General features: G+C 59.2%; 50 protein-coding genes (2 of these 50 cut by a window edge). 14 read left to right on the forward strand and 36 right to left on the reverse strand.

Translation table 11 applies throughout. The features are described 5' to 3' along the window. The 19 genes from ACYZTR_RS00275 to tssA all read right to left on the reverse strand — a co-directional run. Positions 1 to 977 carry the 5' portion of a serine/threonine-protein kinase gene (locus ACYZTR_RS00275; RefSeq protein ID WP_461975481.1) on the reverse strand. The gene continues 40 nt to the left of window position 1, outside the view, so the window shows 977 of its 1,017 coding nt (coding positions 1-977); it begins with the start codon at positions 975 to 977; its stop codon lies off the left edge, out of view. Continuing rightward, positions 974 to 1,702 (reverse strand): PP2C family protein-serine/threonine phosphatase, encoded by a 729-nt coding sequence (locus tag ACYZTR_RS00280; protein WP_461975483.1) that lies wholly within the window; start codon positions 1,700 to 1,702, stop codon positions 974 to 976. Before ACYZTR_RS00280 ends, ACYZTR_RS00275 begins: the two co-directional genes overlap by 4 nt. Next, positions 1,702 to 5,247, reverse strand: a complete 3,546-nt coding sequence (gene tssM / locus ACYZTR_RS00285; RefSeq protein ID WP_461975485.1) for a type VI secretion system membrane subunit TssM — start codon at positions 5,245 to 5,247, stop codon at positions 1,702 to 1,704. Before tssM ends, ACYZTR_RS00280 begins: the two co-directional genes overlap by 1 nt. Before the next feature lie 13 nt (positions 5,248 to 5,260). Further along, a complete protein-coding gene (gene icmH / locus ACYZTR_RS00290; protein ID WP_461975487.1) occupies positions 5,261 to 6,136 on the reverse strand; it encodes a type IVB secretion system protein IcmH/DotU in 876 nt (291 codons plus the stop codon). 5 nt (positions 6,137 to 6,141) lie between these two features. Then, positions 6,142 to 7,473 carry a type VI secretion system baseplate subunit TssK gene (gene tssK, locus ACYZTR_RS00295; protein ID WP_461975489.1) on the reverse strand — a complete coding sequence of 444 codons (1,332 nt, stop codon included), beginning with the start codon at positions 7,471 to 7,473 and terminating at the stop codon, positions 6,142 to 6,144. A gap of 2 nt (positions 7,474 to 7,475) precedes the next feature. Beyond that, positions 7,476 to 7,976 carry a type VI secretion system lipoprotein TssJ gene (gene tssJ / locus ACYZTR_RS00300; protein WP_461975491.1) on the reverse strand — a complete coding sequence of 167 codons (501 nt, stop codon included), beginning with the start codon at positions 7,974 to 7,976 and terminating at the stop codon, positions 7,476 to 7,478. A 5-nt stretch (positions 7,977 to 7,981) separates the two neighbouring features. Then, a complete protein-coding gene (tagH, locus tag ACYZTR_RS00305) occupies positions 7,982 to 9,184 on the reverse strand; it encodes a type VI secretion system-associated FHA domain protein TagH (RefSeq protein ID WP_461975493.1) in 1,203 nt (400 codons plus the stop codon). A 17-nt stretch (positions 9,185 to 9,201) separates the two neighbouring features. Next, positions 9,202 to 9,342, reverse strand: a complete 141-nt coding sequence (locus ACYZTR_RS00310; RefSeq protein WP_461975496.1) for a type VI secretion protein — start codon at positions 9,340 to 9,342, stop codon at positions 9,202 to 9,204. A gap of 93 nt (positions 9,343 to 9,435) precedes the next feature. Continuing rightward, positions 9,436 to 10,956 carry a sigma-54 interaction domain-containing protein gene (locus ACYZTR_RS00315; RefSeq protein WP_461975498.1) on the reverse strand — a complete coding sequence of 507 codons (1,521 nt, stop codon included), beginning with the start codon at positions 10,954 to 10,956 and terminating at the stop codon, positions 9,436 to 9,438. 10 nt (positions 10,957 to 10,966) lie between these two features. After that, positions 10,967 to 13,615: a type VI secretion system ATPase TssH gene (gene tssH / locus ACYZTR_RS00320; protein ID WP_461975500.1), complete on the reverse strand. Its 2,649-nt coding sequence runs from the start codon at positions 13,613 to 13,615 to the stop codon at positions 10,967 to 10,969. A 13-nt stretch (positions 13,616 to 13,628) separates the two neighbouring features. After that, positions 13,629 to 14,636 (reverse strand): type VI secretion system baseplate subunit TssG, encoded by a 1,008-nt coding sequence (gene tssG / locus ACYZTR_RS00325; RefSeq protein ID WP_461975502.1) that lies wholly within the window; start codon positions 14,634 to 14,636, stop codon positions 13,629 to 13,631. Continuing rightward, entirely contained in the window at positions 14,600 to 16,387 is a 1,788-nt protein-coding gene (tssF, locus tag ACYZTR_RS00330; RefSeq protein ID WP_461975504.1) for a type VI secretion system baseplate subunit TssF, read from the reverse strand. Before tssF ends, tssG begins: the two co-directional genes overlap by 37 nt. 285 nt (positions 16,388 to 16,672) lie before the next feature. Beyond that, positions 16,673 to 17,017, reverse strand: coding sequence for a hypothetical protein (locus ACYZTR_RS00335; protein ID WP_461975506.1), 345 nt, complete (start codon positions 17,015 to 17,017; stop codon positions 16,673 to 16,675). Then, the gene (locus tag ACYZTR_RS00340) at positions 17,007 to 17,831 is read right to left on the reverse strand and encodes a hypothetical protein (RefSeq protein WP_461975508.1); all 825 of its coding nucleotides are present in this window, start codon (positions 17,829 to 17,831) and stop codon (positions 17,007 to 17,009) included. The genes ACYZTR_RS00335 and ACYZTR_RS00340 overlap by 11 nt, the downstream gene beginning before the upstream one ends. Before the next feature lie 14 nt (positions 17,832 to 17,845). Further along, on the reverse strand, positions 17,846 to 18,346 hold the full coding sequence (locus ACYZTR_RS00345) for a PAAR domain-containing protein (protein ID WP_461975510.1): 501 nt from the start codon (positions 18,344 to 18,346) through the stop codon (positions 17,846 to 17,848). Between the two features lie 10 nt (positions 18,347 to 18,356). After that, positions 18,357 to 18,764, reverse strand: coding sequence for a type VI secretion system baseplate subunit TssE (gene tssE / locus ACYZTR_RS00350; protein WP_008150080.1), 408 nt, complete (start codon positions 18,762 to 18,764; stop codon positions 18,357 to 18,359). Between the two features lie 12 nt (positions 18,765 to 18,776). Then, positions 18,777 to 20,252: a type VI secretion system contractile sheath large subunit gene (gene tssC, locus ACYZTR_RS00355; RefSeq protein ID WP_094469955.1), complete on the reverse strand. Its 1,476-nt coding sequence runs from the start codon at positions 20,250 to 20,252 to the stop codon at positions 18,777 to 18,779. Between the two features lie 28 nt (positions 20,253 to 20,280). Next, a complete protein-coding gene (gene tssB, locus ACYZTR_RS00360; protein WP_282376254.1) occupies positions 20,281 to 20,784 on the reverse strand; it encodes a type VI secretion system contractile sheath small subunit in 504 nt (167 codons plus the stop codon). A 32-nt stretch (positions 20,785 to 20,816) separates the two neighbouring features. Next, positions 20,817 to 22,373 carry a type VI secretion system protein TssA gene (gene tssA, locus ACYZTR_RS00365; RefSeq protein ID WP_461975512.1) on the reverse strand — a complete coding sequence of 519 codons (1,557 nt, stop codon included), beginning with the start codon at positions 22,371 to 22,373 and terminating at the stop codon, positions 20,817 to 20,819. A gap of 674 nt (positions 22,374 to 23,047) precedes the next feature. Here tssA and tssI point away from each other — a divergent pair. The 4 genes from tssI to ACYZTR_RS00385 all read left to right on the forward strand — a co-directional run bounded on the left by tssI (position 23,048) and on the right by ACYZTR_RS00385 (position 29,085). After that, positions 23,048 to 26,485, forward strand: coding sequence for a type VI secretion system tip protein TssI/VgrG (gene tssI / locus ACYZTR_RS00370; RefSeq protein ID WP_461975514.1), 3,438 nt, complete (start codon positions 23,048 to 23,050; stop codon positions 26,483 to 26,485). After that, a complete protein-coding gene (locus ACYZTR_RS00375; protein ID WP_461975516.1) occupies positions 26,478 to 27,149 on the forward strand; it encodes a DUF2931 family protein in 672 nt (223 codons plus the stop codon). Before tssI ends, ACYZTR_RS00375 begins: the two co-directional genes overlap by 8 nt. A 13-nt stretch (positions 27,150 to 27,162) precedes the next feature. Continuing rightward, complete coding sequence (locus tag ACYZTR_RS00380; RefSeq protein ID WP_461975518.1) at positions 27,163 to 28,272, forward strand: hypothetical protein; 1,110 nt, start codon at positions 27,163 to 27,165, stop codon at positions 28,270 to 28,272. A 417-nt stretch (positions 28,273 to 28,689) separates the two neighbouring features. Continuing rightward, a complete protein-coding gene (locus ACYZTR_RS00385) occupies positions 28,690 to 29,085 on the forward strand; it encodes a DUF6124 family protein (protein ID WP_461975520.1) in 396 nt (131 codons plus the stop codon). A gap of 89 nt (positions 29,086 to 29,174) precedes the next feature. Here the strand turns inward: ACYZTR_RS00385 and ACYZTR_RS00390 are convergent, their stop codons facing one another. The 3 genes from ACYZTR_RS00390 to ACYZTR_RS00400 form a co-directional block, all read right to left on the reverse strand. Continuing rightward, positions 29,175 to 29,450, reverse strand: a complete 276-nt coding sequence (locus ACYZTR_RS00390; RefSeq protein WP_003213368.1) for an HU family DNA-binding protein — start codon at positions 29,448 to 29,450, stop codon at positions 29,175 to 29,177. Positions 29,451 to 29,644: 194 nt separating this feature from the next. Further along, entirely contained in the window at positions 29,645 to 30,793 is a 1,149-nt protein-coding gene (locus ACYZTR_RS00395; RefSeq protein ID WP_461975522.1) for an NAD(P)/FAD-dependent oxidoreductase, read from the reverse strand. A 20-nt stretch (positions 30,794 to 30,813) separates the two neighbouring features. Beyond that, the gene (locus ACYZTR_RS00400; RefSeq protein ID WP_461975524.1) at positions 30,814 to 30,981 is read right to left on the reverse strand and encodes a rubredoxin; all 168 of its coding nucleotides are present in this window, start codon (positions 30,979 to 30,981) and stop codon (positions 30,814 to 30,816) included. Between the two features lie 225 nt (positions 30,982 to 31,206). Between ACYZTR_RS00400 and ACYZTR_RS00405 the strand changes: the two genes are divergently transcribed. Then, positions 31,207 to 31,746 carry a chorismate--pyruvate lyase family protein gene (locus ACYZTR_RS00405; RefSeq protein WP_461975526.1) on the forward strand — a complete coding sequence of 180 codons (540 nt, stop codon included), beginning with the start codon at positions 31,207 to 31,209 and terminating at the stop codon, positions 31,744 to 31,746. Continuing rightward, the gene (gene ubiA / locus ACYZTR_RS00410) at positions 31,746 to 32,636 is read left to right on the forward strand and encodes a 4-hydroxybenzoate octaprenyltransferase (RefSeq protein ID WP_461975528.1); all 891 of its coding nucleotides are present in this window, start codon (positions 31,746 to 31,748) and stop codon (positions 32,634 to 32,636) included. Before ACYZTR_RS00405 ends, ubiA begins: the two co-directional genes overlap by 1 nt. A 56-nt stretch (positions 32,637 to 32,692) precedes the next feature. On the opposite strand, the gene ACYZTR_RS00415 is transcribed toward ubiA, so the two are convergent. After that, positions 32,693 to 33,079: a COG4315 family predicted lipoprotein gene (locus tag ACYZTR_RS00415; RefSeq protein ID WP_461975530.1), complete on the reverse strand. Its 387-nt coding sequence runs from the start codon at positions 33,077 to 33,079 to the stop codon at positions 32,693 to 32,695. A gap of 153 nt (positions 33,080 to 33,232) precedes the next feature. On the opposite strand from ACYZTR_RS00415, the gene phoB reads away from it, so the two are divergent. The 3 genes from phoB to ACYZTR_RS00430 all read left to right on the forward strand — a co-directional run bounded on the left by phoB (position 33,233) and on the right by ACYZTR_RS00430 (position 36,748). Continuing rightward, positions 33,233 to 33,922, forward strand: a complete 690-nt coding sequence (phoB, locus tag ACYZTR_RS00420) for a phosphate regulon transcriptional regulator PhoB (RefSeq protein ID WP_008150066.1) — start codon at positions 33,233 to 33,235, stop codon at positions 33,920 to 33,922. A 75-nt stretch (positions 33,923 to 33,997) separates the two neighbouring features. Further along, on the forward strand, positions 33,998 to 35,284 hold the full coding sequence (phoR, locus tag ACYZTR_RS00425; RefSeq protein WP_449644554.1) for a phosphate regulon sensor histidine kinase PhoR: 1,287 nt from the start codon (positions 33,998 to 34,000) through the stop codon (positions 35,282 to 35,284). 123 nt (positions 35,285 to 35,407) lie between these two features. Then, a complete protein-coding gene (locus ACYZTR_RS00430; RefSeq protein ID WP_461967276.1) occupies positions 35,408 to 36,748 on the forward strand; it encodes a hemolysin family protein in 1,341 nt (446 codons plus the stop codon). 147 nt (positions 36,749 to 36,895) lie between these two features. Here ACYZTR_RS00430 and ACYZTR_RS00435 read toward each other — a convergent pair whose 3' ends face one another. The 8 genes from ACYZTR_RS00435 to ACYZTR_RS00470 all read right to left on the reverse strand — a co-directional run bounded on the left by ACYZTR_RS00435 (position 36,896) and on the right by ACYZTR_RS00470 (position 47,379). Continuing rightward, a complete protein-coding gene (locus ACYZTR_RS00435) occupies positions 36,896 to 37,792 on the reverse strand; it encodes a peptidoglycan DD-metalloendopeptidase family protein (protein ID WP_461975532.1) in 897 nt (298 codons plus the stop codon). A 189-nt stretch (positions 37,793 to 37,981) separates the two neighbouring features. Continuing rightward, positions 37,982 to 38,932, reverse strand: coding sequence for a response regulator (locus ACYZTR_RS00440; RefSeq protein WP_461975535.1), 951 nt, complete (start codon positions 38,930 to 38,932; stop codon positions 37,982 to 37,984). 167 nt (positions 38,933 to 39,099) lie between these two features. Continuing rightward, entirely contained in the window at positions 39,100 to 39,861 is a 762-nt protein-coding gene (gene phoU / locus ACYZTR_RS00445) for a phosphate signaling complex protein PhoU (RefSeq protein WP_008150055.1), read from the reverse strand. Positions 39,862 to 39,932: 71 nt separating this feature from the next. Beyond that, the gene (pstB, locus tag ACYZTR_RS00450) at positions 39,933 to 40,766 is read right to left on the reverse strand and encodes a phosphate ABC transporter ATP-binding protein PstB (RefSeq protein ID WP_461975537.1); all 834 of its coding nucleotides are present in this window, start codon (positions 40,764 to 40,766) and stop codon (positions 39,933 to 39,935) included. Positions 40,767 to 40,849: 83 nt separating this feature from the next. Then, positions 40,850 to 42,520: a phosphate ABC transporter permease PstA gene (gene pstA, locus ACYZTR_RS00455; protein ID WP_461975539.1), complete on the reverse strand. Its 1,671-nt coding sequence runs from the start codon at positions 42,518 to 42,520 to the stop codon at positions 40,850 to 40,852. Between the two features lie 15 nt (positions 42,521 to 42,535). Then, the gene (locus ACYZTR_RS00460; protein WP_461979909.1) at positions 42,536 to 44,569 is read right to left on the reverse strand and encodes an ABC transporter permease subunit; all 2,034 of its coding nucleotides are present in this window, start codon (positions 44,567 to 44,569) and stop codon (positions 42,536 to 42,538) included. Between the two features lie 409 nt (positions 44,570 to 44,978). Continuing rightward, a complete protein-coding gene (locus ACYZTR_RS00465; RefSeq protein ID WP_403099892.1) occupies positions 44,979 to 45,977 on the reverse strand; it encodes a phosphate ABC transporter substrate-binding protein PstS in 999 nt (332 codons plus the stop codon). A gap of 103 nt (positions 45,978 to 46,080) precedes the next feature. Further along, the gene (locus ACYZTR_RS00470) at positions 46,081 to 47,379 is read right to left on the reverse strand and encodes an MFS transporter (RefSeq protein ID WP_461975541.1); all 1,299 of its coding nucleotides are present in this window, start codon (positions 47,377 to 47,379) and stop codon (positions 46,081 to 46,083) included. Positions 47,380 to 47,886: 507 nt separating this feature from the next. On the opposite strand from ACYZTR_RS00470, the gene ACYZTR_RS00475 reads away from it, so the two are divergent. Both ACYZTR_RS00475 and ACYZTR_RS00480 read left to right on the forward strand, forming a co-directional pair. Then, complete coding sequence (locus ACYZTR_RS00475) at positions 47,887 to 48,291, forward strand: acyl-CoA thioesterase (protein ID WP_007896491.1); 405 nt, start codon at positions 47,887 to 47,889, stop codon at positions 48,289 to 48,291. A 57-nt stretch (positions 48,292 to 48,348) separates the two neighbouring features. Beyond that, positions 48,349 to 49,248, forward strand: a complete 900-nt coding sequence (locus ACYZTR_RS00480; RefSeq protein WP_461975543.1) for a D-hexose-6-phosphate mutarotase — start codon at positions 48,349 to 48,351, stop codon at positions 49,246 to 49,248. 139 nt (positions 49,249 to 49,387) lie between these two features. Here ACYZTR_RS00480 and ACYZTR_RS00485 read toward each other — a convergent pair whose 3' ends face one another. The 5 genes from ACYZTR_RS00485 to ACYZTR_RS00505 all read right to left on the reverse strand — a co-directional run bounded on the left by ACYZTR_RS00485 (position 49,388) and on the right by ACYZTR_RS00505 (position 53,126). Continuing rightward, complete coding sequence (locus ACYZTR_RS00485) at positions 49,388 to 49,924, reverse strand: DUF3299 domain-containing protein (RefSeq protein WP_461975545.1); 537 nt, start codon at positions 49,922 to 49,924, stop codon at positions 49,388 to 49,390. Positions 49,925 to 50,012: 88 nt separating this feature from the next. Further along, on the reverse strand, positions 50,013 to 50,258 hold the full coding sequence (locus ACYZTR_RS00490) for a GlsB/YeaQ/YmgE family stress response membrane protein (protein ID WP_347804088.1): 246 nt from the start codon (positions 50,256 to 50,258) through the stop codon (positions 50,013 to 50,015). Between the two features lie 104 nt (positions 50,259 to 50,362). Further along, complete coding sequence (locus ACYZTR_RS00495; protein ID WP_461975547.1) at positions 50,363 to 51,445, reverse strand: 5-(carboxyamino)imidazole ribonucleotide synthase; 1,083 nt, start codon at positions 51,443 to 51,445, stop codon at positions 50,363 to 50,365. An 11-nt stretch (positions 51,446 to 51,456) separates the two neighbouring features. Next, positions 51,457 to 51,948 (reverse strand): 5-(carboxyamino)imidazole ribonucleotide mutase, encoded by a 492-nt coding sequence (purE, locus tag ACYZTR_RS00500; protein WP_449644526.1) that lies wholly within the window; start codon positions 51,946 to 51,948, stop codon positions 51,457 to 51,459. A 269-nt stretch (positions 51,949 to 52,217) separates the two neighbouring features. Further along, positions 52,218 to 53,126 carry a LysR substrate-binding domain-containing protein gene (locus ACYZTR_RS00505; RefSeq protein ID WP_461975549.1) on the reverse strand — a complete coding sequence of 303 codons (909 nt, stop codon included), beginning with the start codon at positions 53,124 to 53,126 and terminating at the stop codon, positions 52,218 to 52,220. Between the two features lie 180 nt (positions 53,127 to 53,306). On the opposite strand from ACYZTR_RS00505, the gene aspA reads away from it, so the two are divergent. The 3 genes from aspA to ACYZTR_RS00520 form a co-directional block, all read left to right on the forward strand. Continuing rightward, positions 53,307 to 54,731 carry an aspartate ammonia-lyase gene (gene aspA, locus ACYZTR_RS00510; protein ID WP_461975551.1) on the forward strand — a complete coding sequence of 475 codons (1,425 nt, stop codon included), beginning with the start codon at positions 53,307 to 53,309 and terminating at the stop codon, positions 54,729 to 54,731. Between the two features lie 468 nt (positions 54,732 to 55,199). Further along, positions 55,200 to 56,651, forward strand: a complete 1,452-nt coding sequence (locus ACYZTR_RS00515; RefSeq protein ID WP_461975553.1) for an alanine/glycine:cation symporter family protein — start codon at positions 55,200 to 55,202, stop codon at positions 56,649 to 56,651. Positions 56,652 to 56,786: 135 nt separating this feature from the next. Then, on the forward strand, positions 56,787 to 56,939 hold the 5' portion of the coding sequence (locus ACYZTR_RS00520) for an asparaginase (protein ID WP_461975555.1). It continues 852 nt past the right edge of the window; only the first 153 of its 1,005 coding nucleotides appear in the window; its start codon is at positions 56,787 to 56,789; its stop codon lies beyond the right edge, outside the window.

The following is a 56,939-nucleotide window of genomic DNA, read 5'->3' on the forward strand; positions in this document are numbered from 1 at the left end:
GCGCCCATAGCGTCACGCAGTTGGGCGGCAGTGATCGTTCGATCTGCCGCATCGAAAGCCAGCGCCGTTCGCAGGGCTGGCCAGCAGTGTCTCGGTAGATTTCTGGGTGCGTGCAGTTCGCGTTCGAGGTGCCCGTCGCGGGCCTCGGTCGAGGGCAAGCGGCGGAACGGGTGTTTGCCGCCCGCCAATTCGTACAACACGCAGGCCACGCCGTAGACATCCGCACTGGCCGACAGCGGTTGGCCTTCGAGCAGTTCGGGGGCGGCGTAGCCCGGGCTCCAGGCGTTGAAGCGGTGGCGGCTCAGGTGTGGCAGGCCGGGCAAGATGCCCTCCTCGGCCTGGCCAAGGCCGAAGTCGAACAGGCGCACGCCTTCTTCACTGAGCATGACGTTGCTCGGCTTCATGTCACCGTGCAGCACGCCGCGAGCGTGGGCGAAGGCCAGCGCGTCGAGCAGCGGCAGCGCGATGTCGCGCAGTTCTTTCCACGGCAAGCCCAGCGGCCGCTCGCAGAGTAATTTGTCCAGGGTCAGCCCACGCATGAGTTCCATGGTGATGAAGGCGCGCTGGCAATCGGTGTCCACTTCAAAGCTGTGCAAACGCAGCACGTTGTCGTGGCGCAGGCGTCGGGTCAGGGCGAACTCGCTGTAGAGCAAGGCGCTGGCGTCCGGCGATTCGGCAAATTCTTCGCTGAGGATTTTCAGCGCAATGTAAGGGTCGGGATCGCCGAACTGCTCACTCAGCAGATCCCGTGCACGGTAAACCGCGCCCATGCCACCGGCACCGAGCAGGCGCTCGATGCGGTAACGGCCTGCCAACACGTCGGGCATTTCGCCAATGCTGGCCTTGGTAGGCGCCAGCGCGGGTTCAGCCTTGTGCGGCTTTCCATTTAGAGGCGTGGCGAACGCAAAGTAAGTCAGGTTATTGGCTGCCTCGTCGGTCACCAGCAAGTCGTCGAGCGGCGGCATGAGTTCAGTCATTTTCGGATCACCACGGCAGTCAGGTTGTCCCGCGCCGAGCCACGCAAAGCGCCGTCGAACAGACGCTCCAGCGCAACGTGCGGCGCGGTCAGGCTCAGGGCGTTGCCCAAGGCATCGCTGCTGAGCCCTTGATACAAACCGTCGCTGCACAACAGAAACGCATCGCCGGGATACACCTCGAGTTCGAGCACGTCCAGGGTCAGCTGCTCGGCAGCCCCGACCGCACGGGTCAGGGCATGAGCAGAAGGATGCGCCTTGGCTTGCTCGACGCTCATTTGCTGCTCGTCGATCAGTTGCTGTTGCAGCGAATGGTCCTTGGACAGCTGATACAAACGCTGGCCGCGCCACAGGTAGCAACGGCTGTCGCCGGCCCAAATGCAGGCCGCGCGATTGCCTTCCACCAGCAGCGCCACCACGGTGCTGCCCATGATGCTGTCGTGGCGCCCGGCCGTGACGGTCAACTCCTGGCCCAAGCGGCGGTTCAGCCAGTGCAGGCACTGGCGGATGCCTTTGAGTCGTTCGTCGAAATCGTCCTGCACCGGCAACTCCGCCAGGCTGGCGACGATCAACTGGCTGGCGATGTCGCCACCCTGATGACCGCCCATGCCGTCCGCGACCACCCACAGCCCCTGCTGTGGACAGTCGAGAAAAGCATCTTCGTTGCGCGCCCGAACCTTGCCCGGATCGGTACGCGCAGCGCTGCGCCAGGGACTGGCAACCTGCATCAGAGCTGCACCGGCATACGGAAGGTCCGCAGCACGCCCATGTCGAACGGGTTCGGTGTGCGCTGGCTCGACAGCAAGTAGTTGGCGCGCAGGCCGCCCACATCAGCTTTCAGTACCAGCACATCACGACCGCTCAGGTACTCGGTCTGCATCAGGTCGAACAGACGGAACAGCGACCACGGACCGGTGTTCTTTTCGATGCCGATCGGGCGGCCGGCCATTTTGTCGAGGACCAGGCTGGTGCGACCGTCGTCAGCATCGGTCGGCCATTTGAACGACACCGGCACGATCGGACCGTGACGGTATTCGATGGTCTTGTCGCCAAACTTGAACTCGGAACGGCTGACGGCCGGGTCGAGGGTGTACGGCTCCAGTTTGAACTGCACCTGTGGCTCGGCCGGGTTGATCGAGAAGAAGCTCTGGCGGATCACTTGTGCCGCGGCCATCTGGTCGAGGTAGACCTTGGAGATCGGCATGCTGTGACCGTCGATGCTGCGCAGACGGTAGTTGCCTGGATCGCCACTCACGAACGGACGCATGTAGGTCTCGAAGAAGCGGTCGGCGATGCCCTGGGCCTTGAAGAACTCGCGGAAGTCGCTGATCGCAACGTCGCTGGTGCTGTGGGCGCTGAACGGATAACGCTTGTTGATCGCCTTGCCATAGAAGCTGTACAGCTCGCTCTGATAACGCTGGTTCAGGTACTGGTAGGAATCGTTCAGCACCAGACGCCAGGTGTCTTCGGCCAGCACGTTGAACCACACGCTGACCGGACGTGGCAGGCGATTCGAAGCATTGCGCAGGGCGCTCAGCGCATCACGCTGGCCGCTCATGCGGGTCTTGGCCATTTCGAACGCGGCCTGATCCGGGGAACTGGCACGTGCCAGGCTCGCCAGTTGCAGTTGCAGGTCGTTGAGCGCCGCGAGTGCCGGGGTCAATTCAGCGGTCGGGCCATTGTTGTCATCCAGCAAACGGTGCAACGGTTCGAAGCGACGTTGCAGGGATTTCTTCGCGGTGTCGGGCAGCTGCTTTGCCATATGAGCGGCCATGTCCGACGCCTTGTCCGCTGCAGCAGCGGCCAGTTTGCCGAGTTTGCCGAGTTTGCCGCCCTTCTCGCCCAACTTTTCAGCCGCATCTGCAGCTTCACCAGCGCTGTCAGCAATCACCGGGAAACGGGTGTTCTCACGCACTTCCACCAGCAGTTGCAGCACTGGGGAATTGGCGGATGTAAGGCCCGCCAATTGCTCGGCGCCCTCGCCCGCATCGTTGATCGGTGGCAACGCAACCTGGCCAACCGCTTCACTCCAGAAGTTGGCGTAGTCACGGAAGTACAGCTGCTCCAGTTCGACCATCAGGCGACGCAAGTCCATGCCGCTGATGCCCGAGCCTTCGCCCAGCACCCAGTTGTCACGCAGAAGATCGGTGACCAGCGCACTGCCCTGAATCGAGAAATACTGCTGATAACCCTGTTGGGTGTAGAACCCCGGAATCACGTAATCGGCGCCAACAAACAGAGAAGCTTGCGGGCCGATGTGTTGGCTCAAGCGGTATTCCGGCAGGTTGCGGGCCTGCTCGCGGAGCATCCGGTAAACCACGCTGGCCAGCGACTCGCTGCGCAGCACCTGACGCGCTTGCGCCACCAGTTGGTCGTTCAGCGGGTAGATAAACGGCTGCTTCAGCAAACGCTCGAAGTGCGTGTTCAAACCGTTCTGCACGGCGGTGTTGCCGGCGTAACGCTGGGACCAGTCAGTGGCGACCCAATCCTTGAGCCACGCCGCATCGCGACGATCCTTCATGTTCAACATCAGGTACGCGCGCAGGCTGTTGAGCAGGCGTTCGCGGTCCTTCATGTTGGCGCGGATCTGCCCTTCCAGCAGCGTCGCGACCCGTGGCAGCAGTTGCGCTTGAAGCTCATGCTCGTAGGCGTCCTTGACCACTGGATTGACGTCTTCACCTTGGTACAGACCGCCACGCTCGTGGTACGACACGTCACCTTTTTTCGGGAAGACCTGAGTCGCCGTGAAGCGGGTGTCGAGGGTCTTTAGCACCGCCATGGAGTCATCACGCGCGGTCAGGGCCGAGCGCTGTTGAGTCCAGTTTTGCGCCAGGTTACGCAGGTGTTCCAGGCGCTCGTAGTTGGCCGAGAATCCGCCCGCCCACAGCATGCCGAACAGCGCCAGTGCCGCCAAAGCACCGACGTACAAGGCGCGCTGGCCCCAATGGATGCGGCTGCGTTCGCGCTTGTCCAGACCGGCCAGATCGGCCTCCGGGAAAATCACCCGGCTGAGCAAGTGGTGAATGAAGCGCGAACGCCCGCTGCGCAAGGTCGGCAGCATGCCGGCGTTCACCCCCAGATTCGCGCCAATGTTGGCGGTGGTCTGGTCCATTTCTTGAGTCAGGTGCGGTGCGCTGGTCAGGTAGAAACCGCGCAACTGGCTAACACGCTGGTAGCGGTTGCCGGTGAACGCCATGTCGACGAACAGGCACAGGCGCTCGCCGATCTGCCCCAGTTGATGCGGGAAGTCGAGGATGCGACCACGGCGCTGGGTGTCGCGCTCCTGGTGCATGCGCATGATGACTTGGCTGTTCAGGCGACGTAGCAGCTCTTCGAACTCGCTACGCAACACGGCTACATCGGTGCCGCTCTGCTCTTTGCGGAAGCTGGTACCGAGCACCTGATCGCTTTCTTCGCGGGTCAGTTGATCGAAGAACTCGTCGAAACCAAGCAGCTTGTCAGCCTTGCTCAGGACCAGGTAAATCGGCACATCGACGTGTAGTTTTTGATGCACGTCTTGCAGACGGGCACGCACCTGGCGGGCCAGGGTATCGAGGTTCTGCTCGGTGTTGCCCAGCAGCATTTCCACCGGGATGGTCACCAGCACGCCGTTCAACGGACGGTTGCGGCGACGCTTGCGCAGCAGGTCGAGCAAGGTGCTCCAGGCGCTGCCATCGATCTCGGCATCCGACTGGGTCAGGTAGCGGCCAGCGGTGTCGATCAACACGCCGTGGTCGGCGAAGTACCAATCGCAATGACGGGTGCCGAGGGTGTCGCGGGTCAGCTTGCGGTCGATCTTGTTGATCGGAAACTCAAGGCCCGAGAAGTCCAGCAGGCTGGTTTTGCCGCTGCCCTGTGGACCGATCAGCAAGTACCACGGCAAATCGCTGCGCCAGCGCTCGCTGCGACCGCGATACAGGCTCGAGGTCTTCAGGGTTTTCAACGCATCCTTGAAGCGCACGCGAAGCTCTTTCTGCTCTTCGTCGATCAGCTCTTCACGGCGGATACGATCCTGGCCGTCTTCAGTGTCTTCGATGGCTTTCTTGCGTACGCCAGCGCGCCAGCTGACGAAGACCATGGTCAGGCCCCAGATCAGGAACAGCACACTGATGGTCAGCAGGCGGGAGGTCGAACCTTCCCAGAACTTGTAATCATCCACCGCTAGCAGCGGCCCGACGAACCACACCAGCAGCGCGACAAACAGCACCACCAGCAAGGTCCAGACCCAGGTATGGCACAAGAATGCGCCGACTTTCTTGAAAAACTTTTTCATCACACGTCCCTGTTTACGGCTGCGACTGCGGCGCAGCGGCGGCCGGATCTAGCGGCTGATAAGGTTGCAGAACGGTTTCGCGTTGCTCGCCCAAGACCCAGGCGAAGCCCGAATACATCACCACCAGGCAAACCACGGTGAACAGCACCACCATCCACGCCGGCACGATGCGCACCAGGCTGCGGCGCTGATCGTTCAAGCCTTCCCAATGCGGCGACAGTTCGCGCGGCACGTCACCGCGCAATTGACGAATCTGCCGATACAAGGCGTCGCGGATGCCTTCGAGTTCGAGCATGCCGCGCGCTTGCACGCGGTACTTGCCCTCGAAGCCCAGCGACATGCACAGGTACATCAGTTCCAGCATCGGCAGGTGCTTGACCGGGTTTTTCGACAGGCGATCCAGCAATTGGAAGAACTTCTCGCCACCGAAGGTTTCGTTGTGGAAGCTGCTGAGCAGGCTCATCTGCGACCATTCGCTTTCGTTGCCCCACGGCGTAGTCACGACGGCTTCGTCGACCACCGTGCAAAGCACGTAACGCGCGGCCATCACCTGGCTGCTTTCGGCGCCGTTGTGCAGCGCACGCACTTCAAACAGTTTCAACCCGGCCGTCAGTCGCTCGTTGAGCGCGTACATGTCTTCGCGGGTGTCGCTGTGCTTGAGTCGCACCACTTCCGACAGCAGGTCAGAGGCAGCGGCCACCAGCGAGTTGAGGCTGATGTTGAATGCTTCGGCCGGGCGCAAACGCGCGGCGTAGATCATCCGTTCTTCGAGCTGTTCGAAACGCGGCGGTGCGGCGAAATCTGTCAGCGGACTTTGCGCCGGGCCGTGGCCTTGGCGGTCGAGCAGGACGGTTTTATCGTCCTGGTTATGTTCCGTGTCCTTGATCATGTCGGTCAGTTCCTGATGGCCCAGAATTTCAGTTCAAGCTCGGCAAATTCGCCGGACACGTGGAACGCGAAGCCGCCGGAGCGCTCGAGTTGTGCCAGGTCTTCGGAACTGAGTTCGAGAATGAAATAGGTTTTGTTGGAGTGGAACGCGATCTGCCGCGGGGCCACCGGCAAGGGTTTGACCTTGATGCCAGGCAGGTGCAGGTTGACCAGTTGGCGGATGCGTTCCACCGGGCCGACCTTGAGGTGCGCCGGCAAGCGATGACGCAGTTCTTCGGAATCGCAGTTGGCACTGGCGGCGAGCACGAACGAGGCCGAGCCCAGCAGTTTGTGGTCGTGCAACGGCGAGACGATGATCCCGTACTGGCGCGCTTGCAGGACCAGTTCGATGGCGTGCTGCTCGAGCACCATCGACAGCACCTGACGAATCGCTTCCATCAGTTTGCGGAAGCTCGCGCCCTGGTCGCTGTGCTGGTAACGGCTGTCCAGACGCGGGCGTTTGCTGTCGCTGGAGAAGGTCGCCAGATCGCCGAGCATGGTCAGCAGCGTGCGGTACAACTCTTCCGGGTGAACCTGTTCCAGGCCGAGGTAGTGGCGCAACAACAGTTCGGTGCGGTTGATCAGTTGCAGCATCATGAAGTCGCCGACCTCCGCGCCACCGACTTTGCCGTTGGAACGGATGCGTTCGGCGATGGTGTCGCCCCGGTGGCCGAGCATGCTGATGACTTCCTTGAGGCACGACAGCAGGTAGCTGGACGAATGCGCCTGAAGGAACGTCGGGACGAAGTCCGGGTCGAGGCTGATCACGCCGTCGGGCGTAGTGTCGAGCACTTCGCAGACCTTCAGTTTCACGTAGGCCTGGTCGCTCTGCTGCTCGCCGAGTAACAGTTTGAAGTCCGGACGGCCGCAGCTGACCTGGCTGGCAGAGTCGTCGCCGGCGTTGGAGTCGGCGACTTCCGCTTCGTACGCGGTATAGCGCGCCAGCACGTCGGATTGCTCCGGACGGCGCGACTCGATGTGGTTGCCGGTGACCAGTGGCAGTGCCAGGTAGATCGGCGTGTTACCGGTGTTCGGCGGCACGTCGAGGGCCAGCGGCTCGGTGTTGCCGCCGAGTTCGAACAGGCTGCCATCCGGCAGAATCCCCGAGGCCTGGCTGATCACCAGTTTGCCCATGTTGAGGAACTGCAAGTCGATGTCCAGGTTCAGGAAGCCCCAGGTGTAGCTGCCCAGCAACTGAGTGCGGGTCTTCATCTGGTGATCGTAGTAGCGATCGTTGTGCTGGAAGTGCTGCGGGCGCAGCAGCATGCCTTCCTGCCAAATGACTTTGTGGGAATTCATGATCAGTCATCCGCCTTGGCGAGCGTTTCGTTGCTGTTGCGGATACCCGCCTGGTCGAGGATCAGATCAGCGTTGGTGACTTCCACCGGAGTGATTTGCACCGTGTAGCGCCATTTGGTTTCCGGCAGATCGCGGTAGGCGGCGAGGATGCCGACGTAACGACTGCCCTCCTCCACGCTGAGTTTCATCTCCACGGTTTCCCCCGGGCGCAGCTCGATTTCTTCGCTGGCCACCAGGTCCGGGGCCAGGGATTCCTTGGCGCGCTCGTACAGGCTGAAGAAGTCAGCGTTCTCGAACGTCACCGGGTGCTTAAGCTCGAACAGACGTACGACGATTGGCGACGGACGCCCGTTGAGGTCCGGGTTCAGCTGATCGCTGGCGGTCAGCTTCAGGTTGAGTTTGGTGACGTGGGAATACGGCGACAGCGACGAGCAGCCGGCCAGTAGCACCAGGGCGGTGAGCGCAGTCAGCGTCTTGAAAAAAGCGGTCGAGCAGCGAGACATGCGCATCATCCTTGGTGGTCGGTGTGAAGGGTGGAAATCAGGCGGATCTGTTCTTCGTAGGCCTGGGCAAAATCGCGGGCCAGCAGGCGCTCGCTCCAGTCATCGTCCTGACGCAGGGCCTGGTGATAACGACCGTAAGCTCTCCAGCGGCTGCCGGATGTGGCGAGCAGTGGCTTATTGTCGCGCTCGAAACGCAGGGTCAATTGCTGTGGCGAGAAGTGCTCCAATGTGCCGCGAACGGCAGCGCGGCTAGCGGTCAACAGGGCCACCTGATGCGCCTGCAAATCGCGGAACGCACGGGAGATTGCTTGCTCGGCCGGCAACTGGCCCGGCTTGTTCGGTTGCAACAAAATGCCCAGTGCCTCACCGGCATCGACGGCAAATTTGAGCGGGTTTTTGTGGGTGCCTTGCACGGTGGTCTGGGCCAGACGCAGTTCGTTTTTCAGCTCGCTGCGGGTGCGCAGGCTCTGCTGCAAACCGCCGACGCTTTGCTTGAGCAGGCGTGCAGCGTTCAGCGCCAGGGCTTCGCGGGCGTCGTGGTCGAGGCCTTTGAGGTCCACGCCCAATGCCGCACCGAAGTGCTCCCAGAAACCTTCGCTCTGACGCTCGACGGTTTTCGGCGCCGGGGCTGGTGCGGGTTCGGGTTCGGCCGGGGCGTCGATCAGCTCCGGGACCATCAGGCTTTCCATGTCGATGCGTGCGTAGTCGGCGCGCTGACGGGTGTCCTCGATGGTGGTGCTCGGGGAGATCAGTTCGTCGATTTCCGAATACACGCGCTCTTGCTGATCGAGGGCATTGAGCGGATCAAGGTCCAGAAACGCATCGTCCGGAATGATGCTGCCCGCCGCTTGCGGACGGCCGACTTCGACGTCGAAGGTCGCCGGGTCGCGTACCAGTCGCGCACGGATCTCGAAATCACCCAGCACGTAGACGCTGCCGTGCTCGATGCGCATCGCTTCGCCCTTGCGCAGGCGCGCGCCGCTTTCGCTGTCCTGGATACCGTTGCTGCTGGTATCGGTCAGGAAAAACGTGCCTTCGCGGTAGCTGATCAACGCGTGGTGGTTGGACAGGTGACGCTTGCGGTCCGGAATGATCCAGTCGCAATCCTCGCCCCGGCCGATCACGCCGCCGGCCTGTTTGAAGGTCTTCTGGCACAAATCCGTGGGCACGAACTGCTTGGTGTTCAGCATTTCGAAAACCAGTTCCATGGTGATACTCCTTGCGGTCACTTGCCGCGATTGACCGCCTGCGGATCACCCAATGGGCGATAGGTGTTGTCGTTGAATTTGTAATTGCCGCTACAGCCGCCGAGGCCGAATAGAACGACGAGGGTCAGCAGGACGGCTTGCCAGTGACGAACAGACATCAGAGGGTCTCCAGGGGTAGACAAAGTACAAAGCGCCGGCCCGTTTGGGCGGCGCTATCAGAAGCGAATGAGGTGAAGTCGACGGTCTTTTGCCTAGCCATCGAAATCACCCAAATTGATATTCAGGCGCCCGAGGCGGTACAGCAGCGTGCGGCGTGGCAGCCCGAGTTCGCGGGCCGCGAGAGTCTGGTTGCCGTCGTTTTTGCGCAGGCAATCGAGCAGCAGACTGCGCTCAACTTGCTCCAGGCGTTCGCGCAGGTTCAGGCCGCTGCTGTCTTCCGGCACGGCCTCCATGCGCAGAGAGAAATGCTCGGCCAATAACTCACCGCCCTCGCACAGCAGCACCGCGCGCTCGACCAGGCCCTTGAGTTCACGCACGTTGCCGGGGAAGGCATAACCGGACAGGTGATCCAGCGCCGCATCGGACCAGCGCACCGCATCGCGCTGCAAGAACGAGCAAGCCTTGTCGGCGAAGTGTCGGGCGAGGTCGAGGATGTCGCCTTCGCGCTGACGCAAGGCCGGCAACTCGATCGGGAATTGCGCGAGGCGGTAGTACAAGTCCTCGCGGAATTTGCCTTCACTGACCAGCACCGACAAATCCCGGTGAGTCGCGGCGATGATGCGCACGTCGATCTTGTGGGTGTCGTTGGAACCCAGCGGGCGGATCTCGCCTTCCTGCAGAACCCGCAACAGCTTGGCTTGCAGGGACAGCGGCATGTCGCCGATTTCATCCAGCAGCAAGGTGCCGCCGTTGGCCGCGTCGAACAGGCCGGCGCGATCACGATCAGCGCCGGTGAACGCACCTTTGCGGTAGCCGAACAGTTCGCTTTCCAACAGGTTCTCGGGGAACGCCGCGCAGTTCTGCACGATGAACGCCTGGGAGCGTCGTGGGCCGCAATCGTGTATCGCCCGCGCAACCACTTCCTTGCCGGTGCCGGTTTCGCCGCGCAGCAGCACGGTGTAGGGGCTGTGCAGCACTTTGCTGATCAGCGAATAGGTCTGGCGCATGGCCGAACTCTTGCCGATCAAGCCATAGCCGCTGGCACTCGGGACGCTGACCTTCGCCGGTCGTGCATCACCGGTCGGCTGACGCAAGCGCTGCAGCAAATGCAGTTGGCCAAGGACGAACGAGCCCAGTTGACCGAGGGACTCGGCGAAGCCTTGCAGGTCGATGTGCCGGCGACTGGCACACAGCAGCAAGCCTTCGACGGCCTTCTGCTGACTGACCAGCGGCACACACAACAGCGACTGCCAAGGCGTGGCCTGAGGCGGCAGAAAACTGGTTTCGTGCAGGCTGCCGCTCAGCTCGCTGAGGCACACCGCACGGTTCTGGCACAGGGCGAATTGCAGCAGTTGTTCACCGTTGTAATCCGCCGGCAGGCTCGCCGCTTCCCGGGGTTGCAGAATCCCGTTCAGGCACTCGGCGTTCATCCCCAGGCACGTGTGAGTCGCGTCCAGCAGGTACAGCTGCGTCAGCTCACAACCGCTGAGCTCGGCCAGCCCGCGAACGAAGTCACCCAGCAGCGCAGCACCGTCCGCCGCCCGCGACAAGCTGGCGAACTGCGCCAGCAAGGCTTCGGCATAGACCAGCGGCTGCGGCACTTGAGTGAACATCACACCCACCTCAGGCGAACTCGCAGGTCACGCTGGCGTTGCCGTCGAGCGTCGCGTGGACACGCTTGAGGTTTTCACCGGTGGCCATCGCATCAAGCAAGCGGTCGGCCACCAGCGGCAGCACGTGCAGGTCGAGCAAGTGGTCGATCAGGCGCGCGCCGCTGTCGCTCTGGGTGCAGCGTTCGGCCAAGTGATCGACGAGGTCCTGCGAGTAGGTGAAATCCAGCTGACGGCGGTTCAGGCGCTCGCCCAAACGACCGAGTTTGATTTCGATCAGCTCGCGCAGCACTGGGCCGCCGACCGGGTAATAAGGCACTACGCGCATCCGTGCCAGCAGTGCCGGTTTGAAGTGTTTGCTGAGGACCGGGCGAATGGTTTCTTCGAGGACTTCGGCCGATGGGCGTGCGCCGTTCTCGCAAAGCTCGCTGATGCGGTCGCTGCCCAGGTTCGAGGTCATCAGGATCAGCGTGTTGCGGAAGTCGATCTCGCGCCCTTCGCCGTCGTTGGCCACACCTTTGTCAAAGATTTGGTAGAACAGGTTGAGCACGTCCGGGTCGGCTTTCTCGACTTCATCGAGCAGCACCACCGAGTATGGTTTCTGACGCACGGCTTCGGTGAGCATGCCGCCTTCGCCGTAACCAACGTAGCCCGGCGGCGCACCGATCAGGCGCGAGACGGTGTGTTTTTCCTGGAACTCGGACATGTTGATGGTGGTGATGAAACGATCACCGCCGTACAGCAAGTCAGCGAGGGCCAGGGCGGTTTCGGTCTTGCCGACCCCACTCGGGCCGACCAGCAGGAACACGCCCACCGGCGCATCGGGTTTGTTCAGACCGGCAGCGGTAGCGCGCATCGAGCGATCCAGCGCGTGAACGGCTTGTTCCTGACCACGGATGCGCGTGCGCAAGTCGGTGGCGAAGCTCGCGACCTTGGCGTTGTGCTCGCGGGCCAGTTGTGCCAGCGGCACGCCGGTCCAGGCGCTGATCACTTCGGCCACCAGACGCGGGCAGACTTCGAAGCTCACCAGACGCTCTTTGAGCTGGGCATCGGTCAGGGCGCGGTGGGTTTCGTTCAGCGCGGCTTCCAGGGATGCGACGCTTTGCGCTTCATCAATCGCCAGCGTCTCGATCACGGTGCCTTCGGCATCTTCTTCAACCGTGACGGTTGACTCGACAGCGACGGCTTCGCGCGCTTTGGCCAATTGCTGACGCAGGTCCAGCAGGCGCTCGGCCAGTTCTTTCTGTTCGGTCCAGAGAGCTTCCAACGCGACCCTTTCGTCTTCAGCGGCGGCCAGGCGATCTTCCAAAGCGTCCAACGCTTCGTGATCGATCAGCAAGCCTGCTTCAGCATCACGGCGCAGCGCCTGACGCTGACGGCCACCTTCAGCCAGTTCGCCTCGCAGACGCTCCAGGCTTTCCGGTGCGGCGGCAAGGCTGATGCGCACGCGGGCGCACGCGGTGTCGAGCACGTCGACGGCTTTGTCCGGCAGCTGACGGCCCGCGAGGTAGCGAGCGGACAACTCAGCCGCCGCAACCACGGCGTCATCGCGCAGGTAGATGCCGTGGCTCTTCTCGTAAACCTGAGCCAGGCCACGGAGGATGGTCACCGCTTCGCTCACAGTCGGTTCGTGCAGTTGCACCGGCTGGAAGCGACGGGCCAGGGCCGGGTCTTTTTCGAAGTACTTCTTGTACTCCCCCCAGGTGGTGGCGGCGATGGTGCGCAACTCACCACGGGCCAGGGCAGGCTTGAGCAGGTTGGCTGCATCGGAGCCGCCAGCGTTGCCGCCCGCGCCGATCAGCGTGTGGGCTTCGTCGATGAAGATGATGATCGGTTTCGGCGAGGCTTTGACTTCATCGATCACGCCTTTGAGGCGACGCTCGAACTCACCTTTGACGCTGGCGCCCGCCTGCAACAGGCCCATGTCCAGCGACAGCAGCTCGACGCCTTTCAAAACTTGCGGCACTTCACCCGCGGCGATGCGCGAGGCCAGGCCTTCGACGATGGCGGTTTTACCGACGCCGGCTTCACCGACCACGATCGGGTTGTTTTTGCGGCGACGGGCAAGGATGTCGACCATCTGACGGATTGCGCCATCGCGGCATAACACCGGGTCAAGTTTGCCGTCGCGGGCCTGTTGGGTCAGGTTGTGGGTGAAGCGCTCCAGCAGCGATTCGCCGGGCACGGCTGTTTTACCCGTGGCCGGTTGTTCTTTTTGCGACAGGGCGAATTCTTTCAGGCGCTCGATATTTAGTTTGGCCAGCAACGACTGGTAGCGGCTGCCGGCATAGCGCATCGGATTGCGCAGCAACGCGAGGATCAACGCGGCTTGCTCGACCTGACTTTGGCCCAGTTCAAGGTTGGCCACCAGCAAAGCATCTTGCAGCCACTGCACCAGTTCCGGGGCGAACACCGGGTTACGCGAAGCGCTGTGCTCGACCCGCGATTGCAAGGCGGCGCTCAGTTCACCGGCATCGACGTCGGCGTCTTGCAGCGCGCGTGCGAGCAGGCCTTGCGGGCGCTCCAGCAAGCCCAGCAACAAGTCTTCGACGAGGATCTTGCTGCCGCCACGGGCGACGCAGCGTTCGGCCGAACTTTCCAGGTCACGACGGGTTTCGGCGTCCAGCGCCTGAATCAGTTGTTGCAGGTCTACGTTGATCATTGGTCATCTGTCCTTAATGAATTTTGCTGCCCAGAGTCACCACGCCGTCCGCTTTTTCGCGGCCGAGCCAGCTGGTCCATCCCAGGCGACAAGCGTTCTGTTCACCGATGCGCAGTTCGCGGATTTCTTCCTGGCGCAGGACCAGGCGAATGTCGTAATCGAGCGGGTCACGCAGGGTGAACCGCACCAGCGCGCAGAGCGGCTGGTAGCCGAAACCGATCGGCAGGAATTCGTGAAAGCGTTGCCAGTCGAGCTCACGGATGTGAATGCGGAATTTGCCGCTGCGGTCGCGCACGTGTTCGCCCAGCACCAGGTCTTCGCCGAGCAGGCTGTTGGCGCGGCCCAAACGATTACGTTGCTCGTCAAGAATTTCCACGCGGCGCTCGATGCACTGCTCGATGGTCAGTTCGGCATGTTTGAAGTAGTAACGCAGCACCGCTTCAATCAGCGCCGCCGAGTGCGCCCGCAAGCTGAGCAAACCGAGGTACGGCAGCAGGCGCTTCCAGTTCAGCTCCTGGGCCTTGCGGATCTCCTCGCCACCGAGGCCGATCAACGCAAACAGTTGCGAAGAAAACGGGTCGAGTGCGCCGCTCTGGAAGCTTGCGCGGTAGCGGTACTTGCGCCAGATCGGCAGCATCAGCCGTTGCAGGCGATGGTGGAACAGGTCGAGGAAATTGCGGGTCGGGTTGCCGTCTTCGCTGTCGCCCAAGGCCTGTTCGCCGTAGAACGCCGGCAACGGCGAACCGGAACCGACCAGGCCGATCAGGTTGAAACGCAAACGCGCACGCATCTGCCCGTGCTCTTCGAAAAACTCCACGCGATCGACATCACTGCCGGGGAAACCCAGGCTCGGATTGGCCTGGAATTCCAGCTGGTCGTACAGATCGTCTTCGCTCAGGTACGGGTGCGCCTCGCGCAACCGGTCAACCACCAGCAGCACGGCCTGAAACAGCGAGTACTCGCGTATTACCCGGGTCAGCCCGCTTAAAGCAGGGGTTGCAGACCCATACGTGGTGTCCATTGGTACACCTCTCCCTGTGTGCTTTTTACCCGCAGCTCGTGGTACGAATTGAGACTGGCGTAAAGCGCGAAAAACTCGTTAAGAACCGAAGCGAAAACGAACAGGTCGCCCTCACCGATATACCCTTCCGGGTCGATGGTCAGCTCGGTGCGCAACCCGCGCACCGGCAACCCTCGGTGCAATCGGTCGACGTGTTGGTGTTTGATTGACTTGAGCCCGCCCAGCAGGCGTTTACTGACTTTTTCCGCGTGTTGGTCGTAGTAGCGGGGCAGGTCGTAGGTTTCGAGAATCACCTTCAACGCATTGACGTCAGCCAGCGACAGATAGTTAAGCGACATGTTGCTGATCAGCTTCCAGAGGAAGTCACGGTTCAGCGGCGGCGCATAACTGGGAGTGGCCGGAGTGATGTTGCGGAAACTCAGGAACTCCGGCGTCTCTTCACAGGCCTGGCTGATGTCGCCGAGCTTGAGCTTGCGCGGCAGGTTCTGGTTGGTGCAGATCAGCTCGATCGACAGGGTTTCGTGGGCTTCGGTGTGGCGAATGCCGAAGCTCAAGTAAGTGTCGAGGCCGTTGTGCAACGAGGACGAACGCTGGCGAATGCTGTAGTGCGGACGGCTGTTGGGCACATCGAAACTCGGGTCGTGCTCGAAGGATTCGAACGGCACGTACTCTTGATAACCAAGGCCACCGGGCTTCCAGCCGGTGACGGTTTCCACGGAAAACACGCCGCAGTTTTCCAGGCCGAATTCGGCCGGCAGCAGCAGGTATTCGTCCTGTTTGCCGTCGAGGCGGATCGGCAACGCATCGTGTTTGAACAGATTGACGATCGGCGTGCAGTAGAGCTTCACGTTGTCCAGGGTCGGACGCAGACGCTGGATGCCGCTCTTGCGAATATCGAAGCGCAATTCCAGGCCGCGCACCTGTTTGAGAGTGTCTTCCGGCAGTGCCTTGAGCAGGTCCAGACCGTTGATATCGACGAACAGGAATTTGTCCTGAAAGGCGAAGTATTCCTGCAGGTAGCGATAGCCGCGGAAGGTGTTCAGCGGATAGGGGATCAACGCTTCTTCTTCGGCAAAACCCACCGGCTGCACGCGGTCGCCAGGCATCTTGAACGCCATCGGCGTGCCATTGACGCCGTTGATCGGTTTGCCGGCGCCGTCCAACGGGACCAGTTCGATGCCTTCCAGGTTGCGCAGCAGGCTCAGGTAAAGCATCTGACTGATGTAACGCTCACCGGCAAAGTGCAGACGCAGACGACTCAACTCCAGTTCACCAAGGTGACCGTCAGCGCTCATCTCCAGACGCAGGCTCAACAGCGAACCGTCGCCCTTCACCGAGTAATTCAGCGCGGCCAGGTCCAGCGGCAACACCTCGGTCGGGTAGCACGTGCGGAAACGGCAGCGCACATCATCGACCGGCACACTCTCAACCGGCGTATCACGCTCGACCCTCAACGCAGGCCCGGAACGCTTCAACGGGTCAAACTGCAAAATGCTGAACGCCGGCAGCGGCCGCATGTAGTTGGGCCACAGCAGGTGCATCAGCGAGTGGCTGAGTTCCGGCAATTCATCGTCGAGCTTCTGACGCAGGCGCCCGGTCAGAAAGGCAAAGCCCTCGAGCAACCGCTCCACGTCCGGATCCCGCCCGGCCTGACCCAGGAAAGGCGCCAACGCCGGGCTACGCTCGGCGAATCGACGACCTAACTGGCGAAGTGCGGTGAGTTCGCTTTGGTAGTAGTGGTTAAAGGACATGTCGGTCAGTTTTCCAAGTGGGTGTAAGGCGTATTACTGATGAAAAGATTCAGCCAGTTCTCTTTCCAATCTGGTATGGAAATAGTGAATGTACGCCCTGATGGACTTTCGGTGGTGACATCCGCCTTATAACTCAGCATTGCCATTACGCAATAAATCAGTACCGCAGCGAATAACGCCACGATTACAACTCCACGCACAAGCAATTTTCGCTGGGCTATCTGCACAATCACACACCGACATAAACATATATTGGGAACAGCCCCACTTCTCTAGAAACCCTCATCACTTCTTGCCGCCCTGCTTCGCGCTGCACCACGTTTTGAAATCCAGCCGATCAAAACCGTGGCAATCATTAACTTTTGAAATAAACATATAAGGCTTCGCTGCCTCATAAGAAAAATAATAATAGTTTTCGCGATCCTGACCATAGATCCAATAAGAAGAAGATCCTTGATTTATCTCATAGGGTTCAAAAGAGAAAATTGAAGATTCTGCAGGAATGAAATTAACGCGATCCATAGCCAACATTAGCGCATTGGAAAAAAAGTTAGTCCACATGACGACCCCTAAGACTAAAACACCGGCTGCCAACACGAAAATGATAGATCCCGAGGTTTTATTTTTCATAGAAATACAGCCATGCAGTGCCTGCTTTTGCATTTTCTAACAACGTCATTGCATCGCTTGAATACCTTTCGGCAAGCGGACCTGAACCGTTGTAAGACGCGATAACTTTCTTCAACAGCCCTGGTGTCAGTGACCCGGAATGACAGCGGGACCCTGTGGCTCGGTCGATGAGTTCACGCAGATGGCCCGCGGCATAATAGAGATCTGCTTTCCAGTCATCACCGGGAATTCTAGTGTCTTGGTTCCAGCCAAAAATCCGGTACTGAACATCTTCGGGTAATGGCTTTTTGCAGTAATAGTTTTCGGTGTACTTGACGGAGTTCTGCAAAGTAGCTCGACTCATATTTGTAAAACCACTAGAGCCACCGGCCAACTTATCCGGGACAGCATCAAAAGCCATATTGTCAACGATGGCCAGCAATGTTGTTAATGATCGCTCGCCGAATTGCATTGCCTGGAGAAGCTTACTGCCATTAGGTCCATTTTCCTGCTGAAGAATGACCGCCAGCAGCACATGAGGAATGCCATAATATTTGGCTGCCTGTTTTATCCAGACACGTATCTCAGTGTCAGAAAAACTTGCTTTGAGCAATTCTTTGGTTTTGGGTACATACCACATTATTTGAAGAGGAGAAGGCAGCTCTCCGGAGTAACTCGGAACACTGTCGTACCCGCTTAACGTCGAGAGTTCTTTTCCATTACAACGACACACTTTTAACTCTACAGGTGCAACCTCAGAGGTCTTAGTGCTTGGAGCAGCGCCAACAGGCACATATTCCTGTCCATCTTTATTGATTTTTTCAGGCTCTGCCATGAACGACTACTCCCTTAGCTCTCAATAAAGACTTCGATTTTTTCCGAACTCTTATGCGCAGCTACCCGATGAGTCAAACCCAACTCATTGGTGATTCCGCTTTCGAGCGAACCATCCTGACGACGGATCAAATATTTGGTATCCGCCAACGGATTGCCCAAACCATTCTTCAGTTGAAATTGCGCGTCGAATCCCGGTATCGCCAGCGGAACCGGCGGAATAAACGGCACCGGCGTATGCGAGTTCCCGATAATCACTGTCCCGGACCCGGCCGTAACCTTGTTGCCATGAGTACCGACGGAGCCCACGGTCGCCGCCGGTTTACCGTTGATCAAAACGGTCGTCGCAAGGTCGCCGACCATCGCACCACCACACGCCGAGGCATCGCCTTGGCGGGCGGCCGCGAGGCCGTCGAAAAACACGTCGCCGGAGCCGGCGGCAATCGGATTGGTGCCGTGGCCGGGGAGCGGGCAAGCGGTGGGGTCGGTGACACGTGCTGCGGGTTTGCCGGACATACGAATCTCCTTAGTTGACCTTCACTTGACCGCTGCCATCCAGGCGCGCGGCGAAACTGACCTGACGCTTGAAACCATCAACTTCCAGCAAGCCTTCGATGCTGAAGGACAGGCGAAGCTGATCGTGGTCACGCGGCAGGGAAATGACACGCACATTGCTCAGGCGTGGCTCGTAGGCTTCGATGAAATTTTCGATCGCCAAACGGGCCTGACTCAGAGAGTCGTGCAGGCTCAGACGCATGTCATTGAGATCGGGTAGCCCGTAATCGGACAGCGTTTGCACGCTGCCCGCACGGGTGCTGAGCATCTTGGCCAGATGGGCAGCCACGGACGCCATGGCGGAGACCTCGCGGCTCCAGCCGACGCGTTTGTCCGCGTCGCCACCCAGGCGTTCGAACAGGCTGCCATATCCAGTCATGAGTCGCTCCGCTTACTCTTTGTCCAGCTTGCCAACCAGCGACAGGGTGAAATCGGCACCCATGTACTTGAAGTGCGGGCGCACGTTCAGGCTGACGCGGTACCAGCCAGGCTCGCCTTCAACATCGCTGACGATGATCTGGGCAGCGCGCAGTGGACGACGGCCACGTACTTCGGCGCTTGGGTTTTCCTGGTCGGCCACGTACTGGCGGATCCACTTGTTCAGTTCCAACTCGAGGTCGGTACGTTCTTTCCACGAACCGAGTTGCTCGCGCTGCAGCACTTTCAAGTAGTGAGCCAGGCGGTTGACAATCATCATGTACGGCAGTTGCGTGCCGAGCTTGTAGTTCAGCTCTGCCGCTTTGCCTTCTGCGCTGATGCCGAAGAACTTCGGCTTCTGCACCGAGCTCGCGGAGAAGAACGCCGCGTTGTCGCTGCCTTTGCGCATGGTCAGGGAGATGAAGCCTTCCTCGGCCAGTTCGTATTCACGACGGTCGCTAACCAATACTTCCGTAGGAATCTTGGTTTCGATTTCGCCCATGCTTTCGAAGTGGTGCAACGGCAGGTCTTCAACCGCGCCACCGCTCTGTGGGCCGATGATGTTCGGGCACCAGCGGAATTTGGCGAAGCTGTCGGTCAGCTTGGTGCCGAACGCGTAGGCAGTGTTGCCCCACAGGTAGTGCTCGTGGCTGTTGGCGACGGTTTCTTTGTACACGAACGATTTGACCGGGTTTTCTTCCGGGTCGTACGGGTTACGCAGCAGGAAACGCGGCACGGTCAGGCCAACGTAACGGGAGTCTTCCGACTGGCGGAAGCTCTGCCATTTGGCGAATTGCGGGCCTTCGAAGTGATCTTTCAGATCCTTCAGGTCCGGCAGACCGGTGAAGCTTTCCAGGCCGAAGAATTTCGGTCCGGCAGCCGCGATGAACGGCGCGTGGGACATGCAGGCGACGCTGGAGACGTACTGCATCAGTTTCACGTCCGGCGAGCTTGGGGACATGAAGTAGTTGGCGATAATTGCGCCAACCGGCTGACCACCAAACTGGCCGTATTCAGCGGTGTAGATGTGCTTGTACAGGCCAGACTGCATCACCTCCGGCGAATCGTCGAAATCGTCCAGCAGGTCTTCTTTGGAGACGTTGAGGATTTCGATCTTGATGTTTTCGCGGAAGTTGGTGCGATCAACCAGCAACTGCAGACCACGCCACGACGACTCCAGGGACTGGAAGGCCGGGTGGTGCAGGATTTCGTCCATCTGGCGACTGAGCTTGGCATCGATCTCGGCGATCATGCGGTCAACCATGGCTTTCTTGACCGGCTCACCGTTGTTCTGCGGCTTGAGCAGTTCTTCGATGAAGGCCGATACACCACGCTTGGCGATGTCGTAGGCTTCGTCGTCCGGCGTCAGGCGGGTCTCGGCGATGATGCTGTCGAGAATGCTGTATTCGCCGTTTTCTTTACTTTTTTGCTGCGCTGCACTCGTGCTCATAGTGTTGGCTTCCTTGGCTGATGGAGACTCAGGCGTCCTGGGCTGCGGCGTTCAGGCCCAGCTCACCCAGTACGCGACCGCGGGATTCGTCGTCGGCGAGAACGCCTTCGATGGCTTTGCGGAACGCAGGCGCGTTACCCAGCGGGCCTTTGAGGGCCACCAGCGCGTCGCGCAGTTCCATCAGTTTTTTCAACTCAGGCACTTGCTCGACCAGGCTGGCCGGGTTGAAGTCCTTCATCGAGTTGACGCGCAGTTGCACGCCCAGCTCTTCAGTGCTGCCCTCTTCCTGAAGGCGGTTCGGCACGTTCAACGTCAGGCTCAGCTCTTGCTTGGCCAGCACTTCGTCGAAGGTCATTTTGTCGATGCTGATCGGCTTGCGATCTTCGACTTTGCGTTCGTCCTTGCGGTGGGTGTAGTCACCGATTGCCAGTAGTTTCAACGGCAGTTCAATCTCTTCCTGTGCACCACCGGTGGCAGGTTTGAAAGTGACGTTGATGCGTTCCTTGGGGGCTACCGAGCCTTCTTTGGCCATGGCTTTTCTCCTTGCGGTTGTGGCCCTGGGGCCTATTCGAGTACCACTTCGAGATCGAGGTGGCACAGCCTGCGATAAATCTCTTCCTTGCGTTCACGTACGGCATGGTTCTGCGGTAACAACTCGCAGCAGCTATGCAGCAAATGCAGCACTTCCAGCGCAAGATCGGGCTCCCAGGCGTTCAGGCCTGAGTCCTGTAATGTTTGGTCCAGGGTTTCGAGTTGGGTCTTGGCCAGTTCGTATTTCTTGGCCATGAAGCACAGCCGCGCGAGGGCGAACTGCCAGAAGAATCGGACGCGTCCGCCGTGGGCGCTTTGCAGGCCTTGCTTGAGGATCTGCACGGCGGCCTTGAGGCCGTCCTTGCGCAGGATCGGCAGGACTTCTTCCAGGGCCACTTCCCAGGCCGGCTGGCTGTCAGCGACTTCAACCTTGCGCGGCGCACTGGCGCTTTGCAGGTGCGGCATGACGTGGGCACTGACCCAGGCGCGGGTGGCGGGATCAGCAAACGGCGCGCCGTCGTGGAACCGCAATTCGATGATGCCGGGCAGGCGCTGAATCAAAAGCGCGAAGTGGATTTCCACTTCGCGCATTGCCATCTCGGCGTTGAGCCCCTGAAGGCATTCCCAGACCATTCGCTGGCCATCGAACCAGAACGGCGCCTTCGCCAGGCTCGCCTCCAGCTCCACCAGCAGGTCAGCGTATTTGGCCTGGTCGTAACGGTCCTGGTAGGCCTTGAGCTTGTCGGCAGGCAAGCCACGCAGCACGGTGATTTGCTCCGCGTTGCGTTCGGGGACTGCGTCGATGGGCAGCCATAACAGGGTGCGATTGAGGCGCAGGGCGCGCAGGTCGGTGGCTTTCTGCTTGAGCCACCAGGCACACAGCGGACGGGCGTTTTCTTGCTGGGCGCGCAGGGCTTTGTGGGCTTCTTTCTCGTTGTCGATCGGCGCGCCGGGAGTGAACAGCTGCGTGGCGGCCTGCTTGACCTGGGCCACGGCGGCCCCTACCACACCGGGCTCCGGCTGGTTGTCAGCGGCGCGCTGGACCATGTTTTTCAGGCGGCGGGAGATCGGCAGCAGCAACGGCGCATCGTCGCCCAGGTGTTCGGTGCAGGCAGCATCGAGGCCTTCAAGATGTTCCACCAGACGGCGGAACAACGGCAGCTGCTCTTTGATCGCGATGTTTTCGTTCAGCACCTGCTCAAGACGCGGCACCAACCAACTGATGGCAGCGGAGCGGGTGCGGGCCTTGTGAGGATGAACCTCGGCCCAGTGGTTCTCGCACAGATGGTGCAGAAGTCCAAGGCCGGCCAGCAGTCCCTGGAAGGACTCGCGTTGGTACAGAGCCCAGGTCAGCCAGGCACCGACTCGCAAATCCTTGGACTGGGTGCGCAGCAGGTTTTCACTGTTTTCGCGAATTTTCAGCCAGTCGATCTGACCGCTTTCGTGCATGGACTGGGCTTTGCCCAGCTCGCTTTCCAATGCCTCATATTCGCTCGAAAAGCGAACATCCTCGCCCGCGAAATTCTCTTTGGAAACAGAGGCTTTTGCGAGTTCAAGGTAATGAGCGGAAAGTTTGCTTGAGTAGGACATCCATGGCCTTTATTAAGGATTACAGTCATACGCCTAATGGGATTACCGAGGCGTGGGACAGTATCAAAGAGCTGCGATGAGTCTCATCCAATTGAGTTCGTGCTCTTTCAAGTGGGCGCATCGTAATCACAATGATGGCCACTAGCAAGCATCTGATTAAACAATAAGACGAAGCGTGTTTTTATCTCGTAGGAGATATCCCTATATGTAGCAAGGGAATCCCTGAGATCGGTTTAACTATTCATTGTTCGACCCACTGGCCGGAAACCGTTGAGATAGAGCCTTCCGACTCTTCCACCTTAATAAACGCCGTATTCATTGCCGATGCGCTCCCTGAGGCAGGCGTGAAGCATGCCAAAAATAAAAAATTATGAATGTAGGAGCATTCCGAAATGTTACCGACATCAGTGAATAAAATGACGAGTGACAACAGCGAATAAGTAAAGTGCCATCACATTGATGGCACTCCGTATTAAATCCAAAGTTCCAAAATGGAACTTTCGGTATTGCGGAAATTTCATACCCGGCTTCAGGATCCCTCCTACATCAATCCTTTGGATGCCTTGTTAGCGTGCACGGCATTTTGTCGACTTGCTCAAGCCGAGAATGGTTAAGGCGTCAAGATTTTTCTCTCTCAGCTCAAGGACGAGCTAAAAAAGCAAAAGGATAAGCGCATGTTTGCACCGGCCAATGCTGCCCTCTTCACACTCGTGATCCCAACGGTTCGCAACGATTTTAAAGTGCTGGCCTTCGAAGGCACTGAAACCATCAGCGCGTTGTACTCAATCAACGTGGATCTGGTCAGCGAGTACCCCGATATCGATCTGGAGAGCCTGCTTGACCAACCTGCATTTTTGCAATTCGGGCTCAACGGTGAAGGTATTCACGGTCACATCGTAGGCGTGTCTGTGGGCGATGCTGGTAAACGCCTGACCCGCTATCGCGTGAACCTTGTGCCGGCGCTGCATTACTTGCAGTTCAGCCGAGATCAGCGGATTTTCCAGGGTCAGACGGTGCCGCAAATCATCGCTCAGGTCCTCAAGGAGCACGGCATTCAGGCCGATGCTTTTACCTTCCACGTCAAAACAGGTCCTGCGCGCGAATACTGCACTCAATACCGGGAAAATGATCTGGAGTTCGTCCAGCGGCTTTGCGCCGAGGACGGCATTACGTGGCATCACCAGCATTCCCCGGAAGGCCATGTGCTGGTGTTCACCGATGACCAGACATTCTTCCCCAAACTGGGCGAGACCCCGTTTCAGCAAGACTCCGGCATGGTGGCGGAGCACCCGGTCGTCAGCCAGTTATCGATGCGTTTCAACACCCGCCCCAGCATGGTTACCCGCCGCGACTACGACCTGAAACGCCCGAACGCACTGCTGGAAACTCGCTTTACTGCTGAGTTCAGTCCCGAGCTGGAAGACTATAGCTACCCGCTGCCATTAGAGAGCGAAAAGCGCGGCAAACAACTTGCCCGGCAGGCACTGGAACGGCACCGAGTCGATTATCAGTTGGCGGAGGGCGAAAGCGACCAGCCAACTCTGCGCAGCGGCCACTTTTTCGGCCTGACGGATCACCCACGCGAAACGTACAACGATCTATGGCTGTTGCTCAGCGTTACCCACTCAGGGAAAAACCCTCAGGTGCTTGAAGAGTCAGTCACCGGCGCTACCGACCCTGAAGACGGTTTTACCCAGGGCTACCGCAACAGTTTCAGCGTGATCCCCTGGGACGTGTTTTATCGGCCACCGATGCCTGCACCAAGACCCACGCTGAATTGTCAGACCGCTCGCGTCACCGGCCCTGTTGGTGAGGAGATTTACTGCGACGAGTACGGTCGCGTCAAGGTCAAATTTCATTGGGACCGGTCTGAACGCAACACTGAAAACAGCAGTTGCTGGCTGCGAGTAGCGTCCAGCTGGGCGGGGGACAACTTTGGCACGGTGATCATTCCGCGTATCGGGATGGAAGTCCTCGTTACTTATCTCGAAGGCAATCCCGATAATCCGTTGATCACCGGCTGCCTGATCAACAAGGTCACGCCGCCGGCCTACCCACTGCCCGAAAATAAAACCAAAACCGTACTTCGGACCCACAGCTCTCCCACCACGGGTGGCTACAACGAACTGTCGATGGACGATCGCGCTGGCGATGAGTTGGTCCACCTGCGTGCTCAGCGAGATATGGAGCAGAAGGTTGGAAACGACAGCCGGCTTGAGGTGGGCAATGAGAGCCGAGTAACCATCAAGGGCGACCGTATTACGGTGCTGGGATCTGAAGAGCACCTCACTGTCACGTCGGATCGAAAAATCCAGGTAAGCGCCAACGACTACCTGCATGTCGCTGGCGACAGCCACACAAGAGCCGATGAAACGCTGGTTATCGAAGCCGGTCAGCACGTGCACATCAAGGCAGGCGCACACCTTGTGATAGATGCGGGTGAGAGCATTTCTGTAAAGGTCGGCGGTCAGCACATCGTGATGAACGCAGACGGTATTTTCAGTAGTTGCGCGCTTGAGGTGGGTGGTGCTCCAAAGCCGGGTACGCCCGTGCATACACTGCTGCAGGGGGCTGCGGCGGGATTGTTAGTATCCGTCGCGCCTGCGCCATTAGGAGACGAAGCATCGGATGAGCTGGAGGAAGAGGAGGAGGAAGTCGAAGAAGAAGGGATTACTTTGCGGATTGGGGTGTTCTTCGATGGCACGGGGAACAATAAAGCCAACAGCGAAACCGTGGCGGCGTGCTATGCACCGGACGTCAACCTGACAGAAGCTGCTGAGGAAATACAAAAGCATTGCGCTGCTTTCGGGTACGACGGCAATGGGAGCTCGCCGGACAATAGTTATGGGAATGATGTGAGCAACATCGTGCGGCTTTACAAACTGTATGAAGACCGAGTGGACGAAACTCTGTTGCCAGAAGCAACGACGACCTCAATTGCCATCTATGTCGATGGCGTCGGGACCACAAGCGGTGGTGAAGACTCACTTTACTCACAAGCAACGGGGCTGGGCGAAACAGGTGTGGTGGCCCGGGTCGAGCAGAGCCCAGCACTTATTGGGGAGCAAATACGTCAGCTAAGAGCGCGCAACCCGGAACTGATAATCGAGAGGATTGAATTCGATATTTTCGGATTCAGCCGAGGGGCCGCAGCGGCGAGGCACTTTGCGAACGAAGTCTTCAAAGGCAATCAAAGTATTCTTGCCAAAGCGTTTCCTAGCGGCTTCGAAGGCTTGGCCAGAAGCTTTACCTGGCGGCCGAAAATTGATGTGGCTATCAACTTCATCGGCCTGTTCGATACCGTCGCCTCGATCGCCAACCCTGTACTGTTCGATTTCACGGGTGCCAACAGCAGAAATCCCGGCATCAATCTCAAGCTGCCCGACGGCTGTGCCAATAAGGTGGTGCAGTTGGTCGCGCGAGACGAAGTCCGTGAAAACTTTGCCCTCAACAGCCTCGGTGACACAGACCTGATTTTGCCCGGTGTGCACTCGGACCTTGGCGGCGGCTACTTGCCAAGTGCCAAGGAAAAACTCCTGCTGGGTAAACCCTTTACAAGCACCGTGAGCGAGAGCATGGCACCGACCCGCAGTCCCGCTTACCTTTCCGCCGAAAAGGAAGTGTTTGCTTGGTATGAAAAAGGCGTAATCGACTTCGACGGTCCGGGCAACGAACTCAAAGTGGCGCTTTGGGAAAGACCGTTACCCCTATCAAGAGGGAAAGATCAGTCCAATACCGATCCACAGAAGAAGGTTTTTGCGGCCGCCGCGATTGAACGCCCGGTGCGCGGCGAACTGTCGCTGGTGTACTTGCGCATCATGCGCGAGCTGGCAGTCAGACACGATGTGCCATTCAAGCTAATCCCTGATACCCCGGCCCTGCGACTACCCGAGGAATTAGAGCCTATCCACAAAAAGCTCCAGGCATATGCCCTTGGCGAAACAAAAGTCGAGGGATTGACTGCTGATGAAAGAGCACTGTTACGCAGTCGCTACATCCACCTGTCCGCTAACTGGAACGCAGCTAGAGGCTTTAGCAGCAGCGACATAAGCATTGTTTTTATCAATCGACCAGCCAAAAACAGTCAGCGAGTGGTGCACCCCAATGAGTAGCCCTACACTTTTTTCTACAAAATGCGCAGGCTTGCTTTTAGCGTTGCTGCTATTGGGTTGCACGCAAAGCTTCGCGCAATCAAATAAAGACTTGCCCTGGTTCCTGGGGTTTTCAGCGCCGGCTTATATGGAGGTCTGGATTGAAACTGCAGACGTGGTGGATATCCAGGAACGGGTATTCCGAGGTGCGGGAGGTGGTATCGCCTCTGTTCCAAAGCCCCCGAATAATCAGGGTATTGGCAGAGGATGGGTCAGCAGTAACGGCGCTGGTAAGGGCAGGTATGTCACTGGTGCCGATCTGCCCCGTTTGATCTACGTACGTTGGCAATCGCTGGCCGAACCGCAAACCTATGAGGCCTACATCGTCATTCCCGAATCCGCACGGGAGATTATGCGCAAACCTGAAAAGGCTTTTTGCAGCTTCGGTGCCGAATGGATTACCGAGCCCCGTGACAACATAGGCATTGGTTTGGCTCCGGGCGGCATTGCCAAGGTCTGGCTTGGTGGTGCCTGCCTGAAGGCGGTCGAGATTGCTCGGGTAGTGGGTACCATTAATAAGCAAGGACCCTCACGGGGCAAAAATGTAGGCCGTTACGCCCTGCCCTTGTCACCCGAGTCCAAAACCTATATCGAGAACTTCGGTATTCCGTTTGGAAGCTGGTAAGGAGAGTCATTACATGGATTTAAGAACATTATTTTTCGCAGCACTTATGTGGCAGCCTCATGTGTACGCCGCATCAGAACCCACCATACCGGAGGGAAATTATTACTTGCACGGTGCCATGGAAATGGCAGCCAAATTGGCTTTTAAAAAGGACGGAACCTTTCAAGCAGCAATTGCATATGGGAGTGCCGACGGCGCTGCGAAGGGAACGTGGAATATCGAGAACAATACCCTGACGCTAACAAGTGATGCCGACTTGCAGTCGGCCAAGAAACTATCTTTCGAAATGCACAGAACGAGGAACTTGGTTGAGCTTGAGCAAAGTTATCGCATCCAGCACGGCAATTACGACAACATTGATAACGCTACCGCACACCAGGCCCAGACTAACTACATTTTGCAGATGCAATACGATCCGCGCCCCAAACCTCCTGCCATCGAGCCTGTGTACCTTTATTTTGAGTTTTCCGAAGGCCCTGGGAGCCAGCAGCTGTTGAGTTCAAATAAACCAACAGACCTGTGGTTGCCATACGATCCTCAAAGAACGCTAAAGAAAATAGGCTTCGGAACTTCCCGTGATTCTGGCCCCACTCAGTGGTTCGACGTTTCGCCAGACAGCCGCTCGTTCAGTATTGGCTGGAAAAAGAAGAAGAGCCAAACTATCTCATTTGACCCGCCTAGAGAAAAGGGACTGGTCGAAATCCAACGCGTGTTAAACGATGACGAACATAGGCGGATCCTGAAAAATTACATCATCACGCTTTTTCACTTCGATCCAATCAGCCCACCAGTCACAACGCCGGTCGATGTGTACTGGAAGTTTGAGGACGGCTCAGCTGAGCAACAGGTCTGGACGGATTCGAAGCAAGAAACGTTATCCCTCCCCTACTCCCCCACGAGAGCCTTGGAGAAAATCGGCTTGCGCACCCAAGGTTCGAAGGACGAAATTGAGTGGCTTTATACTTTTCCTGAGATGAGGTGGATGCGTGTGGATTGGAAAGAATACGCCGTACCCGCAAATGGCGAGTTGTCCCTTCTGTTTGAGGATCTGCAATTAGTCATTGAGCCCGACTGCCTCGCGGTAGATTTTGGCAATGGCAAAGCATGCTTTCGCCGTCGTTAACACGCTCGGTCTGTGAAGGATTTGCTGATGTGCAGGCGCTGTTTCTCTGCGGATTAAACACCGCTCAACAGCGCTTGTTTAAAACGCCTCAAGGTTACGTCCTGCAAGCTACAACACCTTGCGTCGTTGCCTACGGCTACGCCAGAATCCGCCGGCTTGTGCGCTTTCGGGCCGGTCGGTAACTTGATTCCTGTCACTGATCGTCAGTGATCGGGTTTAGTCGCTCGCTGGTAATTGAAGCTGCACAAGCTTCTGTCAGACAGGTATCTCCTACCTGCATTTGATGGTGGCTGTGCGTAGGGCACCTTCGGGTGCGCCGGCTTCTTCAATTCCCCGGTCCGACTAACCTGCGTACAGCTGCCACCCCTTCGTTTAGTCGGCGAAGTGTTGTCAGCATCACTTATGGAATTGAAGATCATGTTCAAGGTCACTCCAAACCCACCGGACACCGACCCGGTCTCCCCCTACGTAAGCCCCGATTCAAACAAACTCAACGACGCCGCCGAACGCGCCCTCGACCATCACTTCCCGCCAGCCGAACCGAAGCCGCCGAAACTCAACGGCCAACTCTTCAGCGTCTGCGCCGGCGTCAACACAGAAATCCTCCTCGCCAACGCCTCGGAAGATCTACTTTCCATCAGCGCCATCGCCGCCGACCTCGCCGACGATGTGGATGGCTCACGCCGCTCCGTAGCCTTGGCGCTCAGCCGCATGGCCGACGGCGTGCATTTGTTGGTGGAGCGAGCGCTGGATCATTTGGATGAACCAGAGATGGCAGCGATTCTTGCCAGGCAACAAAACCGCGCAAGCTGATTCGTCAGGCATAAAAAAATGGGCACCCAACCCAGTTGGCGTGCCCATTCTTTATTCCGCTCCCCCGCTATGCGGGATAAGGATGCGAATTACGGATTAACGCTGTCTTTCAACGATTTACCCGGCTTGAACGCAACGGTGTTGCTGGCCTTGATCTTAACTGGCTCACCAGTTTGCGGGTTTTTGCCGGTGCGGGCACCGCGATGGCGTTGCAGGAAGGTACCAAAGCCCACCAGCGTGACGCTGTCCTTGCGGTGCAGAGCGCCGGTGATTTCTTCGAGAACGGCGTTGAGAACGCGGTTGGCCTGCTCTTTGGTGAGGTCTGCTTTTTCAGCAATTGCTGCGGCGAGTTCTGGTTTACGCATGTTAGTGAAGCCCCTTTGACGGTTTTTTGTTGTTATGTCCGTGCTGTTCTCGTTGGAACAGCGCCCAAAGCGCCGCAGGTGCTCTATTCTGCGGCAGACGGGAGTGAGAATGGCATGCACGGAAGAGCCGCGCCAGTCTCGGCGCGACCTTTGTAGCGGCAAAAGAGGGGTGATTCCGACAGAACGACCGGTATTTACGCCAGCAGTGCAGGAAGCTCTTTGTTCAGGGCCAGTTTTTCCATCACCGCCGCGCCTGTCAGGGCATATCCCAGCAGTTTGCCGCTGGCATCGCGGCACAATACCTTGATGTCCGCGCCCTGCCCTTCGACCGTCCAGACGCCTTCGAAACCCCGTGGCGGTGGGGAAACCACCAATGGGCAAACCGGGGTTTTCACGGTGATGGGCATCGGGCCATAACGCACCGCCGTAGGGTTTCCGGCGAGGGTCTGAGCCAGCGCTCTCGCACAGCTCATGAGGGGCATCACGTACAACAGATTCAGCCCGTCGACTTCGGCGCAGTCGCCCAAGGCGTAGATATTGGCGTGGGAGGTTTTCAGGTGACGATCGACGACCACGCCGCGATTGACCTGCACACCGGCCGCAGCCGCCAGGTCGATGCGCGGACGCAGTCCTATAGCCGAAACAACCACGTCGCAAGGAATCACCTGACCGTCAGAGAGATGCGCTTCCAGGCCATCAGCCACGCGCTGCAAGCGATTGAGCACCGGCCCGAGGTGGAAGCGTGCGCCGAGGCTTTCCAGCCCGGCCTGAACCGCAGCGGCCGCCGCCAGGTGCAGCAGGGTCGGCATGACTTGCTCGCACGGTGCAACCAGTTGCACCTCGTAACCGCCGAGGATCAGGTCGTTGGCGAACTCGCAGCCGATCAGACCGGCGCCGAGCAGCAGCACCCGACGTTTGCCGGCCGCCGCTGCGCGAAAGCGTGCGTAATCTTCCAGGTCGTTGATCGGGAAAACGGCGTCAGCCGCATCGCCTTCGATCGGCACCCGCACGGTTTCCGCGCCCCAAGCGAGGATCAGGTCACGGTAAATCACCGATTCCTCACCGATCCACAAGCGCTTGTGGCCCGGATCAATGCCGCTGATGCGCGTGTGCGTACGCACTTCGGCCTTCAACTGCTCGGCCATGGCGCCCGGTTCGGCCATGCTCAGGCCATCGGCGTCCTTGTTTTTGCCGAAGCCAGTGGACAGCATCGGCTTGGAGTAGGAGCGCCCGTCATCTGCAGTAATCAGCAGCAGCGGGGTTTCGCCATCGAGTTTGCGAAACTCCCGGGCCAGGTTGTAGCCAGCCAGCCCAGTGCCGATGATCACGACAGGTGCGTTCATTCCCTACTCCTTCAAATGTCTTAGTTGATTTCGATCATTTCAAAATCCATCTTGCCCACGCCGCAGTCCGGGCACAGCCAGTCTTCCGGCACGTCCTGCCAAAAGGTGCCCGGCGCAATGCCGTCATCCGGCCAGCCGTCGGCTTCGTTATAAATCAGGCCGCAGACCACACATTGCCACTTTTTCATTCACATACATCCTCAGGATTCAGGCTTTTGCCGGCGCGAACGGTCAATGGTTGGAGCGCTGCCGTCCGGCTCAGGGGCGTTTTGTACTGATCGGGCCCGGCAGATGCAAGCCTGTTCGACGCGACGGCTGGCCGGATCACTCAAAATCGCCGGCTGACATGGTAAGCTCGCCGCCTCATTTGCTGCCAATAATGACTCACTGTGCCGCACTCAAAATCCCCCACCATGACCCCGCTCTGGCTCGCTGAAAGCCAACTGACGCCCCTCCCCGACACGTCTACCCTCGACTGGTTGTTCGACGAAGGCTCTCTGACCCGACGGCTGATCCGTTTGTCGAATGACGGCTTCAGCGTCACGCCCCTCTTCGAAGGCTGGCAGCCTCTGCGCGCCGACGAATGTGCCGCACTGGATCTGGCCGAAGGCAGCGAGGGCTGGGTTCGCGAGGTGTATCTGCGCGGCCACGGCGAGGCCTGGGTGTTTGCACGCAGCGTGGCGGCGCGCAGCGCGTTGCAGGGCGACGGTTTGCACATGGACGAATTGGGCAGCCGCTCCCTGGGCGAGTTGCTGTTTTGCGACCAAGCGTTTCAGCGCCGTGCTATCGAGGTTTGTCATTATCCTCAACAGTGGCTGCCGATGGAGTCCCGTGCACCTGGACTGTGGGGCCGGCGCTCGCGTTTCGACCGTGGAGCCTTGAGCGTGCTGGTGGCCGAAATTTTCTTGCCGACCCTGTGGAACGCGACCCGCGCCCATCCGGAGAATTGCTGATGTACCAGAGCCTGCTCAAGTCCCTGAATCGCTTGAACCCTCGGGCCTGGGATTTTATTCAGCTGACGCGCATGGACAAGCCGATCGGCATTTATCTGCTGCTGTGGCCAACCCTGTGGGCATTGTGGATTGCCGGTAAGGGTTCACCGTCACTGGCCAACATCGTCATTTTCGTCCTCGGTGTGGTGCTGACCCGCGCCGGCGGCTGCGTAATCAATGACTGGGCGGACCGCAAGGTCGACGGCCACGTGAAGCGCACCGAACAGCGGCCATTGGTGAGCGGCAAGATCAGTTCCAAAGAAGCCCTGGTGTTCTTCGCGCTGCTGATGGGCGTGAGCTTTTTACTGGTGCTGTGCACCAATGCCACGACGATCTGGCTGTCGTTTGGTGGTTTGGCTCTGGCCTTCACTTACCCGTTCATGAAGCGCTACACCTATTACCCACAAGTGGTGCTGGGCGCGGCGTTCTCCTGGGGGATGCCGATGGCGTTCACTGCCGAAACCGGTGAACTGCCGGCGGCGGCGTGGTTGCTGTGGATCGCCAACCTGTTGTGGACGGTGGGCTACGACACCTATTACGCCATGACCGACCGCGACGACGACCTGAAGATCGGCGTAAAATCCACGGCGATTCTGTTTGGCGAAGCGGACCGGATGATCATCCTGACCCTGCAAGGGTTAGCGTTGGGTTGCTTGCTGCTGGCCGGGTCAAAGTTCGAGCTCGGCGGCTGGTTCCACCTCGGCTTGCTGGCCGCGGCGGGCTGTTTTGCGTGGGAGTTCTGGTACACCCGCGGCAAGGACCGAATGCGCTGCTTCAAGGCTTTTTTGCACAACCACTGGGCCGGGTTGGCGATTTTCGCCGGGATTGTGCTGGATTACGCCACTCGCTGATCGCCCCAACCGCTGCCGAGCACATGTTTCGGCAGCGGCTACAGGCGCTGCGTCGCTTACTTCTGCGACTCGTGGACGACGTGCCACATATCCTTCATGCCGTCACCCTTCATTTCGCCAGGCTTTTCGTCCTTCATAAACATGTACAGCGGCTTACCGTCGTAAGCGTATTGCATCATGCCGTCATCACGCTTAATGACGCTCCATTTGCCCTCGGCCTTGGCACCCGCCGGAGCCATCATTGGTGGCCAGTTCTTGGCACAATCATCGTTACACATTGACTTGCCGCCAGCATCCTTGTCGAACGTGTACACCGTCATACCCTTTTGATCGACCATCATCCCGTCTTTCATCATTGCTGGCTCAGCCGCGAAAGCCATCGATGGCAACGCCAGGGCCGCGGTCAGCATCAGAGCCTTGATGGATTGCGAGTATTGCTTCATGGAAACCTTCCTTTTGTGGTTGTCAGGATTCGAAATTAGAGCTTAGTTCAGGATCACAACAATCGCAGGGCGACTAGAATACTGTCACACGACTGCAATAATTCCGTTATCTAATGCGGCGCAAGACAGTTAAATGACAAGAGGATTAAAGGCATGGTTGGCAGGAGCATTCTGATCGTCGACGACGAAGCGCCCATTCGCGAAATGATCGCCGTTGCGTTGGAAATGGCCGGCTATGACTGCCTGGAGGCTGAGAACTCGCAGCAGGCCCACGCCATCATCGTTGACCGCAAGCCGGACCTGATCCTGCTCGACTGGATGCTGCCCGGCACGTCCGGCATCGAGCTGGCCCGGCGCCTCAAGCGCGATGAGCTGACCGGGGACATCCCGATCATCATGCTCACCGCCAAAGGCGAAGAGGACAACAAGATCCAGGGCCTGGAAGTCGGCGCCGATGACTACATCACCAAGCCTTTTTCCCCACGTGAGCTGGTGGCGCGCCTGAAGGCCGTGCTGCGCCGTGCCGGCCCTACCGATGGCGAGACGCCGATCGAAGTCGGTGGCCTGCTGCTGGACCCGATCAGCCACCGTGTGACCATCGACGGCAAACCCGCCGAGATGGGCCCGACCGAATACCGTCTGCTGCAATTCTTCATGACCCACCAGGAGCGTGCCTACACCCGTGGCCAGTTGCTGGATCAGGTCTGGGGCGGCAATGTGTATGTCGAAGAGCGCACCGTCGACGTGCACATCCGTCGCCTGCGCAAAGCCCTCGGCGATGCCTACGAAAATCTGGTACAAACCGTGCGCGGAACCGGCTACCGGTTTTCCACCAAGGCCTGAGCCTGCCGCCAGACTCGCTGACAAGGACGCATATTTTCCGTGAACCAAAACTGGCATGGCATCCTGATTCGCCACATGCTGTTGCTGGTCACCACCTGCCTGGTGATCGGCCTGATTTCCGGCTACTACGGCTGGAGCCTCGCCGCGGGCCTGGGCCTTTACCTGGCTTGGACGCTCAAGCAACTGCTGCGTCTGCACGAGTGGCTGCGCCTGCACAAACCCGAGGAAGCACCGCCCGATGGCTATGGCCTGTGGGGCGAAGTGTTCGACAGCATCTACCACCTGCAACGCCGCGACCAACGGGTGCGCGGGCGTCTGCAAGCGGTGATCGACCGGGTCCAGGAATCCACCGCCGCGCTGAAAGACGCGGTGATCATGCTCGACAGCGACGGCAACCTGGAATGGTGGAACCGCGCCGCCGAAACCCTGCTCGGCCTCAAGACGCCGCAAGACAGCGGTCAGCCGGTGACCAACCTCGTACGCCATCCGAGCTTCAAAGAATACTTCGAGCAGAACAGCTACGCCGAGCCGCTGGAAATCCCTTCACCGACCAATGATCGCCTGCGCATTCAGCTGTACATCACCCGCTACGGCAACAACGAACATTTAATGCTGGTACGCGACGTGACGCGTATCCATCAGCTGGAACAGATGCGCAAAGACTTCATCGCCAACGTCTCCCATGAATTGCGCACACCGTTGACGGTGATCTGCGGTTACCTGGAAACCCTGCTCGACAACGTCGAGGAAGTGAACCCGCGCTGGACCCGTGCCTTGCAGCAGATGCAGCAGCAAGGCGGACGCATGCAAACCTTGCTCAACGATTTACTGCTGTTGGCCAAACTGGAAGCCACCGATTACCCGTCGGACAACCAGCCGGTGGCCATCGACGGCTTGCTGCAATCAATCAAGAGCGACGCTCAGCAGCTGTCCGGTCAGCGTAACCAGACGATCATGCTGGAAGTCGACCCGACGATTCTGCTCAAGGGCAGCGAAGCCGAATTGCGCAGCGCGTTTTCCAATCTGGTGTTCAACGCGGTGAAATACACCCCGGCCGAAGGCAATATCCGCATTCGCTGGTGGGGTGATGAGCAAGGTGCACACTTGAGCGTGCAGGACTCCGGCATCGGCATCGACAGCAAACACCTGCCGCGTTTGACCGAACGCTTCTACCGCGTCGATTCCAGCCGCAACTCCAACACTGGCGGCACCGGACTAGGTCTGGCCATCGTCAAGCACGTGCTGCTGCGCCACCGCGCGCGGATGGAAATCAGCAGTTTGCCGGGCCACGGCAGCACCTTCACCTGCCACTTTCCGCCAGCCCAAGTCACAAAATCCCGAGTCATCAGCGCCACCGACTGATACCGGCCAGCACTCACCACTAGGCAATCGCCCGGTCAGCCGCTACATTGGCTGACTTGTGCCTGCCCTTCAGGCGCACTTTTTTCTTTCCTTTCGAATACACGGAACCCGCAAAACTCCATCATGGACCCTTCCCCTGGCTTGACCCTCGCGACACTCTTCGCCGATTTCGGCATGATTCTTTTTGCTCTGATCCTGGTATTGCTCAACGGCTTTTTCGTTGCGGCAGAATTTGCCATGGTCAAATTGCGCTCGACCCGGGTCGAAGCCATCGCTGAAAAAAACGGCTGGCGCGGACACATTCTGCGCACCGTTCACAGTCAGCTCGATGCCTACCTGTCGGCCTGCCAATTGGGCATCACCCTCGCCTCCCTGGGCCTTGGCTGGGTCGGTGAACCGGCGTTCGCGCACATCCTCGAACCGCTGCTTGAAGCCGTCGGCGTGCAGTCGGCCGAAGTGGTCAAAGGCGTGTCGTTCTTCACGGCGTTCTTCATCATTTCGTACCTGCACATTGTGATCGGCGAGTTGGCCCCGAAATCCTGGGCCATCCGTAAACCCGAGTTGCTGTCGCTCTGGACGGCCGTGCCGCTGTACCTGTTCTACTGGGCGATGTACCCGGCGATTTACCTGCTCAATGCCAGTGCCAACACGATTCTGCGGATCGCCGGCCAAGGTGAACCCGGCCCTCATCACGAGCACCATTACAGCCGTGAAGAACTGAAACTGATCCTGCACTCCAGCCGTGGCCAGGACCCTAGCGACCAAGGCATGCGCGTATTGGCCTCGGCGGTGGAAATGGGCGAGCTGGAAGTGGTCGACTGGGCCAACTCCCGGGAAGACCTGGTGACCCTGGAGTTCAACGCGCCGCTGAAGGAAATCCTGGCGATGTTCCGTCGCCACAAGTTCAGCCGTTATCCGGTGTACGACAGCGATACCCAGGAGTTCGTCGGCCTGCTGCACATCAAGGATCTGCTGCTGGAACTGGCAGCCCTGGACCACATTCCCGAGTCGTTCAACCTCGCCGAACTGACCCGTCCGCTGGAGCGCGTGTCTCGCCACATGCCGCTGTCGCAGCTGCTGGAACAGTTTCGCAAGGGCGGCTCGCACTTCGCCCTGGTGGAAGAAGCCGACGGCAACATCATCGGCTACCTGACCATGGAAGACGTGCTGGAAGTATTGGTGGGCGACATTCAGGACGAACACCGCAAGGCTGAGCGCGGGATCCTAGCGTACCAGCCGGGCAAGCTGCTGGTGCGTGGTGATACGCCGCTGTTCAAGGTCGAACGCCTGCTGGGCATCGACCTGGACCACATCGAAGCCGAAACCCTCGCCGGGCTGGTCTACGAAACCCTGAAACGGGTGCCGGAAGAGGAAGAAGTGCTGGAAGTCGAAGGCTTGCGGATCATCATCAAGAAGATGAAAGGGCCGAAGATTATTCTGGCCAAGGTGTTGATGCTCGATTAAGTGCAACACGTGTGGTCAGCGGGCTTTTGTGGCGAGGGGATTTATCCCCGTTGGGTCGCGAAGCGACCCCGTCGTATTTAGAGGCATTGGGACGGCTTCGCCGTCCAACGGGGATAAATCCCCTCGCCACAGTTGATATCCAACACATTACTGCTTGCCCAACGCAAAGTTGGGCAACGCGCCAACCGGTTGTTTGAACTGGTACGGAATCGACACCAGCCCCAACCCGGTATTGCGCTGCACCACGAAATGCAGGTGCGGCCCACTGCTGTTGCCGGTATTGCCCGACAGCGCCAACGCGCTGCCCACCGACACCCGTTGCCCCTCGCGAACGCTCACCGAACCTTGCTTGAGGTGCAGGTACACGCCCATCGTCCCGTCATCGTGCAGCACCCGCACGAAATTGCCCGACGGATCGGTGCCGCGTCCGGTCTGGGCATTTTCGGTTTTCACCACCACCCCGCCTCGCGCCGCGATGATCGGCGTGCCTTCGGGCATGGCGATGTCCATCGCGTAGCGGCTCTTTGGACCAAAGTGGCTGTACTGACCGTTGGCCCCCTGACTCAGCCGAAACGGTCCGCCGCGCCAGGGCAGCGGGTATCGATAGGCCATGGCGGCGCCTGAGGGATCGCCCAAGGAGTATTCGAATTTTGATGTATACGCGAGTGGCCTCTCGGGCTGCGTGGCCGTGAGCAGCGCCAGACGAATACTGCTGCGTGCCGGCATCACCCGGCGAATCGGTCGGCTCGGCGCACCGCTGACGTTTTTCAGCCCGCCGAAGCTCAATTTGATTTCTACCGGCGCATACAGGTCATTGCGCACGTAAACGCTGTCCACGCCCTTCTTCTTCGTGATGATGAGGTACACCTGACGCTCAAGATTCTCGACCATGCGATCACGAAAAACGAACACCTTGGAGCCTGTCGTGGGGCGGTCGCTGTAGGAGACCACGCCATTGGCGTCGGTGGACTTGTAGATCGTCATGGCCATCGCTGAGGTGGATGCCATGAAAAGACCACAGAAAAACAGCAGGCGCGCGAGCATGGGCAAGATTCTGTTGAGTAAGGCCTGGGTAGGAGCCTAGCAGCTGCAATGGACCCGGGTAGTCGGCAGATGTTTCAAATGATCGTTCCCACGCTCTGCGTGGGAATGCAGCAAGGGACGCTCTGCGTCCCACCGAAGCGGACGCGGAGGCATTCCCACGCGGAGCGTGGGAACGATCAGCGGTACAAATTACGCGCCGGGTACGAAATGCTTCTGCGCCGTGCCGCGGGCAATCAGGCGGGAGATGTAGTCGAGCTTCTGCGCATCCTGGTCGACAAAGCGAAAGGTCAGTTGCAGCCACTCGCTGTCGGGCTTTTGCTCGTGGGCCACGATGGCGTGAAGGTAGCCGTTCAGGCGGGCGGTTTCGGCGTTGTCGCCCTGCTCCAGATCGAGCACCGCGCTGTCGAGTACTTGAGGCAGCGTATCGGTGCGTTTCACCACCAGCAGTGCTTCCTTGAGACTCAAGGCCTTTATTACACATTGCTGAATGCCGTTCGGCAGGCGCAGTTGGCCCTGGCCACGACCGCCAGTGGGTGCTGCAGAGGACGCTGAAGGCTTGATCGGCGGGCTGTTGAGCAGACCGCGAGACGGCGCAGCCGCCGGAGCTGACGCAGCGGCGACAGGTTTGGCGAACGGGTTGACCGGCGCCGCTGCGGGTGCGACCACGGTAGCCTTGCCGCCCGTCAAGGCGCTCAGTGAATCGTTGCCGAACGCCGAGTTCATTTTGGTCGGCGCGCTGTTCATCAAGGTGTCGAGCTTGCCGACCTTGTTCAGAGCGTGCTTGACCTTGGTCAGTAGTTGCTCGTTAGTGAACGGCTTGCTGACGTAGCCGGAAACCCCGGCCTGGATCGCCTGAACCACGTTCTCTTTATCGCCCCGGCTGGTCACCATCACGAACGGCATGGTCTTGAGGTTGTCCTGCTCGCGGCACCAGGTCAGCAGTTCCAGCCCGGACATTTCCGGCATTTCCCAGTCGCACAGCACCAGGTCGAACGCTTCACGCGCCAGAATCGCCTGAGCCTTCTTGCCGTTGACCGCGTCTTCGATCCGGATCCCCGGGAAGTAGTTGCGCAAACACTTCTTCACCAGGTCACGAATGAACGACGCGTCGTCCACGACCAACACACTGACCTTACTCATCCATCACCCCTTTAAAAAATCCCGGCAAGCATACCGCTTTGCTGATGGCACATTGCCAAAAACCTTCAGTCACGCCGGGACTTTTCGTTCGCGGGTGCTGCTTTCGAATTGATAAACCACAAACAAAAACGCCCGACCAGAAGGCCGGGCGCATTTCTCAGGCAATCTTACTTATCGTCAGCTTTACCCGGAACATTAGCGGTTTCGCCACTTGTGCCTTCAACTTCTTCCTTCATGCGCTTGAGACCCAAGTGACGCACGTCGGTGCCACGCACCAGGTAAATCACCAGCTCCGAGATGTTGCGCGCGTGGTCGCCGATCCGTTCCAGCGAACGCAGCACCCAGATAATGCTCAAGACCCGCGAGATAGAGCGCGGGTCTTCCATCATGTAGGTGGCCAGCTCGCGCAGCGCGGTTTTGTATTCGCGGTCGATGATCTTGTCGTACTGCGCCACTGACAACGCCAGGTCGGCGTCGAAGCGGGCAAAAGCGTCCAGCGCATCGCGAACCATGTTGCGCACCTGGTCGCCAATATGACGAACCTCGACGTAACCCCGTGGGGCTTCGCCTTCTTCGCACAACTGGATGGCGCGACGGGCGATTTTGGTCGCTTCATCGCCAATTCGTTCCAGGTCGATCACCGACTTGGAGATGCTGATGATCAGACGCAGGTCCGACGCCGCAGGCTGTCGACGGGCCAGAATGCGCAGGCACTCTTCGTCGATGTTGCGTTCCATCTGGTTGATCTGGTCGTCGATCTCGCGCACCTGCTGAGCCAGGCCGGAGTCGGCCTCGATCAGTGCGGTCACCGCGTCGTTGACCTGCTTTTCCACCAGCCCGCCCATGGCCAGGAGGTGGCTGCGCACTTCCTCCAGTTCAGCGTTGAACTGCGCGGAAATGTGGTGGGTAAGGCCTTCTTTACTAATCATGTTGGCGTCCTTGGAGCGTCCGGTAAGGTGCGGAGGACCGCAGCGTCAGTTCAGTGAGCAACAACAGCTTCCTAGCCGTAGCGACCAGTGATGTAGTCTTCGGTCTGCTTCTTCGCCGGATTGGTGAACAGGGTGTCGGTGTCGCCGAATTCCACCAGTTTGCCCATGTACATGAACGCCGTGTAGTCGGAAACCCGCGCGGCCTGTTGCATGTTGTGGGTCACGATGACGATGGTGAACTTCGATTTCAGTTCGTAGATCAGCTCTTCGACTTTCAGCGTGGAGATCGGGTCGAGTGCCGAGCACGGTTCGTCGAGCAGCAGCACTTCTGGCTCCACGGCGATGGTACGAGCGATCACCAGACGTTGTTGCTGACCACCGGACAGACCGAGTGCCGATTCATGCAGACGGTCTTTGACTTCGTCCCACAGCGCAGCGCCTTTCAACGCCCACTCGACGGCTTCGTCGAGGATGCGCTTCTTGTTGATGCCTTGAATGCGCAGGCCGTAGACCACGTTTTCGTAGATGGTTTTCGGGAACGGATTCGGCTTCTGGAACACCATGCCAACACGACGACGCAGCTCGGCCACGTCTTCGCCCTTACGGTAGATGTTGTTGCCGTAGAGGTTGATCGCGCCTTCGACACGGCAGCCATCCACCAGGTCGTTCATGCGGTTGAACGTACGCAGCAGCGTGGACTTACCGCAGCCGGACGGGCCGATGAAGGCGGTCACGCGCTGTTTCGGGATGTTCAGGCTGACGTCGTACAGCGCTTGTTTGTCGCCGTAGAACAGGTTCAGGCCTGGTACTTCGATCGCGACGGTTTCCTGCTCGAGGCTCAAACTCTGTTTATCGCGGCCCAAGGCCGACATGTTGATGCCGTGGGTATGTGGTTCGTGCTGCATGGGAGGCTCCCTGTGCTAACAAATTCGGTTCAGTGAGCTGCTGGCATTGAAGCCAGCAGCACTTTCAATTTTTGCGGCAGCTATCAGCTGTCCAGCGCTTTGTACTTCTCGCGCAGGTGGTTTCGGATGTATACGGCTGACAGGTTGAGCGTAGCGATCACCAGCACCAGCAGCAGCGCCGTGGCGTACACCAGAGGCCGCGCGGCCTCGACGTTCGGGCTCTGGAAGCCGACGTCATAGATGTGGAAGCCCAAGTGCATGATCTTCTGATCCAGGTGAAGGTACGGGTAGTTGCCATCCAGCGGCAACGACGGCGCCAGCTTCACCACACCTACCAGCATCAGCGGCGCCACTTCACCGGCGGCGCGAGCCACGGCGAGGATCATGCCGGTCATCATCGCCGGGCTGGCCATGGGCAGCACGATCTTCCACAAGGTTTCAGCCTTGGTCGCGCCGAGGGCCAACGAACCTTCACGCACGGTGCGAGGAATCCGCGCCAGGCCTTCTTCGGTGGCCACGATCACCACCGGCACCGCCAGCAACGCCAGGGTCAGGGACGCCCAGAGCAGACCCGGCGTACCGAAGGTCGGTGCCGGCAGCGCTTCAGGGAAGAACAACCGGTCGACCGAACCGCCGAGTACGTAGACGAAGAAGCCCAGACCGAACACGCCGTAGACGATAGCCGGAACGCCCGCCAGGTTGTTCACCGCGATGCGGATCAGACGAGTCATGGTGTTCTGTTTCGCATACTCACGCAGGTAGACCGCCGCCAGCACGCCGAACGGCGTCACGACCATCGCCATGATCAGGGTCATCATCACAGTGCCGAAAATCGCCGGGAAGATCCCGCCTTCGGTGTTCGCTTCACGCGGGTCGTCGCTGAGGAATTCCCACATCTTGCTGAAGTAGAAACCGATCTTGGTGAAGGTGCCCATCGCGTTCGGCTGGTAGGCATGAACCACTTTGCCAATACCGATTTCGATCTCTTTGCCGTTTGCATCGCGGGCCGTCAGGCTGTCGCGATTGAACTGAGCGTGCAGGTCGTTCAGGCGGACTTCGATGTCTTGATAACGAGCGTTGAGCTCGGCGCGCTCGGATTCCATGTCCGCTTGCGCGGCGGCGTCGAGATTTCCGGCCAGTTCCAGTTTTCGACCGTGCAGACGGACGCGTTCAAGACCGGCGTTGATCGCGCCGATGTCGGTTTTTTCCAGGCTCTTGAGCTGCGCGGCAAGATTGTTGACGCGATCGACACGCGCCTGCAACTCAGGCCACGCGGCTTCGCCTTCAGCGATGACCTTGCCATCCTGTTTGACGTTGACCAGATACCCGTAGAAATTGCCCCACTCGCGACGCTCAATGGCCATCAACTCAGGCGGGGTCTTCTGGTTAGTCAGCCACTCGCCGACGATCCAGGTGAAGTCGTTGCCGTTCAAGTCACGGTTGCCGACCTTGATCAGTTCGCGGGTCATGAACTCCGGGCCCTGATCGGGCACCGGCAGGCCAGCGCTTTTCAGGCGCTCGCGCGGCACTTCTTCTTTCTGCACGATCTCGCCGATAACCAGGTGATTAGCCTGGCCCGGCACGTCGTAGCTGGCGTGAATCAAGTCCGCCGGCCAAAAGTGACCCAGACCGCGCACGGCAATCACCGCCAGCAAGCCAATGGTCATGATGACCGCGATGGACACCGCGCCGCCGCTGATCCAGACGCCAGGGGCGCCGCTCTTGAACCATCCGTTCAGGGAGTTCTGTTTCACAGACTTCTACCTTTCTTAAAGCGACGAGTATTTCTTGCGCAGACGCTGACGAATCAGCTCCGCGAGGGTGTTCATGACGAAGGTGAACAACAGCAGCACCAGCGCCGAGAGGAATAGCACGCGGTAGTGGCTGCCGCCGACTTCCGATTCGGGCATTTCCACTGCGACGTTGGCGGCCAGGGTGCGCAGGCCTTCGAACAGGTTCATTTCCATGACCGGGGTGTTACCGGTGGCCATCAGCACGATCATGGTTTCACCGACCGCACGGCCCATGCCGATCATCAACGCCGAGAAGATGCCCGGGCTGGCGGTGAGGATCACCACCCGCGTCATGGTCTGCCACGGCGTGGCACCGAGGGCCAGAGAACCGAGGGTCAATCCGCGAGGCACGCTGAACACGGCGTCTTCGGCGATGGAATAGATGTTCGGGATCACCGCGAAGCCCATGGCCAGACCAACCACCAGAGCGTTGCGCTGGTCGTAGGTGATGCCCAGGTCGTGGGAGATCCACATGCGCATGTCGCCACCGAAGAACCAGGTTTCCATGTACGGGCTCATGTACAGCGACAGCCAGCCCACGAACAGGATCACCGGAATCAGAATCGCGCTTTCCCAGCCGTCCGGCACTTTCAGGCGGATGGACTCAGGCAGGCGGCTGAAGACAAAACCGGCCACCAGAATGCCGATCGGCAGGAGCATCAGCAGGCTGAAGATGCCCGGCAAATGGCCTTCCACATACGGCGCGAGGAACAGGCCGGCGAAGAAACCGAGGATCACCGTCGGCATCGCTTCCATCAACTCGATCACCGGCTTGACCTTGCGGCGCAAGCTCGGGGCCATGAAGTACGCGGTGTAGATTGCAGCGGCGACGGCCAGTGGTGCAGCCAGCAGCATGGCGTAGAACGCGGCCTTCAGGGTGCCGAAGGTCAGTGGCGACAGGCTCAGCTTCGGTTCGAAATCGGTGTTGGCGGCGGTCGATTGCCAGACGTATTTAGGCTCGTCGTAGTTCTCGTACCAGACCTTGCTCCACAACGCGCTCCAGGAAACTTCCGGGTGCGGGTTGTCGAGAAGCAGCGGTTGCAGCTTGCCGCCCTGCTCCACAATGATGCGGTTGGCCCGTGGCGACAGACCGAAAAGGCCTTGGCCATCGACCACCTGATCCACCAGCAAGGTGCGGTGAGCGGTGCTGTGGAACACGCCGAGCTTGCCTGCAGCGTCAAGAGCAACAAAGCCTTTGCGACGTTCTTCGGCGGTGATTTCAAGGATTGGCGTAGTGCCCATCTGGAAGGTGCGGATCTGCTTCAGACGCTGCTCGCCATCCGGGTCGCGGGCCATGAACCACTGGGCCAGACCGCCCTTCGAATCACCCAGGATCAGCGAGATACCGCCGACCAATTGAGTACTGGCGGTAATCTCGGCATCGCCATTTTCGAGCAGCTTGTAACGACCGTTGAGGCTCTTGTCGCGCAGGCTGAACACGTCGGCTTGCGCACGACCGTTGATCACGTACAGCCACTGCTGACGCGGGTCGACGAAGATGTTCTTCACCGGCTCAGTCATCTGCGGCAGATCGATGCGCTTCTGCTCGTTGGTGATTTCGCCGGTCATCATGTTTTCTTCGCTGGTCAGCGACAAGACATTGAGTTGCGCACCGGTGGAGCCGACGAGCATCAGCGTGGTGTCGGAGGCGTTAAGGCTGACATGCTCCAGCGCACCGCCCGCCTCGTTCAGTGCTATCGGGGTTTCGCCGTACGGGTATTCGATGGCTGGCGTGATCGTCTTCTTGCCATCCGGGTAGCTGACTTTATAGGTGTGACGGAACACCAAAGCCTGACCGTTGGAGAAACCCACCGCTACCAGCGGATGGCCGGGCTGGTCTTCGCCGATGGACGTGACGCTGGCACCCGCCGGAACCGGCAGATCGACGCGCTTGAGTTCGGCGCCACTGTCGATGTCGAAGAACAGCGCCTGCCCCTTGTCGGAAACGCGCATGGCGACCTGGTTCTGTTCTTCAAGGGAGATCATCAACGGCTTGCCGGCGTCTTGCATCCAGGCCGGCGTGATGGCGTCCTTGCTCGTCAGGTCGGCACCCTGGAACAGAGGGAAGACGACGTAGCCGAGGAAGAAGAAGATCAGCGTGATCGCGCCGAGAACGGCAAGGCCGCCCACGAGGACGTACCAGCGGGTCAGGCGATCTTTGAGCGCGCGGATGCGGCGCTTGCGTTGCAGCTCAGGCGTATTGAAATCAATTCGCTTGGGAGGATTAGTAGTCATGGTGGAATTGGCCAGATCATTCATGCGCACACCCTAGCGGTCCTGTATGACAGAAAGATGACAATGCAGTGACGCAACAAATCCGCCGCCAGCGAGGGACTGGCAGCGGACCGAAAATTTGGGGGTGTAGGAGCGGGCGTACCCGCTCCCACTGGAGCCCGGAAATCATCCCGGACTCAAGGTTTTACTTTTTTGCTACGTTGCCGCCTTCTTGCAGACCCAGGTCAGCCAGTGCTTTCGCAGCAACCTTGGCCGGCAGTGGGATGTAGCCGTCTTTCACCACAACTTCCTGACCCTGTTTGGACAGGATCAGCTTCACGAACTCGGCTTCCAGCGGGGCCAGAGGCTTGTTCGGGGCTTTGTTGACGTAAACGTAGAGGAAGCGCGACAGCGGGTACTTGCCGTTCAAGGCGTTTTCTTCGGTGTCTTCGACGAACTCGGTGCTGCCTTTCTTGGCCAGAGCTACCGTTTTCACGCTGGCGGTTTTGTAGCCAATGCCCGAGTAACCAACGCCGTTCAGCGAGGAGCTGATCGACTGTACGACCGAAGCCGAACCTGGTTGTTCGTTGACGTTTGGCTTGTAGTCGCCTTTGCACAAGGCTTCTTCTTTGAAGTAGCCATAGGTGCCCGATACCGAGTTACGACCGAACAGTTGAACCGGCTTGTTCGCCAGGTCGCCGGTCACACCCAGGTCACCCCAGGTTTTCACGTCGGTTTTAGCGCCGCACAGACGAGTGGACGAGAAGATCGCGTCGACTTGTTCCATGGTCATGTGCTGGATCGGGTTGTCTTTGTGCACGAACACTGCCAGGGCATCCACGGCAACCGGAATAGCGGTTGGCTTGTAGCCATATTTGGTTTCGAAGGCCTGCAGCTCGTTGTCCTTCATCTTGCGGCTCATCGGGCCCAGGTTAGCGGTGCCTTCAGTCAGCGCAGGTGGCGCGGTCGAGGAACCGGCGGCCTGAATCTGGATGTTTACGTTCGGGTATTCTTTTTTGTAGTTTTCAGCCCATAGAGTCATGAGGTTGGCCAGGGTATCGGAGCCGACGCTGGACAGGTTGCCCGACACACCAGTGGTCTTGGTGTAGCTCGGGATAGCAGGGTCAACAGCGGCAACCGCGTTGGCAGTCGCAACGCCAGCAGCGACAAAAGTCATTGCCGCCATCAAACGCTTCAGTTTCATGCCTTACTCCTAGCAGATAGGTGTGTTAAGTCGGGGCCAAGTATCAGCAGGCCGTGTGAACACTCTATGGCTGAAATATGACAATTAGATGAAAGGCCAGCATCTAGCGGCCCTTCTTCCAGAGATACCCACCCACCAGAATCCCGACTCCACAAATGATCGCCACGTAATAGGCCGGCCCCATCGGGGTTTCCTTGAGCAGCAACGTGACGACCATCGGGGTCAGGCCGCCGAAGATCGCGTAAGCCAGGTTGTAAGAGAACGACAGACCGCTGAAGCGCACCACCGCCGGGAAGGCTTTGACCATCACGTAAGGCACCGCACCGATAGTGCCGACCAGGAAGCCGGTCAAGGCGTACATCGGGAACAGCCAGTCAGGGTGGTTGAACAGGCTGTGATAGAAGGTCCACGAGCTGATCAGCAGCAGCGCACTGCCGAACACGAAGATGCGACCAGCACCCAAGCGGTCAGCCAGTGCACCGGAGGCGACGCAGCCCACGCTCAGAAACACGATCGCCAGGCTGTTGGCCTGCAACGCGGTGGTTGGCGAGAAGTGGTAGACAGTCTGCAGCACGGTCGGGGTCATCAGAATGACCACGATGATGCCGGCGGACAGCAGCCAGGTCAGCAGCATGGAAATCAGGATCGCCCCGCGATGGTCACGCAACACGGCGCGCAGCGGCACTTCTTCAGCCAGGGCCTTGCGCAGTTGCAGCTCGGCAAACACCGGCGTCTCGTGCAACCAGCGGCGCAGGTAAACCGAGAACAAGCCGAACACGCCGCCCAGCAGGAACGGAATCCGCCAGGCGTAATCCGCGACTTCTACCGGGGTGTAAATGCTGTTGATCGCGGTGGCGACCAGCGACCCCAGCAGGATGCCAGCCGTCAGACCGCTGGTCAGGGTGCCGCAGGCGTAGCCGATATGACGCTGCGGTACGTGTTCGGAAACGAATACCCACGCGCCCGGCACTTCACCGCCAATCGCCGCGCCCTGAATCACCCGCATCAGCAGCAACAGGATCGGCGCCCACATGCCGATCTGCGCATAAGTCGGCAGCAAACCCATGATCAGGGTCGGCACCGCCATCATGAAAATACTCAGGGTGAACATCTTCTTGCGTCCCAGCAGGTCGCCGAAGTGCGCCATGACGATGCCGCCCAGTGGTCGCGCCAGGTAGCCGGCGGCAAAGATCCCGAAAGTCTGCATCAAGCGCAGCCACTCGGGCATGTCGGCCGGGAAGAACAGCTTGCCCACCACCGTGGCGAAGAACACGAAAATGATGAAGTCGTAAAACTCCAGCGCGCCGCCCAGGGCAGACAGCGATAAAGTCTTGTAGTCGTTGCGGGTCAGTGGACGTGCGGACTGATTGGGCTGCGCAATGCTCGAGGGCGCGGTGGTCATGGCAAGGCTTCTCTTATAGTCGGATCTGCAACCCCAACAACGCTGGCGGAGGCTTGGGCAGGTCCGGCACGATAGCAAATTGTTCGAAAAAGCACATAGAGGCGCGTAATTGACGGTCTAAATGAGAACCGGACGGTCGTCTCGGAGTCTACCGATCGATATACTCGCAATCCTGCACCTGTTTGTAAGGGGTTGCTGTGCGAAAACGTCGTTGGCACCTGTCAGCCGATTTCGCAGAGTTTCCCTTTAGGCGCCTTACGAAAAACGTGACGAACGTAGTATGTTCGGGGCTGAATCGTTTTTCCAAGACTCCAGTGCGCAAAGTAGCCGAGCGAAGGTCAGGCAAGGCAAAAACAGGCGAGGACACGGAGTTTACTGCTGTAAATGAGCGTCCGAGCCTGTTTTTAACGCAGCATGACCGAGCGCAGGCACTTTGCGCGCGGAGCCGTAAGACGGCTATTCACCCGCTACACCTATGAAGAGTCACGGGTCAGAGGCACCCCCGGCATGATAGAGCTCGAACAAGAAGATCCAATCCCGCAAGGCGACCTTGCCCTGCAAATTACCGCGCTCCCTCGCGAAACCAACGGCTTTGGCGATATTTTCGGCGGCTGGCTGGTAGCGCAAATGGATTTGGCCGGCACCGCAATGGCCAGCAAAGTCGCGGGCGGGCGCGTGGCCACTGTTGCAATCGACCGTATGGCGTTTCTGGTTCCGGTAGCGGTGGGCGCTCAGCTCTCCTTCTATACCCAGGCGCTGGAAATCGGCCGCAGCTCGATTCAGATGATGGTCGAAGTCTGGAGTGACGATCCGCTGTCCAGCGAGTGGCGTAAAGTGACTGAAGCCGTGTTTGTGTTCGTCGCCATCGATGGCAGCGGCCGCACCCGTTCGGTTCCGCCACGAGCTCGTTAAACACTGCGACCTTTCAGCGGTCCATTGCAGTCATTGTTCCTGATCGAGAATTGCCCCATGAGCACGCCCAACGTTGAAGCCGTGAAACTGGATGAACTGAACTGCTGGCGCATCCGCCACGGTCAGGCCGAATTGCTGGTCGCCCAGCAAGGCGCGCACATCCTCAGTTATCAATTAGCCGGGCAACCGCCGCTGATCTGGCTCAACGACGAGGCGGTATTCAAGACCGGCAAGAGCATCCGCGCCGGGGTTCCGGTGTGCTGGCCGTGGTTCGGTAACCTGCCGCGCAACCCGCAAAGTGTTCAAGCGATGCGCGTCAGCAACGAACCGCCGACCGCCCACGGGCTGGTGCGGGCGATGGACTGGGAACTGGGCGGCATTGAAGCCGAAGGCGAAAGTCTGAAGGTGGAATTCCTTTTGCCGTACCCGGAAGGCGGCTTGCCGGGCTGGCCGCATCAGGTGGATTTGAAGCTGAGCATTCGTCTGGATGAGCAACTGCACATCAGCCTGACCAGCCACAACCAAGGCACTGACAACGTCACCATCAGCCAGGCGCTGCACAGCTATTTCGCGGTCAGCGACGTACGCGATGTGCATGTCGAAGGTCTGGATGGCTTGAGTTATATCGAGACGCTGGACGACTGGAAGACCGTCACTCAGACCGGCGATCTGCGTTTTGCCGGCGAGACTGATCGCATCTACCTCAATACCCCGGCGAAGCTGAGCATTGTCGATCCGGCCTGGGAACGGCGCATCGAGCTGACCAGCAGCGGTTCACGCTCGGCGGTGATCTGGAACCCGTGGATTGATCGGGCTGCAGCGTTCAGTGACATGGCGGACGATGGCTGGCAGCGGATGCTGTGCATCGAAACGGCGAATGTGATGGATGATGTGGTGACCTTGGCGCCGGGTGCCAGCCATACCTTGGGCGTCAGCATCGGCAGCGCACCGCTCTAATCAACACCACAAACCCAATGTGGGAGCGAGCTTGCTCGCGATGAGGCCAAAACATTCAACATCAATGTTGACTGTTACACCGCCATCATCGCGAGCAAGCTCGCTCCCACAGTTGATCTTTGCCAGCCTGACTGGCGCGTTACAAATCCGACTCTTCCACTACTCGCACTTTCGCCGCATCCAGCGCATACGCCGCGTCAGCGAGGTCGTTGTTGACCTTCTCGATTTTCAGCGTGCCGGTCACCCACAGCGGCGTGTAGATATCATCCAGCTTCAAGCCTTTCGGATAACGCACCAACACCAGTTGATTAGGCGGTGGTGGCGGCACGTGGATGCAGGCGCCCGGGTACGGCACGAGGAAGAACAGTGTGCTGCGGCCCTTGGCGTCGGACTCCAGCGGCACCGGATAACCACCGATGCGGATATTCTTGTCGTTCATCGACGGCACGGTTTTGGTCGAATACATCACCGCCGGCAAGCCCTTGCTCTGCTTCATGCCACCCTTCTCGGTAAAGGTGCCATCGGCTTCGGCGGAGTTGTGGTCGATTTCGGGCATGGCTTCGAGGGCTTTCTGGTCCGACTTGGGCATCAATTCGAGCCAGTCGGTTTCCGACAGTTCGCCGGCGTGGGCAAAACCCGTACCCAGTAAAAGGAGCGTGAACAGAAGACGGCGCATGGAGGTGCTCGGCAAAGGAGAGGACGGTGCAACGCCGAGCATTCTAGCCCTCCCGGCTTGCGCAGCAGAGAGGACTTTGTCGCTTAAATCAGTTCCTTTTGATCAAGCCGTAGATCACCAGCAAGATCACGGCGCCCACCAGCGCACCCAGGAAGCCTGCGCCTTCGCCGGCCTGATAGAAGCCCAGAGCCTGGCCGCCATAAGTGGCCGCCAGCGAACCGCCGATACCGAGCAGGATGGTCATGATCCAGCCCATGTTGTCATCGCCCGGTTTCAGGAACCGAGCCAGCAGGCCGACGATCAAGCCGATAAAGATGGTTCCAATAATTCCCATGGCATTTCCCTCTGATTAAGTGCTACGTCCAAGCCTAGTCAGACTTTGGCATCCTGCCATGAGAGAACGGCGGCCCTGAATGGTTCCGCCGCTGCCACATAAACCTATTCGGCAATGAGCGCTTCGACCTTGAGGATCTGCTGCTCCAGCGTGGCCTTGTCGGCGCAGCGCAGATTGGCGTGACCGACCTTGCGCCCGACCTTGAACGCCTTGCCATAGTGATGCAGATGGCAATCGGCAATGGCCAGGACTCGCTCGGTCTCCGGCACTTTACCGATGAAGTTGAGCATCGCGCTCTCGCCGACCTTGGCCGTCGAACCCAGCGGCAGACCAGCAATGGCCCGCAGGTGGTTTTCGAACTGGCTGCACTCGGCACCTTCAGTAGTCCAGTGACCCGAGTTGTGCACCCGCGGGGCAATCTCGTTGGCCTTGAGGCCACCGTCGACTTCGAAGAACTCGAATGCCATCACGCCAACGTATTTCAGCTGCTTGAGTACCCGGCTGGAATAGTCTTCAGCCAAGGCTTGCAGCGAGTGATCGGTGCTGGCCACGGACAGCTTGAGGATGCCGCTGTCGTGGGTGTTGTGAACCAGCGGATAAAACCTGGTCTCACCATCGCGAGCGCGCACGGCGATCAACGAGACTTCGCCGGTGAACGGCACGAAGCCTTCCAGCAGGCAGGCCACGCTGCCCAGTTCGGCGAAGGTGCCAGCCACGTCTTCAGGTTTACGCAGGACTTTCTGACCCTTGCCGTCATAACCCAGGGTGCGGGTTTTCAGCACGGCCGGCAGGCCGATGGAGGCCACGGCGGCGTCCAAATCGGCTTGCGATTGAATGTCGGCAAACGCCGGGGTGGGAATCCCCAGGTCCTTGAACATGCTTTTTTCGAACCAGCGATCACGGGCGATGCGCAGGGCTTCGGCGCTCGGGTAGACCGGGACGAATTGCGACAGGAAAGCCACGGTTTCGGCCGGGACGCTCTCGAACTCGAAGGTCACCAGATCGACTTCATCGGCCAGCTGACGCAGGTGATCCTGATCGCCGTAATCGGCCCGCAGGTGCTCGCCCAACGCGGCTGCGCAAGCATCCGGCGCCGGGTCCAGGAAAGCGAAGTTCATGCCCAGCGGAGTGCCCGCCAGCGCCAACATGCGACCCAACTGGCCGCCACCGATTACACCGATCTTCATCGTCAACAACCTCAGGCGATGCGTGGGTCTGGATTTTCCAGAACGCTGTCTGTCTGCTCAGCACGGAAAATCTTCAGCACTTCGTGGAATTGCGGGTGCTTGGCGCCGAGGATGCTCGCCGACAGCAGCGCGGCGTTGATCGCACCGGCCTTGCCGATGGCCAGGGTGGCGACCGGGATGCCCGCGGGCATCTGCACGATAGACAGCAGCGAATCGACGCCCGACAGCATCGACGACTGTACCGGCACGCCCAGTACTGGCAGGTGGGTCTTGGCCGCACACATGCCTGGCAAGTGGGCTGCGCCGCCGGCACCGGCGATGATTACCTCGATGCCACGCGCTTCAGCCTCTTCGGCGTACTGGAAAAGCAGGTCCGGGGTGCGGTGGGCAGAGACCACTTTCACCTCGTAAGGGATGCCGAGCTTTTCCAGCATATCGGCGGTGTGGCTAAGGGTGGACCAATCGGACTTGGAGCCCATGATCACGCCAACCAGTGCACTCATCGTCGTGCCTCTTCTCTCTGGGCGCCCGCAGGCGCGTCAAAAAACAAACAAGCCACGCAAAATGCGTGGCTTGATTGTATGAATTATGGCCGGACGAACCGGCCGAAGGCCGCGCAGTATACCTCAATGAAGCAGATAAACAGCCCCCCATACGACCATCTGTCATACAGCGCAAAGCGCCGGTTTTATTGACTCAAAGGTCAGCGAAAGATCACCACGAATCCCCTTGTGGGAGCGGACTTGCTCGCCACATTGGATCTTCTTCGGCTTCAAGAACCCTGCGCCGCCCCGCCCTCAAGCTTGCGCCACAGTAATCGTACGTTGGCCTTGCGCACCAATGCGCAGCGGTACAAACGAATCTCCAGTGGAACATGCCATTGCGGGCCGCCGCAGACCACCAGCTCACCGCGCGCCAGTTCGGCGCGCACGCTGAGCTGCGGCACCCAGGCGATGCCCAATCCCTCCAGCGCCATGCTTTTAAGGCTGTCGGCCATGGCTGTTTCATAAATGGTAGTGAAGCGCAGCGCACGCTGACGCAGCAGCATGTTCACCGAGCGCCCGAGAAACGCACCGGCGCTGTAAGCCAGCAGCGGCACGCTGGCCTCGCCTTCCAGATCGAACAACGGCTTGCCGTCCGCGTCGGCCGCGCAGACCGGGAGCATCTCGGTGTGGCCGAGGTGCAACGAGGGAAAGATTTCCGGGTCCATCTGCATCGCGGCATCCGGATCGTAGAACGCCAGCATCAGATCGCAACCACCTTCACGCAGGGCATGCACCGCATCACCGACGTTGGTTGCCACCAGGCGCGTTGCGATGTTCAGGCCTTCATTACGCAATTGCGCGATCCAGCGCGGAAAGAACCCCAGCGCCAGAGAGTGAGCGGCGGCGACCTGCATCACCTCGCCCTGCCCGCCTTCCAGGTGATGAAGGTGACGCAACACTTCACCGAGCTGCTCAACCACCGTCCGCGCGGTGACCAGAAACAGCTGCCCCGCCGCCGTCAGCTCGATCGGTGTGCGCGAGCGATTGACCAGTTGCAGCCCCAGTGCAGCTTCAAGGCTGCGGATCCGCCGACTGAATGCCGGCTGCGTCACGAAGCGCCTTTCGGCAGCCTGGGAGAAGCTGCGGGTGGCAGCCAGAGCACTAAAGTCCTCAAGCCATTTACTTTCAAGGTTCATCACGGCCTCCCGGACACGCACCAATTTAGGTCACACGCTCGCCGCAGACACGGCGTCACACGGGCATTATGCCGAATGTGCATAGGCTAGTGTTTAACAGCATTGGCCCAAAATTCTCCACGAGCCTAGCATTTGCAGTGTTCCGGCACAGACCGGGTCCCTATCGAGATGATTTCTATCATGTCTTCCGCTGCATCTTTGCGCATAGAAAAAGACCTGCTTGGCGTACTCGAAGTACCTGCTCAAGCGTATTACGGCATCCAGACCCTGCGAGCGGTGAATAACTTCCGTCTCTCCGGCGTTCCGATTTCGCATTACCCGAAGCTGGTTGTCGGCCTGGCAATGGTCAAGCAGGCCGCCGCTGACGCCAACCGCGAACTGGGTCACCTGAGCGAAGCCAAGCACGCTGCCATCAGCGAAGCTTGTGCACGTTTGATCCGCGGTGATTTCCACGAAGAGTTCGTGGTGGACATGATTCAAGGCGGCGCTGGCACTTCAACCAACATGAATGCCAACGAAGTCATCGCCAACATCGCGCTGGAGGCCATGGGTCACCAGAAGGGCGAATACCAATACCTGCACCCGAACAACGACGTGAACATGGCGCAGTCGACCAACGACGCCTACCCGACCGCGATCCGTCTGGGTCTGCTGCTGGGTCACGATGCGTTGCTGGCCAGTCTCGACAGCCTGATCCAGGCGTTCGCCGCCAAAGGCCAGGAATTCAGCCACGTATTGAAGATGGGTCGTACCCAGCTGCAAGACGCCGTGCCGATGACCCTGGGTCAAGAATTCCGCGCTTTCGCCACCACGCTGGGCGAAGACCTGGCGCGCCTGAGAACGCTGGCACCTGAACTGCTGACCGAAGTGAACCTGGGCGGCACCGCGATTGGCACCGGCATCAACGCCGACCCGCGCTACCAACTCCTGGCCGTTCAGCGTCTGGCTCTGATCAGCGGTCAACCGCTGGTTCCAGCCGCCGACCTGATCGAAGCCACCTCCGACATGGGCGCCTTCGTACTGTTCTCCGGCATGCTCAAGCGCACCGCGGTCAAGCTGTCGAAGATCTGCAACGACCTGCGCCTGCTGTCCAGCGGCCCACGCACCGGCATCAACGAAATCAACCTGCCGGCGCGTCAGCCAGGCAGCTCGATCATGCCCGGCAAAGTCAACCCGGTCATCCCGGAAGCGGTTAACCAGGTGGCGTTCCAGATCATCGGTAACGACCTGGCCCTGACCATCGCGGCCGAAGGTGGCCAGTTGCAACTGAACGTGATGGAGCCGCTGATCGCGTTCAAGATCTTCGACTCGATCCGCCTGCTGCAACGCGCCATGGACATGCTGCGCGAGCACTGCATCGTCGGCATCACCGCCAACGAAGAGCGCTGCCGCGAACTGGTCGAACACTCGATCGGCCTGGTCACTGCGCTGAACCCGTACATCGGTTATGAAAACGCCACCCGCATCGCCCGTATCGCGCTGGAAAGCGGCCGCGGCGTGCTGGAACTGGTGCGTGAAGAAGGCTTGCTCGACGACGAAATGCTCGCCGACATCCTGCGCCCGGAAAACATGATTGCTCCGCGTCTGGTGCCTCTGAAGGCTTAACCGAACGCAACGCCGGCGCTTGGTCTTTTAACGAAGAGCACGAAGCGCCACGCTCACCAGGTCGAGGGACTAGACACCTCTCACCTTTTGAGGGCTTGGGGATTTATTCCCCAAGCCCTTTTTTTTAACTCTTTGGCAGGAAAAGACTTCTGTGGAAATGGGGCTCTCGCCCTCCCACACGAGCCTGACTTCAAAAAAATCAGGTGTTTCAAAGGCTTCGTTTCGTCGCTTGCACCACAACCGTGCAGACGGACGGCACGCTCATAGGTATAGTGCCGCCCCTCTTCGCGTGAGCGGTCGTCGGTAACGAGGCCCAAACCCATGCGAAACCCGAACTAATAACAAACCCGCGATTTGGAACCGGGACGAACCTTCGCCTCACCTGTTGTGCCACGCGCAAGCCGGTGTAACGCGATGTTTCTGCCCCTCCAGCATTTGCCTACACAAAAAAACAGCGAGGAATAATCCATGCTCGAAGTCATTAACGACTTCCTCTCAGGGAAAGTACTGATCGTGCTCATTGTCGGGCTCGGTAGCTACTTCACGATCCGCTCGCGTTTCGTTCAATTGCGCCACTTTTTCCACATGTTCGCGGTGTTCCGCGACAGCCTCAAAAGCAGCGCCGGTCAACTCAGTTCGTTCCAGGCATTGATGCTCAGCCTCGCCGGTCGTGTCGGTGCGGGCAACATCGCCGGTGTCGGTATCGCCGTGACCCTGGGTGGTCCGGGCGCGGTGTTCTGGATGTGGGTGACCGCGTTGGTCGGCATGTCCAGCAGCTTCTTCGAATGCTCCCTCGGCCAGCTCTACAAGCGCTGCGACTCCGACGGCACGTACCGTGGCGGTCCGTCCTATTACATCCAGCACGGCCTGCAGAAACGCTGGCTGGGCATGATCATGGCGTTCCTGCTGCTGATCACCTTCGGCTTCGCCTTCAACGGCCTGCAGTCCCACGCTGTGACCCACTCGCTGAAAAACGCTTTCGACCTCGACCCCACTTACACCGGCCTGGCCCTGGCGGTGTTGCTGGGTCTGGTGTTCATCGGTGGTATCAAGCGGATCGCCAAGGTCGCTGACCTGTTGGTACCGGTAAAAACCTTGGTGTACATCGGCGTGACCCTCTACGTGATCGTGCTGCAGTTCGATCACGTTCCAGCGATGCTGATGACCATCGTCAAAAGCGCCTTCGGTCTCGACCAGGCCTTTGGCGGCCTGATCGGCAGCGCCATCGTCATGGGCGTGAAGCGCGGCGTGTTCGCCAACGAAGCCGGCCTGGGCAGTGCGCCGAACGTGGCCGCCGTGGCGTCGGTCGAGCACCCGGTGGCACAAGGCGTGGTTCAGGCGTTCAGCGTATTCCTTGACACCTTTGTGATCTGTACCTGTACCGCGTTGCTGATCCTGCTCTCGGGCTTCTACACACCAGGCTTCGAAGGCGACGGCATTGCCCTGACCCAGAACTCGCTGGCCGCCGTCGTCGGTGACTGGGGCCGGAGTTTCATTTCCGTGGCCCTGTCGTTGTTCGTGTTCACCTCGATTCTCTACAACTACTACCTGGGCGAGAACAACCTGCGGTTCCTGATCGGTGAAAACCGCAAGGCGCTGATCGGCTACCGCGCACTGGTCCTGGTGTTGATCTTCTGGGGGGCAATCGAAAACCTGGGTACGGTGTTCGCCTTCGCTGACATCACCATGACCCTGCTGGCGTTCGTGAACCTGATCGCGCTGCTCCTGCTGTTCAAAGTCGGCATGCGCATCCTGCGTGACTACGATGACCAGCGCGCAGCCGGCATCAAGACGCCCGTGTTCGATTCGAGCAAATTCCCGGACCTGGACCTGGACTTGAAAGCCTGGCCTGCCAATCCGCCCGCCGTCGCCCCTAAGACCGAAGCTGAGCCGCAAGGCGTACCCGCAGCGCAACGCTGATCGGTTAAAGTGCCGTATCCCATGTGGGAGCGAGCTTGCTCGCGATAGCGTCTTCACAGTCAACAGATGTTGAATGTTATGGCCCCATCGCGAGCAAGCTCGCTCCCACAGGAACTCATCGTTTCGGAGAATTCCATGAACCCTTCGACCTATCCTGCCGCCCAGCACGTCATGGTGCTCTACACCGGTGGCACCATCGGTATGCAAGCCAGCGCTCACGGCCTGGCCCCGGCGTCCGGTTTCGAAGCGCGGATGCGCGAATATCTGCACAGCCAGCCTGACCTTGTC

Source organism: Pseudomonas sp. Hz4 (genome assembly GCF_054898165.1).

What these genes read in the sequence shown, in the direction of transcription:
- tssM (WP_461975485.1), bottom strand. Translation starts at nt 5,247, where the DNA reads ATGAAAAAGTTTTTCAAGAAAGTCGGCGCATTCTTGTGCCATACCTGG.
- ACYZTR_RS00495 (WP_461975547.1), bottom strand. Translation starts at nt 51,445, where the DNA reads ATGAAGATCGGTGTAATCGGTGGCGGCCAGTTGGGTCGCATGTTGGCG.
- ACYZTR_RS00345 (WP_461975510.1), bottom strand. Translation starts at nt 18,346, where the DNA reads ATGTCCGGCAAACCCGCAGCACGTGTCACCGACCCCACCGCTTGCCCG.
- tssJ (WP_461975491.1), bottom strand. Translation starts at nt 7,976, where the DNA reads ATGTCTCGCTGCTCGACCGCTTTTTTCAAGACGCTGACTGCGCTCACC.
- ACYZTR_RS00400 (WP_461975524.1), bottom strand. Translation starts at nt 30,981, where the DNA reads ATGAAAAAGTGGCAATGTGTGGTCTGCGGCCTGATTTATAACGAAGCC.
- phoR (WP_449644554.1), top strand. Translation starts at nt 33,998, where the DNA reads ATGCTGTTGCTGGTCACCACCTGCCTGGTGATCGGCCTGATTTCCGGC.
- ACYZTR_RS00335 (WP_461975506.1), bottom strand. Translation starts at nt 17,017, where the DNA reads ATGAAAAATAAAACCTCGGGATCTATCATTTTCGTGTTGGCAGCCGGT.
- ACYZTR_RS00310 (WP_461975496.1), bottom strand. Translation starts at nt 9,342, where the DNA reads ATGTCTGTTCGTCACTGGCAAGCCGTCCTGCTGACCCTCGTCGTTCTA.
- tssH (WP_461975500.1), bottom strand. Translation starts at nt 13,615, where the DNA reads ATGATCAACGTAGACCTGCAACAACTGATTCAGGCGCTGGACGCCGAA.
- ACYZTR_RS00395 (WP_461975522.1), bottom strand. Translation starts at nt 30,793, where the DNA reads ATGAACGCACCTGTCGTGATCATCGGCACTGGGCTGGCTGGCTACAAC.
- purE (WP_449644526.1), bottom strand. Translation starts at nt 51,948, where the DNA reads ATGAGTGCACTGGTTGGCGTGATCATGGGCTCCAAGTCCGATTGGTCC.
- ACYZTR_RS00315 (WP_461975498.1), bottom strand. Translation starts at nt 10,956, where the DNA reads ATGTTCACTCAAGTGCCGCAGCCGCTGGTCTATGCCGAAGCCTTGCTG.
- phoB (WP_008150066.1), top strand. Translation starts at nt 33,233, where the DNA reads ATGGTTGGCAGGAGCATTCTGATCGTCGACGACGAAGCGCCCATTCGC.
- ACYZTR_RS00435 (WP_461975532.1), bottom strand. Translation starts at nt 37,792, where the DNA reads ATGCTCGCGCGCCTGCTGTTTTTCTGTGGTCTTTTCATGGCATCCACC.
- ACYZTR_RS00385 (WP_461975520.1), top strand. Translation starts at nt 28,690, where the DNA reads ATGTTCAAGGTCACTCCAAACCCACCGGACACCGACCCGGTCTCCCCC.
- ACYZTR_RS00465 (WP_403099892.1), bottom strand. Translation starts at nt 45,977, where the DNA reads ATGAAACTGAAGCGTTTGATGGCGGCAATGACTTTTGTCGCTGCTGGC.
- tssK (WP_461975489.1), bottom strand. Translation starts at nt 7,473, where the DNA reads ATGAATTCCCACAAAGTCATTTGGCAGGAAGGCATGCTGCTGCGCCCG.
- tssI (WP_461975514.1), top strand. Translation starts at nt 23,048, where the DNA reads ATGTTTGCACCGGCCAATGCTGCCCTCTTCACACTCGTGATCCCAACG.
- tssF (WP_461975504.1), bottom strand. Translation starts at nt 16,387, where the DNA reads ATGTCCTTTAACCACTACTACCAAAGCGAACTCACCGCACTTCGCCAG.
- ACYZTR_RS00280 (WP_461975483.1), bottom strand. Translation starts at nt 1,702, where the DNA reads ATGCAGGTTGCCAGTCCCTGGCGCAGCGCTGCGCGTACCGATCCGGGC.
- ubiA (WP_461975528.1), top strand. Translation starts at nt 31,746, where the DNA reads ATGTACCAGAGCCTGCTCAAGTCCCTGAATCGCTTGAACCCTCGGGCC.
- ACYZTR_RS00515 (WP_461975553.1), top strand. Translation starts at nt 55,200, where the DNA reads ATGCTCGAAGTCATTAACGACTTCCTCTCAGGGAAAGTACTGATCGTG.
- tssC (WP_094469955.1), bottom strand. Translation starts at nt 20,252, where the DNA reads ATGAGCACGAGTGCAGCGCAGCAAAAAAGTAAAGAAAACGGCGAATAC.
- tssE (WP_008150080.1), bottom strand. Translation starts at nt 18,764, where the DNA reads ATGACTGGATATGGCAGCCTGTTCGAACGCCTGGGTGGCGACGCGGAC.
- ACYZTR_RS00340 (WP_461975508.1), bottom strand. Translation starts at nt 17,831, where the DNA reads ATGGCAGAGCCTGAAAAAATCAATAAAGATGGACAGGAATATGTGCCT.
- ACYZTR_RS00505 (WP_461975549.1), bottom strand. Translation starts at nt 53,126, where the DNA reads ATGAACCTTGAAAGTAAATGGCTTGAGGACTTTAGTGCTCTGGCTGCC.
- pstB (WP_461975537.1), bottom strand. Translation starts at nt 40,766, where the DNA reads ATGCAGCACGAACCACATACCCACGGCATCAACATGTCGGCCTTGGGC.
- ACYZTR_RS00390 (WP_003213368.1), bottom strand. Translation starts at nt 29,450, where the DNA reads ATGCGTAAACCAGAACTCGCCGCAGCAATTGCTGAAAAAGCAGACCTC.
- ACYZTR_RS00475 (WP_007896491.1), top strand. Translation starts at nt 47,887, where the DNA reads ATGATAGAGCTCGAACAAGAAGATCCAATCCCGCAAGGCGACCTTGCC.
- ACYZTR_RS00485 (WP_461975545.1), bottom strand. Translation starts at nt 49,924, where the DNA reads ATGCGCCGTCTTCTGTTCACGCTCCTTTTACTGGGTACGGGTTTTGCC.
- ACYZTR_RS00440 (WP_461975535.1), bottom strand. Translation starts at nt 38,932, where the DNA reads ATGAGTAAGGTCAGTGTGTTGGTCGTGGACGACGCGTCGTTCATTCGT.
- ACYZTR_RS00480 (WP_461975543.1), top strand. Translation starts at nt 48,349, where the DNA reads ATGAGCACGCCCAACGTTGAAGCCGTGAAACTGGATGAACTGAACTGC.
- ACYZTR_RS00470 (WP_461975541.1), bottom strand. Translation starts at nt 47,379, where the DNA reads ATGACCACCGCGCCCTCGAGCATTGCGCAGCCCAATCAGTCCGCACGT.
- icmH (WP_461975487.1), bottom strand. Translation starts at nt 6,136, where the DNA reads ATGATCAAGGACACGGAACATAACCAGGACGATAAAACCGTCCTGCTC.
- ACYZTR_RS00405 (WP_461975526.1), top strand. Translation starts at nt 31,207, where the DNA reads ATGACCCCGCTCTGGCTCGCTGAAAGCCAACTGACGCCCCTCCCCGAC.
- tssG (WP_461975502.1), bottom strand. Translation starts at nt 14,636, where the DNA reads ATGGACACCACGTATGGGTCTGCAACCCCTGCTTTAAGCGGGCTGACC.
- ACYZTR_RS00490 (WP_347804088.1), bottom strand. Translation starts at nt 50,258, where the DNA reads ATGGGAATTATTGGAACCATCTTTATCGGCTTGATCGTCGGCCTGCTG.
- ACYZTR_RS00460 (WP_461979909.1), bottom strand. Translation starts at nt 44,569, where the DNA reads ATGCAAGACGCCGGCAAGCCGTTGATGATCTCCCTTGAAGAACAGAAC.
- ACYZTR_RS00380 (WP_461975518.1), top strand. Translation starts at nt 27,163, where the DNA reads ATGGATTTAAGAACATTATTTTTCGCAGCACTTATGTGGCAGCCTCAT.
- tssA (WP_461975512.1), bottom strand. Translation starts at nt 22,373, where the DNA reads ATGTCCTACTCAAGCAAACTTTCCGCTCATTACCTTGAACTCGCAAAA.
- phoU (WP_008150055.1), bottom strand. Translation starts at nt 39,861, where the DNA reads ATGATTAGTAAAGAAGGCCTTACCCACCACATTTCCGCGCAGTTCAAC.
- tssB (WP_282376254.1), bottom strand. Translation starts at nt 20,784, where the DNA reads ATGGCCAAAGAAGGCTCGGTAGCCCCCAAGGAACGCATCAACGTCACT.
- tagH (WP_461975493.1), bottom strand. Translation starts at nt 9,184, where the DNA reads ATGGAACTGGTTTTCGAAATGCTGAACACCAAGCAGTTCGTGCCCACG.
- aspA (WP_461975551.1), top strand. Translation starts at nt 53,307, where the DNA reads ATGTCTTCCGCTGCATCTTTGCGCATAGAAAAAGACCTGCTTGGCGTA.
- ACYZTR_RS00375 (WP_461975516.1), top strand. Translation starts at nt 26,478, where the DNA reads ATGAGTAGCCCTACACTTTTTTCTACAAAATGCGCAGGCTTGCTTTTA.
- ACYZTR_RS00430 (WP_461967276.1), top strand. Translation starts at nt 35,408, where the DNA reads ATGGACCCTTCCCCTGGCTTGACCCTCGCGACACTCTTCGCCGATTTC.
- ACYZTR_RS00415 (WP_461975530.1), bottom strand. Translation starts at nt 33,079, where the DNA reads ATGAAGCAATACTCGCAATCCATCAAGGCTCTGATGCTGACCGCGGCC.